This is a genomic window from Pseudomonas lini (assembly GCF_001042905.1).
In the GTDB taxonomy this organism is placed as follows: Bacteria; Pseudomonadota; Gammaproteobacteria; order Pseudomonadales; family Pseudomonadaceae; genus Aquipseudomonas; species Aquipseudomonas lini.
The window spans coordinates 1-57,671 of the sequence record NZ_JYLB01000005.1 but is presented as its reverse complement, the minus strand read 5'-3'; the positions used below and the strand labels follow the sequence as shown (position 1 = coordinate 57,671).

39 protein-coding genes (1 of these 39 running past the window's edge) are annotated in these 57,671 nt (G+C 60.7%); 6 read left to right on the top strand and 33 right to left on the bottom strand.

What is annotated here, in order from left to right; genetic code table 11:
• The 11 genes from TU81_RS15655 to TU81_RS15600 all read right to left on the bottom strand — a co-directional run.
• Positions 1–986, bottom strand: the 5' portion of a protein-coding gene (locus TU81_RS15655) for a YdgA family protein (protein ID WP_048395984.1). It extends 526 nt beyond the left edge of the window; the window shows 986 of its 1,512 coding nt (coding positions 1–986); its start codon is at positions 984–986; its stop codon lies beyond the left edge, outside the window.
• Between the two features lie 298 nt (positions 987–1,284).
• The gene (locus tag TU81_RS15650; RefSeq protein WP_008068581.1) at positions 1,285–1,920 is read right to left on the bottom strand and encodes a hypothetical protein; all 636 of its coding nucleotides are present in this window, start codon (positions 1,918–1,920) and stop codon (positions 1,285–1,287) included.
• Positions 1,921–2,001: 81 nt separating this feature from the next.
• Positions 2,002–3,450, bottom strand: a complete 1,449-nt coding sequence (locus TU81_RS15645) for an efflux transporter outer membrane subunit (protein WP_048395983.1) — start codon at positions 3,448–3,450, stop codon at positions 2,002–2,004.
• Positions 3,447–4,334: an efflux RND transporter periplasmic adaptor subunit gene (locus TU81_RS15640; protein ID WP_048395982.1), complete on the bottom strand. Its 888-nt coding sequence runs from the start codon at positions 4,332–4,334 to the stop codon at positions 3,447–3,449. The genes TU81_RS15645 and TU81_RS15640 overlap by 4 nt, the downstream gene beginning before the upstream one ends.
• Positions 4,331–4,540 (bottom strand): DUF1656 domain-containing protein, encoded by a 210-nt coding sequence (locus TU81_RS15635; protein WP_048395981.1) that lies wholly within the window; start codon positions 4,538–4,540, stop codon positions 4,331–4,333. Before TU81_RS15635 ends, TU81_RS15640 begins: the two co-directional genes overlap by 4 nt.
• Positions 4,537–6,609 carry an FUSC family protein gene (locus TU81_RS15630; RefSeq protein ID WP_048395980.1) on the bottom strand — a complete coding sequence of 691 codons (2,073 nt, stop codon included), beginning with the start codon at positions 6,607–6,609 and terminating at the stop codon, positions 4,537–4,539. Before TU81_RS15630 ends, TU81_RS15635 begins: the two co-directional genes overlap by 4 nt.
• The gene (locus TU81_RS15625) at positions 6,606–7,034 is read right to left on the bottom strand and encodes a MarR family winged helix-turn-helix transcriptional regulator (protein ID WP_038978419.1); all 429 of its coding nucleotides are present in this window, start codon (positions 7,032–7,034) and stop codon (positions 6,606–6,608) included. The genes TU81_RS15630 and TU81_RS15625 overlap by 4 nt, the downstream gene beginning before the upstream one ends.
• Before the next feature lie 396 nt (positions 7,035–7,430).
• Positions 7,431–7,712 carry a type II toxin-antitoxin system RelE family toxin gene (locus TU81_RS15615; protein ID WP_007899567.1) on the bottom strand — a complete coding sequence of 94 codons (282 nt, stop codon included), beginning with the start codon at positions 7,710–7,712 and terminating at the stop codon, positions 7,431–7,433.
• Complete coding sequence (locus TU81_RS15610; RefSeq protein WP_007899564.1) at positions 7,702–7,947, bottom strand: type II toxin-antitoxin system Phd/YefM family antitoxin; 246 nt, start codon at positions 7,945–7,947, stop codon at positions 7,702–7,704. Before TU81_RS15610 ends, TU81_RS15615 begins: the two co-directional genes overlap by 11 nt.
• Positions 7,948–8,092: 145 nt before the next feature.
• Entirely contained in the window at positions 8,093–8,338 is a 246-nt protein-coding gene (locus tag TU81_RS15605) for a DUF2789 domain-containing protein (RefSeq protein WP_030128603.1), read from the bottom strand.
• 123 nt (positions 8,339–8,461) lie between these two features.
• The gene (locus TU81_RS15600; protein ID WP_038978418.1) at positions 8,462–8,929 is read right to left on the bottom strand and encodes an aminoacyl-tRNA deacylase; all 468 of its coding nucleotides are present in this window, start codon (positions 8,927–8,929) and stop codon (positions 8,462–8,464) included.
• A 212-nt stretch (positions 8,930–9,141) separates the two neighbouring features.
• Between TU81_RS15600 and TU81_RS15595 the strand changes: the two genes are divergently transcribed.
• Entirely contained in the window at positions 9,142–9,690 is a 549-nt protein-coding gene (locus TU81_RS15595) for an NfeD family protein (protein WP_048395979.1), read from the top strand.
• 2 nt (positions 9,691–9,692) lie between these two features.
• Complete coding sequence (locus tag TU81_RS15590; RefSeq protein WP_048395978.1) at positions 9,693–10,451, top strand: slipin family protein; 759 nt, start codon at positions 9,693–9,695, stop codon at positions 10,449–10,451.
• Between the two features lie 44 nt (positions 10,452–10,495).
• On the opposite strand, the gene TU81_RS15585 is transcribed toward TU81_RS15590, so the two are convergent.
• The 7 genes from TU81_RS15585 to TU81_RS15555 all read right to left on the bottom strand — a co-directional run bounded on the left by TU81_RS15585 (position 10,496) and on the right by TU81_RS15555 (position 25,781).
• Positions 10,496–11,473 carry a sulfotransferase family protein gene (locus TU81_RS15585; RefSeq protein ID WP_038978416.1) on the bottom strand — a complete coding sequence of 326 codons (978 nt, stop codon included), beginning with the start codon at positions 11,471–11,473 and terminating at the stop codon, positions 10,496–10,498.
• The gene (locus TU81_RS15580; RefSeq protein WP_048395977.1) at positions 11,461–12,246 is read right to left on the bottom strand and encodes an aspartyl/asparaginyl beta-hydroxylase domain-containing protein; all 786 of its coding nucleotides are present in this window, start codon (positions 12,244–12,246) and stop codon (positions 11,461–11,463) included. Before TU81_RS15580 ends, TU81_RS15585 begins: the two co-directional genes overlap by 13 nt.
• A complete protein-coding gene (gene cysC / locus TU81_RS15575; RefSeq protein ID WP_048395976.1) occupies positions 12,243–12,848 on the bottom strand; it encodes an adenylyl-sulfate kinase in 606 nt (201 codons plus the stop codon). The genes TU81_RS15580 and cysC overlap by 4 nt, the downstream gene beginning before the upstream one ends.
• On the bottom strand, positions 12,832–14,346 hold the full coding sequence (locus TU81_RS15570; RefSeq protein ID WP_038978413.1) for a TolC family protein: 1,515 nt from the start codon (positions 14,344–14,346) through the stop codon (positions 12,832–12,834). Before TU81_RS15570 ends, cysC begins: the two co-directional genes overlap by 17 nt.
• Before the next feature lie 40 nt (positions 14,347–14,386).
• On the bottom strand, positions 14,387–23,164 hold the full coding sequence (locus TU81_RS15565; RefSeq protein WP_082157855.1) for an Ig-like domain-containing protein: 8,778 nt from the start codon (positions 23,162–23,164) through the stop codon (positions 14,387–14,389).
• A 50-nt stretch (positions 23,165–23,214) separates the two neighbouring features.
• Positions 23,215–24,051: a sulfotransferase family protein gene (locus tag TU81_RS15560; protein WP_038978410.1), complete on the bottom strand. Its 837-nt coding sequence runs from the start codon at positions 24,049–24,051 to the stop codon at positions 23,215–23,217.
• Between the two features lie 158 nt (positions 24,052–24,209).
• On the bottom strand, positions 24,210–25,781 hold the full coding sequence (locus tag TU81_RS15555; RefSeq protein WP_048395975.1) for a glycosyltransferase family 39 protein: 1,572 nt from the start codon (positions 25,779–25,781) through the stop codon (positions 24,210–24,212).
• Between the two features lie 246 nt (positions 25,782–26,027).
• Here TU81_RS15555 and TU81_RS15550 point away from each other — a divergent pair, with 246 nt between their 5' ends.
• Together TU81_RS15550 and TU81_RS15545 are read left to right on the top strand one after the other, a co-directional pair.
• Positions 26,028–26,615 carry a phage tail protein gene (locus TU81_RS15550; protein ID WP_048395974.1) on the top strand — a complete coding sequence of 196 codons (588 nt, stop codon included), beginning with the start codon at positions 26,028–26,030 and terminating at the stop codon, positions 26,613–26,615.
• A gap of 54 nt (positions 26,616–26,669) precedes the next feature.
• A complete protein-coding gene (locus TU81_RS15545) occupies positions 26,670–26,981 on the top strand; it encodes a DUF6916 family protein (protein WP_048395973.1) in 312 nt (103 codons plus the stop codon).
• 117 nt (positions 26,982–27,098) lie between these two features.
• On the opposite strand, the gene TU81_RS15540 is transcribed toward TU81_RS15545, so the two are convergent.
• From TU81_RS15540 to TU81_RS15525, 4 genes are read right to left on the bottom strand one after another with little or no spacing between them, the layout of a single operon-like run.
• The gene (locus TU81_RS15540; RefSeq protein WP_048395972.1) at positions 27,099–27,596 is read right to left on the bottom strand and encodes a GNAT family N-acetyltransferase; all 498 of its coding nucleotides are present in this window, start codon (positions 27,594–27,596) and stop codon (positions 27,099–27,101) included.
• Between the two features lie 26 nt (positions 27,597–27,622).
• On the bottom strand, positions 27,623–29,719 hold the full coding sequence (locus TU81_RS15535; protein ID WP_048395971.1) for a biotin/lipoyl-binding protein: 2,097 nt from the start codon (positions 29,717–29,719) through the stop codon (positions 27,623–27,625).
• Entirely contained in the window at positions 29,720–31,039 is a 1,320-nt protein-coding gene (locus TU81_RS15530; RefSeq protein ID WP_048395970.1) for an efflux RND transporter periplasmic adaptor subunit, read from the bottom strand.
• A complete protein-coding gene (locus TU81_RS15525) occupies positions 31,036–31,818 on the bottom strand; it encodes an efflux RND transporter periplasmic adaptor subunit (RefSeq protein ID WP_048395969.1) in 783 nt (260 codons plus the stop codon). Before TU81_RS15525 ends, TU81_RS15530 begins: the two co-directional genes overlap by 4 nt.
• Before the next feature lie 501 nt (positions 31,819–32,319).
• Here TU81_RS15525 and TU81_RS15520 point away from each other — a divergent pair.
• Positions 32,320–33,009: an NYN domain-containing protein gene (locus TU81_RS15520; protein WP_038978402.1), complete on the top strand. Its 690-nt coding sequence runs from the start codon at positions 32,320–32,322 to the stop codon at positions 33,007–33,009.
• On the opposite strand, the gene TU81_RS15515 is transcribed toward TU81_RS15520, so the two are convergent.
• The 11 genes from TU81_RS15515 to TU81_RS15465 all read right to left on the bottom strand — a co-directional run bounded on the left by TU81_RS15515 (position 32,990) and on the right by TU81_RS15465 (position 47,431).
• Positions 32,990–34,582: an efflux transporter outer membrane subunit gene (locus tag TU81_RS15515; protein WP_048395968.1), complete on the bottom strand. Its 1,593-nt coding sequence runs from the start codon at positions 34,580–34,582 to the stop codon at positions 32,990–32,992. The two genes, TU81_RS15520 and TU81_RS15515, sit on opposite strands and share 20 nt — an antisense overlap.
• Positions 34,579–35,643 (bottom strand): HlyD family secretion protein, encoded by a 1,065-nt coding sequence (locus TU81_RS15510; RefSeq protein ID WP_048395967.1) that lies wholly within the window; start codon positions 35,641–35,643, stop codon positions 34,579–34,581. The genes TU81_RS15515 and TU81_RS15510 overlap by 4 nt, the downstream gene beginning before the upstream one ends.
• Positions 35,644–35,669: 26 nt before the next feature.
• Complete coding sequence (locus TU81_RS15505) at positions 35,670–37,208, bottom strand: MFS transporter (RefSeq protein ID WP_048395966.1); 1,539 nt, start codon at positions 37,206–37,208, stop codon at positions 35,670–35,672.
• A 198-nt stretch (positions 37,209–37,406) separates the two neighbouring features.
• Positions 37,407–38,327 (bottom strand): LysR family transcriptional regulator, encoded by a 921-nt coding sequence (locus tag TU81_RS15500; protein WP_038978398.1) that lies wholly within the window; start codon positions 38,325–38,327, stop codon positions 37,407–37,409.
• A 202-nt stretch (positions 38,328–38,529) separates the two neighbouring features.
• Positions 38,530–39,396 (bottom strand): ABC transporter permease, encoded by an 867-nt coding sequence (locus TU81_RS15495; RefSeq protein WP_048395965.1) that lies wholly within the window; start codon positions 39,394–39,396, stop codon positions 38,530–38,532.
• A 19-nt stretch (positions 39,397–39,415) separates the two neighbouring features.
• On the bottom strand, positions 39,416–40,276 hold the full coding sequence (locus TU81_RS15490; protein WP_048395964.1) for an ABC transporter ATP-binding protein: 861 nt from the start codon (positions 40,274–40,276) through the stop codon (positions 39,416–39,418).
• Positions 40,277–40,281: 5 nt separating this feature from the next.
• Positions 40,282–41,307 carry an ABC transporter substrate-binding protein gene (locus TU81_RS15485; protein WP_048395963.1) on the bottom strand — a complete coding sequence of 342 codons (1,026 nt, stop codon included), beginning with the start codon at positions 41,305–41,307 and terminating at the stop codon, positions 40,282–40,284.
• Between the two features lie 15 nt (positions 41,308–41,322).
• Complete coding sequence (locus TU81_RS15480) at positions 41,323–42,234, bottom strand: TauD/TfdA dioxygenase family protein (protein ID WP_048395962.1); 912 nt, start codon at positions 42,232–42,234, stop codon at positions 41,323–41,325.
• Between the two features lie 291 nt (positions 42,235–42,525).
• Complete coding sequence (locus TU81_RS15475) at positions 42,526–43,893, bottom strand: HlyD family type I secretion periplasmic adaptor subunit (RefSeq protein ID WP_048395960.1); 1,368 nt, start codon at positions 43,891–43,893, stop codon at positions 42,526–42,528.
• Entirely contained in the window at positions 43,883–46,039 is a 2,157-nt protein-coding gene (locus tag TU81_RS15470; protein ID WP_048395958.1) for a type I secretion system permease/ATPase, read from the bottom strand. Before TU81_RS15470 ends, TU81_RS15475 begins: the two co-directional genes overlap by 11 nt.
• Positions 46,040–46,078: 39 nt before the next feature.
• Positions 46,079–47,431, bottom strand: coding sequence for a TolC family outer membrane protein (locus tag TU81_RS15465; RefSeq protein ID WP_048395956.1), 1,353 nt, complete (start codon positions 47,429–47,431; stop codon positions 46,079–46,081).
• Between the two features lie 357 nt (positions 47,432–47,788).
• Between TU81_RS15465 and TU81_RS15460 the strand changes: the two genes are divergently transcribed.
• Positions 47,789–57,671, top strand: a 9,883-nt coding sequence (locus TU81_RS15460) for a retention module-containing protein (RefSeq protein WP_048395954.1), incomplete at its 3' end; no start/stop codon positions are given.

Here is a 57,671-nt window from a genome sequence, read left to right as displayed (position 1 = left end):
GCAGCTTCAGTGGCGGCCTTTTCGTACGGTTGCAGTTTGGTCTGGTAGATCTGCATCAGCGACATCGTTGACGGGATGTCGAGGTTTTTCAGGCTCATGGCCATCTGCGCAGAGCCGACAACCTTGCCGTTCAAGGACACTTCACCAACCTTGTAATCGGCACGCCCCGAAGCGTTGGTGCCCGACTCCTCGGTCTTGTTCTTTATTTCAAAGTTCTTGAAGCCGAGTACCGACTGTTTGGCGCCGAAGGTGGTCTTGCTGCTGGTCAGCTCGATGGTGTTTTCGCCGGTGTAATAACCGTACGTGCTTTTGTTCAGGTTACTGGCCACGGTCAAGCCATTGAGCTCGACCTGCACCGGGGTCTGATCTTCGGCCACAGTGGTCAGCTTCAGGCTGTCCATGTAACCGTCAGCCTTGACCTTTTGCGCCTGGGCACTGGCGTCTACATCGAGTTTCATACCGGAGAAGGTCAGATTGGACTTGTCATCCAGTGCTGTTTCCAGCGGCAGAAACTCGAGGGTGCCCTTGGTGGAATTGTCGTAGCCAATATTGACCACGCCTTTGACCGGGGATTTGTCCTTGGCGGCCGCGAACCACTTCTCGGTCAGCGGGGTTTTTTCCAGCTCGTAGTGACTGGTGGCCAGGACCGGCAACCACTTCAGCGACACCAGGCGCGAGAACGGCAGCGGGCCGTGTTCGATGCGGTCGACAAACAGCAACTCGACCGGCGCTTCACCAAACATCTCGCCTTCGCCCTTGAGGCGGTAGTGCGCGGTGCTGCTGAACACATGGCGGTCAAGCGACACCAGCTCCAGCGACGCCGTACCGTTGGAACCTGCCAGCGCGGCTTGCAGCTCTTTGTTGGCGTCGGCGATCGAGGTGTTTAGCACCCCATCGAGTTTGCTGCCGGTGTACCACGCACCGCCGGCACTGACTGCACCGATGGCCACGACAATTCCTAGAAGCACGCCTGCTGATTTATTCATGAAATACCCGTTCAATGTCCGTTGTTGAAAGTGTGGTCGTCTTCCCTGAACCCATGACGGGTTGCGGCTCGACTTCGCTAAAAGTGGGATGGAGATTAGCATTTGCGCCGCAAAGCGGCCCAATGATTAAAGGTGAAAGAGTGTCTGTGGGATATTGCTGCTTGTGGACAACTGGCAAGGGTCGAGAGTTTCGGTGACTATCCGATCGCCTTCGCGAGCAAGCCCGCTCCCACAGGGGAACGCATTCCAATGTGGGAGCGGGCTTGCTCGCGAAGGCGTCAGCCCTGCCAATACAACTTTATGAATACTGCACTTCAATTTCATCAAGCTGATGATCGAAGCTTTTCAACCGCGCCGTCCACGTATACACCAGCACTTCAAAATCCCGATTGATCACCGCCCCGCCGGTCACTTCCGCGCGCGGGTCGCAGAAATCCAGCTGATAGCGTTCACGGGCCATGGCGTTGGCGACATCGGACAGCTCTCGCGCATTGTTGAGCCAGTGCCACCCCTCGTCGGCCACCTGCTTGTCCAGCGCCAGGCATTGTTTCTTCAAGGTTTCGAGGCTTTTTTCCAGCGGCGTGCCGGTGAGTTCGCCCATGACTTCCTGGAAGGTGCGCCCCGGTTGCCAGTAACTGCCCCAGAAATACCGATCGAATACCGTTTCGACACGACGCAAAGCCACCTTGGTGTCCCAGATCAGCACCAGGGTCTTGCCTTGTTCGAGTTGTCGTTTCTTGATGCGCTGGTTCTGTAAAGAAGCCCAGGCGACCACCACGATAGCCATCACGGCGATCAACGCCGCCGCGCTGTCGAGGAATATCAGCGCCGTGTCGAGCTGGTGAGCCAGCATGACGCCGTAGAAATAGGTGGCCGACAGCAAAACCAATGCTGCAATGGCGCACCAGAAGCCGGGAGCGTAAGGGTTTTTCATTATTAGATCCCCATGACCAACGCAAGCCTTGATCGACGGGTTCGCCGCGCGCCCCCATCAAATCAAAGCATAGCAACGGCCTCAGGGTTTGCCGGGTTGTGACCCTTGCGTTCGTCCGCTTTCCCAACCGCCACCCAAAGCAAGGAACAAATCGATCTGGCTCATCGCGACTTGGGTGTTGGCCGAGGCCAGTTGCGCCCGTACGTCGGTGTAGGTGCGGGTGGCTTGCAGGTCCGCCAGGAACGACGCGCGACCGGCCTGAAAGAAGCGGTGGGTCTGGTCTGCCGCCAGTTGAGCCGATTGCTCGGCATCTGCCAACGCATCGCGGCGTTGAAGCTGCGCGGAATATTGCGCCAGGCCGGTCTGAGTCTCGCGGATGGCGTTGAGCACCACGCCATCGAAATGCGCCAGCGCGCCTTGGGTCGCGGCCTCGGCCTCACGGATTCGCGCGCGAGAGCCGTTGGACGGCACGGTCCAGCTCAGCAACGGGCCGAAGCCCCAGCGATTGGTCGCCGGTTTGCCGAGGTTTTCCAGAATCCCGACCGTGCCAATGGTCGCGCCGATGCTGATGTCCGGGTACAACTCGCCGGTTGCAATGCCGATAGCGGCGGTCGCGGCCGCCAATCTGCGCTCGGCCTGCCGCACGTCGGGTCGACGCTTGAGCAGCGTGGCGCCGTCACCCACCGGCAACAATTGCGCAATTTTCGGCAGCTCGGCACAGTCGGAGGTGCCCGCCGGCAATTGCTCGACCGGTTTGGCCAGCAGCATCGACAAGCGGAACAGTCCGGCCTGACGTGCGGCTTCATAACGCGGCAATTCGGCGCGCAAGGATTTGAATTGGGTTTGCGAACGGGTGACCTGGGTTTCATCGCCGCGTCCGGCGTCGCGCAAGCGCTGGGTCAGCGTGGTGCTCTGGGCTTGCAGGTCGAGAGAATGCTGAGCGATCTCCCGCTCTTCGTTGGCCGCGCAGACCTGGGTGTAAGCCCGCACCACATCGGCCACCAGCGTGATGCGCGCGGTGTCCGCTGCCGCCTGAGTCGCATCGGCATTGGCTTTGGCCGCTTCGATGCCGCGTTGCAACGTGCCAAACAGGTCGAACTGATAAGACGTGGTGATGCCGATGTCACCGACGTTGGCCACCGGCACTTTATCCGCCAGCAAAAATGCCTCGCCGGACTCCTGTAGACGCTGGGCACCGATTTTCACACCGCCGCTCCAACCGCCCGCCGCCTGCGCTTCGTCGACCTGAGCGCGAGCCCGCGAAAGATTCGCCGCTGCCACCCGCAAATCGGTGTTGGAGGCCATGGCCTGCTGCACCAATTGGTCCAGACGCGGATCCTGATACAACCGCCACCAATCGCTGGGCACCGGCGCCGAAACGACATTTTTGCCGTTCACCGCCAGATCGCCCTGAAAGTCGTCACGGTGCACGGCGGCCTCGTCCGGCAAGTGATAATCCGGCCCGACCACCTGACAGGCCGACAGCAACAAGCCTAATCCGGCCACCGCCAACCCAGAGGCCCTGCTCATTGCGCCGGCTCCCGGGTTTGATCGTCGATGATCGACACCGTGGCCGTTCGGCCGGCGATCATGCGGAAGTCCGCCGGCACCTCGTCGAAAGCGATTCGCACTGGAATCCGCTGCGCCAGCCGCACCCAGCTGAACGCCGGATTGACGTTGGGCAACAAATTGCTGCCGCTGCTGCGATCACGGTCTTCGATACCGGCGACGATGCTCTCAACATGCCCACGCAGACGGGCGCGGTCGCCGACCACGCGAATATCGACGCTCTGGCCGACATGAATGCCGTCCAGTTTGGTTTCTTCGAAATAACCGTCGATGTGGAACGAGTTGCTGTCCACCACAGACAATACCGGCCGCCCGGCGGTGACGAACTCCTGGGAACGCGGCGCACGGTCGTTGACGTAGCCATCCACCGGGCTGCGGATCAGCGAGCGGTCGAGGTTGAGCTGGGCGCTGTCCACCGCCACCTGCGCCTCCATTAACGCCACTTCGGCGCGGGCGACACGGGATTGGCTCTCTTCCAGTTGCTCGGCCGGGACCAGGTTGCCGAGGCCACGGTTACGCTTGGCTTCGCGCTGGGCCTGGGCAAGGGTTTCCTGACGGTCGGCAACGGCCGCTTTCGCCTGGCGCAGTGCCAGTTTGAAACGGTCCTGATCGATGCTGAACAGCACCTGGCCGCGTTTCACCCATTGGTTGTCGCGCACCTCCACTTGCTGGATCAGCCCCGACACGTCCGGGGCGATCTGCACGATGTCGGCGCGGATGTGCCCGTCCCGGGTCCAGGGCGCGAACATGTAATACATGACCATGCGCCAGACCACGACAACGGCGAAGGTCACGATCAACAGCGTCAGGACCACGCGGCCGAGGGTCAAAAAAGGTTTTTTCATGTCATCAGGTATCGACTGAGTGAGTCCACGGCGCCGAGGAGCAAGGCGTAGAGACCCACGTTGAACAATGCCCGGTGCCAGACCAGACGGTAAAAGTGCAGGCGCGTCAGCACCCCGTGCAGCAACAGGTACAACACGTAGGTAATGCCCATCAGCACCAGCAGCGTGGGCAGGAATACTCCGCTGATATCCAGATCACCGATCATAAAGGCGCTCCATCGATGCCATGGGGAAGCGGTTCTTCAAGCTCACCGGCGCCGACGAACTCCACACCCGGCAGTAAGGCCAGACGCAAGCCGCTCAGGGCGTGCAGCAAATGCAGACGGGCGCCGTCGTCGCACTCGGTATCGAGGGCGCGACGGGTGCGGTCGAGAGTCATCAGCAACGGGCTCGGCGCTGGCAGACGTTCGTCGGCCTTGAGACAGGCCTTGAAGTACTCACCGACTTCGGCCACCACTTGCTGCAGCAGCACCTGCGGCACACCAACCACACGCGGCGTATAAGCCAGCAGGTCGAGCAGATTCAACGCCACGCGCACTTCCCGCAGGGCGATCCCGGTGTCCTGGCCGGTCATGGCCAGTCGCGGCAAGTGCTGCATCAGGCGATCGAGGATCTGCACGCCCAATTGCCGGTGTTCGGCCAACGAAGCCGGTTCGGTGAGGCTGACGATGTCGCGCCAGCTGAAACGGGTCAGGCGCTTGGCCGCCAGTTCAGCGCCGAATGGCCGGGCGATCAGGGTCCAGATGAACGCGAACAGCAAGCCCATGGGACCCGCCAGGTTGGAGTTGGCGAAGCTGAGGAAATCTGCGTCGTAGGCGCCCTGAATGCTGATGAAGGACGACGTGTTGACGATGGTCAGCAGCATGCCCAGGTAGAAACGCGGCTGCACCGTCAGGGTGCCAACGCAGATGAACGGGATGGCGAATGCCAGCACCAGCATCGGGAAGTCATGCAGGTTCGGCAGGATCAGAAACAGATAGAGGCTGGCGAACAGCACCGACATCGCGGTCCAGAAAAAGAACCGATAAATCTGCGGCGCCGGGTCGTCCATCGAAGCGAAAAAACTGCACGCCACCGCCGCCAGAATCACCGCGCTGCCACCGTCGGTCCAGCCGAGCAGAATCCACAGCACCGAGGCGACAATGATGGCAGTGACCGTGGACGCGGCCGAATAGAGCATCAACCCACGGTCGAGAAACGGTGACAGCCGACCGAGGCGCCAGTGCCGATACACCGCGCGCCAACTGTCCTGGCTCTCGCACTGAATGGCGTGTTGAAGGCTGCGGCAGTCTTGCCACACATCGATCCATTCGCCGAGGCGATACAGCGCGTTGGAAAACAGCAACTGCTTGCGGTCGTCCAGCGCCTCGGCATTCGGTTGCAGCGCTTCGAGCTGGTTTTTCAGGGCCTGCCAGCGGTCGAGATCAGCGTCTTTGTGGTCGAGCCACTCGGCGGTCGCGGCCAGCAGTGGCGCGAACTTATCCACAAGCTCCGGCGTGCGCCGCTCGAGGGCATAGAGCGCATCGTCGAGGGCATCGATCACCGGCAGCAGATGGATCATTCGCCCGCGCAGTTCCTTGGTGTTACGCACTGTCTGCGGCCGCGCGCCCTCGTGGGGCAACTGACCGATCATCAATTCCAGGCTGTTGAAGTTCGCCACCATCGATGAACGCAGGACGCTGACTTCGTCCGGCTGCACGTTACGGCTGAGGAAGCGCAGGCTGTAGGTCGAGGCATCGGCGAACCATTTGTTCACCGAATCGTTGAACACCGGCGCCAGCCGCCGTGGCCAGAACATGGCGCCGACCACCGCCGCGCAGGCGATGCCGAGGAAGATCTCTTCGGTGCGCGCCTCGGCCACGTCCCACACCGCCAGCGGGTTATCCACCACCGGCAGGGCGATCAGCGGCAAGGTGTAACCGGCGAGCATCAAGGCGTAGCTGTTGGCGGTGCGCAGGTGCAAGGACAGGAACAGCAAAATCCCGGTCCACAGCGCGATGACCACCACCAGCACATAGGGGCTTTGCACAAACATCGGCACGAAAAAAACCGCCGCCGCCGCACCAAGCAAAGTGCCAACGGCGCGGTACAACGCCTTGGAACTGGTAGGGCCGACGAACGGACTGGAAACGATGTACACCGTGGCCATTGCCCAATACGGACGGGGCATTTGCATGAGCATGGCGATGTACAGCGCAATCATCGATGCCGCGAACGTGCGCACACCGTAGAACCAGTCTCGCGCCGGGGGGACGCCGGTGAAAAATCCGCTCAAGGTTGAGCTACCGCTGGATGATTGGCCGCTTCGAAAGCTTTCAGTACCCGCAGCGCCGCTTCCAGATCACTCGGGGCGATCCCTTCGAGCACTTCATGGCGCAAACGCACCAACTCGACTTCGACGGCCTGCACCAGTTCGCGACCGGTCTCGGTCAGGCTCAGGCACTTGGCGCGGCGGTCTTGGGTGTCTTCGGTACGACACACGTAACCGGCATGGCACAGCTGATCCAGCAAACGCACCAGAGACGGACTCTCCATCCCCGCCGCCTGCGCGACCGTCACCTGCCGCACACCCTCGCCCAAACGCCCGATCATCAACAGCGGCACGGCACAGGCTTCGGAGATTCCATAGTTGACCAGCGTGGTCTGACAGATTTTCCGCCAATGCCTGGCGGCCACCACCATGGAGCTGCTGATGTTCATCTGGAGAGCGTCGAGGTTCTTTGGCACGAGGGGATGCACACACTGTTAGTTTGCTAACTATCAATATGGCATTGGAGGGGAAAGTTGGTCAAGTTTTGAAACATATTGGCGAGCAATGGTCAGACATGGGAGCTCCACAGGGATCGCTGTCGAGTTTGAAATCTGTGTAACGTTCGCTATCCGAACCGAGAATCGAACAATGCCTGGTGATACAACAGAAACTGACAATATCTTCGATTTCGGAGAATCGGATCGTTACCACAACTTCCTGCAAAGGAAAGTGGATGCTGCACGATTCTCGCAAAACGAAGGACAGTGCCGCAGTAACGAAGAGATCGAAACCGAATTTGCCGCTATGCGGACGCAAGCGGCAAAAATAAGAGAGGTCTAGAACTATCAGCGCTTCTTGGCTCGGTCGTACACATCGCTGCGTTCGCGCTTACCAACCGCCACCACAGAAACGACTACGCGCTCATCAAAAACTTGATACACAAGCCTGTATCCCGATGACTTCAATTTGATTTTGTAGCAATCAGGCATCCCATGCAGTGAGTCGGAAGGGATTCGAGGCAATTCAAGCCGTTCCGCCAGTTTCTTTTTGAACTGCTCACGCAATGTATGCCCCAGCTTGTCCCACTCCTTGCGTGCGGAGGGCAGGAATTCAAGCTTATAGGTCATCCAGGCTTACCGGGACCGGCGTTTCATTTCTACGAGAGCGAACAATTTCCGCCAACTCGAAGTCATCGAGGCGCTCCATCATTTGCTCGAAAACATCGGCCGGAACCATGTATCCCATCACTCGGTTATGGTTCAGCACTGCCACAGGCCCACCGTGAGCACCGCTCAGAACTGCAGATGGGTTTTTCTTCAACTCAGACACGCTAACCGCCATGTCGGCCAGAACACTTTGCATAATTAAGACCTCAATTCAGGTCTTGATTCTGGTCTATTACCTGTTTCTGAGCAACCCTGGAAAAAGCTAACAAATTAAGTTTTTGCTCAGATTTTTTTACCACTCACCAGTTTTTTTACATTTCGCCGTTTCCCTACAGATTTTTTTACACCCCCCGCCCCTTCCTCAGCAGCACATCCAGCTGATCCACCACCTCCGCCCAATCCGCATCATCCAGAATCTCCTCACGCAGCAGCTCTGCCTGGCTCTCGTTCCAGAAGAACGCGTCCGCCAGGTGCAGTTCGGGTTTGAGCGGTGAATGGGTAGCGATGAATTTATCGATGCTTTCGGCGTCATCAGGCAGGCCGAGTTGTTTGAACAGGGAGGGGAGGCTGTGGGTAGGGGATTCCATGTTTGGCTCCTTCTTGATGGCTAAATTGGGGTGACCGCTACGCGGTCAATCGCGGGCAAGCCCGCTCCCACAGGATTTTCGCGATTCCTGTGGGAGCGGGCTTGCCCGCGATTGACGGCAGCGCTATGCCGACAGACTCAACTCACACACCTCGGCATGCGGCACCATTTTCAGAAACTCCGGCACGCTCATGTGTACCAGGTTGTTGTGGTTGCCGGCTTCGAGGTAGATGTCTTTCTGCCGGGTGAGCTGTGGGTCGATGACCATATCCATCCCGTAGGATTCGCCCAGTGCGGGCACGGCGCCGCGTTCGCAATCGTCGAACAGGTGCGGCAGGTTACTTTCCCGGGTGATTTGCCATTCGCTGCTGCCACGTACTTTGCTCAGGTCCAGGTGACGGCTGGCGGGCAGCACGGCCATCAAGTAGTGGCCGTGACGGTCGTCGAGAATCACCGATTTGGCGACCCGTTCGGCAGGGATGCCCGCGAGCCGAGCCGTTTCAAGGCTGCTGGCCGAGTGCGGGTGGGAAACGATGTCATATTCGCAGTGCGCCTTTTCCAGGCTGTTCTGCACGGTTTTTGCCATACGCATGATGCACCTCGGTGTCCGCAGCAACGAATCGCGGACGGTGGTTAGCTTTTGGTCTCCCTTAAAAGTCTAGGCCCGCTGGTGGGATCCGGCGGGAAATCCGCCCGTCGGACGCTGTCGATAACTGGTCAAAATTCATACCAGTGCAGGCTCAACTAAACTTGTATACAGAGCCATGAACGGCTCGTGGACGGATGACTCTCCCGGAGGGTCAAGTGAACACACGTTGCTGTGCAATTGCGCTGCTGTTGGCCTTGAGCGGATCGGTTTTCGCAGCGGACACCCTCGTAGTGCTGGTTCCCGATCCCATCGGGCTCTGGCTGATCACCTTCGGCATTGCGTTTCTGATCGCCGAGGCGGCCTTGCCCAATTATGGCGTGGTCGGTCTGGGCGGCCTTGTGATGTTTGTGATCGGCGCGGTGATTCTGACCAATGCCGAGATCCCGGTTCCCTTGATGATCGGGCTGGGGCTGATCAGTGCACTGCTGCTGGGTTTCCTGTTGATCCGCGCCTTGAAAACCCGACCGCGTCGCAACGTCAGCGGCGACGACGAATTGCTGGGCAGCGTAACGCCGATAACGTCGTTGCAGGCGGGTAGTGCTTACATCGGCTGGGTGCACTTGCAAGGCGAGCAATGGCAAGTATTGTGCGAAACACCGCTGCAACCGGGACAACAAGTCCGGGTGGTGGCACGCAAGGGTCTACTGCTGGAAGTGGCTGCGGCTGACGCAGCGCCCGCAATGAACAATGATGGCGGAGAATAGTCATGGGCCTGCAACTGGGTTTTGCCGCGCTGCTGTTATTGCTGATTGCACTGGCGGGGTCGACCTTCCGCATCCTGCGCGAATATGAGCGCGGCGTGGTGTTCCAACTCGGACGCTTCTGGCAGGTCAAAGGCCCCGGCCTGATCCTGCTGATTCCGGTGGTTCAGCAAATGGTTCGCGTCGACCTGCGTACCGTGGTGCTCGACGTGCCGCCACAAGACGTGATCACCCGCGACAACGTCTCGGTCAAGGTCAATGCGGTGCTGTATTTCCGCGTGCTCGATCCGCAAAAGGCGATCATTCAGGTCGAAGACTTTCTCATGGCCACCAGCCAACTGGCGCAGACCACGTTGCGGGCGGTGCTCGGTAAACATGAGCTCGATGAATTGCTGGCCGAACGGGAACGCCTGAACGTCGACATCCAGCAAGTGCTCGATGCGCAGACCGATGCCTGGGGGATCAAGGTGGCCAACGTCGAGATCAAGCACGTGGACCTCAACGAATCGATGATTCGCGCCATCGCCAAACAGGCCGAGGCCGAACGGGAACGTCGGGCCAAGGTGATCCACGCTGAAGGCGAATTGCAGGCCTCGGAAAAACTCATGCAGGCTGCTGAAATGCTCGGGCGTCAGCCAGGTGCCATGCAGTTGCGTTACATGCAGACGCTGAGCTCGATTGCGGGGGACAAGAGTTCGACCATCGTCTTCCCGCTGCCGATCGAGTTGCTCAAGGGGATGGCAGATTTGTCGTCGAAACCCTGAGGAATTATCTCTAGCCTCCAAAAGATCGCAGCCTTCGGCAGCTCCTACAGGAGTACGCCGGGCCATTGTAGGAGCTGCCGGAGGCTGCGATCCTTTTCCAATGCCTCATAAGGCACTCGCGCCCAATGCTCCACTTGTTCACACAACAACGCCGAGGCTTCACGACGCTTGTCATCGCTGTCACCAACAAACACCTGCAACGGCTGCTTGGCATGTTGCCCCACCGCCGCAAACACTTGCCTGCGCTGCTCGATATCCAACGCAAAGAACGCTGCCAACCGCCCCGCCATGGCCTGCGGCAGTTCGCTGTAGTTCACCGCCAAGCCGCCAAACGCCCGGCATTGCGCCAATCCCGATGCCAGCAACCGCCCCAATCGTCGGGCAATGTAATCCTCACGGCTGCTGAACGGAAACTCCTCATCCAGCACGCTCGCCCCGATCATCCCCGGCACCATGTGCATGCCCGGGCGACGCAGATGCGAGACAGCAATTTCCAGCGGATCGCGATAAAGAAACAACCACGGCGTTTCGGGGAAGCACTCGCGCAACAACGGCAGTTCACCGATGTTCCAGGCGTCGAGTTTGATCACCAGCCGTTGCTCCACGCCAAGCCGACGTTGCCCGTAGGCAGACAGCAACCCTTTGATGGCGGCACAGCGTTCGACGGCGGGCACATCACTGCGCAGCAACGCATCCAGCGGCGGTGGTTCGCTGATGACGATGTGGTTGTCGAGTTGCGCCAGCATCTGGCTGATCAGGGTCGAGCCGCAGCGGGAGGCGTGGAAGATAAACGCACTCGGCATCAGGCCGGGACTGCAAACCTGCCAGTCAGAGAGCGTCGACAATGCAGTTTTTCGACGAAACGCCTGATTGAACGGCAGCCGCAGCGCATCCTCCACCGCATCACGGAAAAACGGCTGATGCAGTCGCGTGTCACCGAACCAGCACCAGTCAACCTGCCATTGCCCGGCTTCTTGCCAAACGCGGATCGGCAACCAGCCTTCGAGGTTCAGGCGCTCCATTGTTCATTCCATTGACGACGACCGTCGCGCATCGCCGCGCGCAGCTCTTCACGGGTGAACGCAAGTCCACGCTCGGCGGCCAGTTCCAGGGTGCGAGCGATAAAGGCTTGGTTGTCCTGCAACCCCTGCAAGGACTTGCACAGCTGCGGATCACTGGCCACCAATGCCTTGAACTGCGCAAAAGCGTCCCGCCCCATTTCCGACGACGGCGTGGTTGCCAGCCCGTCGATAATCGCCTGCTCCAGCCAGGCACCGGGTCGGCAATCGAGCACCAGATGAATCCGTGCCTGAGTATCGCGATTGTCCACGCGATGAGGCCGCGACAGGTCGAGAAACCAGCATTCGCCAGCGGCCATCGGCATGCGTTGGCCGTCCAGCAGAAAGTCCACTTGGGGTGGACTGAGCAGCGGAATGTGCAGACGCAAATCAGCATCCGGCTCGCCCAGGTCATAGTCGCGATGCTCGTGAATGCGCCCGCCCGGGCCGAGCCGCAACAGGCGCGCGCAGACGATCTGCAGCGGCAGATCCCGCAACCCTTGCTGCCATCGAAGATCTTGCAGCCAGGGGGAACGCAGCAAAGGCTCACCGCGACCGGGCGACAGTTCAGTCAAGGCATCGGCTGCGGAAATCAGCGCCACACCGCTCCAGTCGCCAGCGTAATAATCGCTATTGAAATGGCTGTGCCAATCGCCCTCGCCTATTGCCGCCAGCGCCTGCAACAGCAACGGCAAATCCACCGTTACCGGCAAGCGGGAGAAGGCCGGCCGACTCATCGTTTCGGCAACACCGCGCACTCGCCGAGCCAAGTCAGCAAACGGTCGAGACAGGCCTCGACCGACTGCGCGCCCGTGTCGAGCACCAGCGACGCGCACGGCGGTGGTTCGTAAGGCGCGGAGACACCGGTAAACCCCGCCAACTCACCCCGTCGAGCCCGGGCGTAATGACCTTTGGGATCACGCTGTTCACACACCGCCAACGAGGCGCTGCACCAGACTTCGCGGTAATCCTCGCCCAGCCGTCGGGCGAACACTTCACGCAACTCCACCAAGGGCGCGATCATCGCGAGGATGACGATTTGTCCGTTCTCGACCAACAGTGCCGCCAGTTCACTGGCGCGGCGGATGTTTTCCAGGCGATCGCTGTCGGTAAACCCCAGATCACGATTGAGCCCAACCCGCAGTCCGTCGCCATCGAGCACCACACTCTGCACACCGTGTTCGAACAGCTCGGCGTGCAGTGCCTGGGCCAATGTCGACTTGCCCGCGGCCGGTAAACCGGTCAGCAGAATCGCCGTGCCGCGATGGCCGTTGCGTGCCTCCCTTTGGGCGCGGCTGATGCTCGCCGTCGGCGCCAGCAGGTTATTGGACCGGGGCATGGGCCACCGGCACTGAGATGTTGCCCGCCGCCCACGCTTCTTCGCGATTGGCCAAGGCCGTGGCGATGGACTGGACTTCGGTCGATTGCACTTCGTCCGGCAGCGGATCGAGACCGGCGCTGGCGAAGATTTGCCCGTAAGCGTTGCGCAGGTCGGCGTAGGACAGGTCGCGACGCAGATCGGCCTGCAAGGTGTTCAGCTCGCCCTGGATCAAATCCAGTTCGCCCAGCCCGGCCGCCTGATAGCGATTGCGCAGTTGGCCGACGATTTGCCCATCGATGTCTGACAGTTGCTGATTGGTCTTGAACTGCCGCATCGCCTCGCGATAGTTGGCGTTGGCCACGTAAAGCTGTGCCAATACGGCAATCGACATCGCCTGCCGGCGCGCCGTGGCGACTTCTTCACCGGCCTTGGCAACGTCGATCGCGGCGGGTGCGGAAATCACATTGAACAGGTTCCAGGTGACTTTCACCCCGTAATCCGCCCAGCCCTGTTCCACCAAAAACGAATTGCTGTCGTAATGCCCGCCAGCAGAAAACTCTAGCCCCGGAAGCAGGCGCAGCATGGCTTTGCGGGTTTCGGCGGCGCTGATGCGGGTCTGGTAATCCTGCTCTCGCAACTCCGGCCGACTGGTCAGGGCTTCCTGTTCCAGGCTGGCGAGATCGACCTTGAGTTCCGGAATGACGTAATCATCCTGGGTCGCCAGCGTCAGATTGGTACTTGGAGGCAGGTTGATCAGGGTCGCCAGTTCGGTTTTCGCCAGCGACAGTGCGCGGCGTTGCTCTTCCAGTTGCCGAGTGGCTTCGATCAGCGAGCGCTGATAACCCAACGCCTGAATCGGATCGCCGATGCGCTGCTCGCTCATGCTCTGGCTATTGTTGCGAGCGGTTTCGACCCGGGCCATCAGGCTGTCGATTTGCTTGAGCAAGCGTTCGGCGGCCATGGCTCGCCAATAGGCCGAGCGCACGTCCTGAACGATGGTGTTGATCACCTTGCGCCGACGTTCCTGAACGATCAGCCGCTGATCGCCCTGCTGCTTGGCGCTGATGTAACTGACACCGAAGTCGAGCACGTTCCAGACCATGGTCAGGTCCGCCACTTCACGGTCGCGGTCCTGGGAGGTCGACGGTTCCAGGGACTGGGTGCCGGTTTCCACGCTCTGGCTGCTGGAAGCATTTACGTTATTACGCCCCACGTACCCGGCGTCCAGCGCCATGCGTGGCAGCATGTCGAAGCTGGCGAGGTCGAGTTGGCGCTTGGCCAGGGCCTCTTCCATGATCTTGAGTCGGCCTTCAAGGTTGTATTTCACCGCACGGGCCATGGCCTGGTGCAGAGTCAGTGGGCCGCTGAGGGGCTCCTGACCCGTGTACATGTTTTGCAGATCGCTTTTGGCGCGTTGTTGGCTGACGCCGCGTTCGATCGGTTCACTGGTGACTGCACATCCGCTGATCGCCAGCGCCAGCAGACTGGCGCCGAATAACTTCTGACTTCTCTTCATCCTTGGAGCCCCCAGGTGCCGCCCTGCTTTAATGGTTTTTTCAGGCCCGCATTTCACTGATGCCGACCTGTTGCAAAGCCGCGGCCAGGCTTTCGATCTGCCGCTGCTCGGTGTCTTTGAACTGTTGCAATTGCTGACCAAGACTCGGTGCGCCAAACACGCCGCGCAGCCCTTGGGAAGCATCCCCCGCCCTGATTGACTGATTACCAAAGGTGTTCAGCGAATCCCCCTCGCTACTGGTGTCCTGATTGAACAGGCTTGACAGCGTGCTGCTGCCGAAGACCCCGCCATCGCCCCCGCCAAAGCCCAGGAAGCCTTGGCCTGAGCCATCGCCACCGTTTTCACTGCTGAATACCTGCGCAATAAAGCTTGGCGCCAGCGCCCCGTGGTTCATGAAAATGTCGCCCAGAGGCCGAATGCCGTTGCCGATCACCCGTTGTTCAAACAGCGGGGTAAAGGTCAGCGGCGAGCCGATATCGCCAGTGGGCGGGGTGAAGACGATTGGCTGCAATGGCACGTTAGGCTGAGCGGGCACGGTGACAGGTGGCAGGACCACAAACGCCGGCACGGTGTTGATCGTGTAGTTGTTGGAGACCGCGACGCTGGCGCCGATGTTGCCCGCCAAATCCGTCACATTGCTGGTGTCCAGCGCAATGAAGTTGCTCGGGTCGGTGATGTTCGCGGCAGGCGTGAAGTTCCCGGTCCAGGTCTTGCCGCCGTCGCTGCTGGCCAGGTTGGTCAGTTCGCCGTTGGTGACGCTCAGGTCCGACAAATCGAAGTCGCTGACCGCCTCACTGAACGTGAAGGTCACCAGCGTCGTCTGGCCAATGCCCAGGTTCGGGTTGGCAACCACGATGGTGACGGTCGGGCGAGTCGCATCGAGCGCGTAGTTGTTGGAAATGGCGATGCTGGCGCCGGCATTGCCCGCCGCGTCGAGCACATTGCCGGTGTCGAGCAGGATCAGGTTGGTCGCATCGTTAAGGCTCGCGGTCGGAGTGAGCGTGGCCGTCCAGGTCACACCGCCGTTGCTGCTGACCAGGTTGGACAACACGCCATTGGCCACGCTGAGGTCCGACAGGTCGAAACCGGACACCGCTTCGCTGAAGGTAATGGTCACCGTGGTGGTTTCACCAATGCCCAGCTTATTGTCCGCGACCACAATGGTTGCAGTCGGGCGAGCGGTATCGATCGCGTAGTTGTTGGAATCGGTCACGCCGACGCCGCTGTTGCCCGACGCGTTGATCACTCCGCTGTTGTCCAGGCTGATCAGGTTAGTGGTGTCCGTCACGCTGGCTGCAGGTGTGAAAGTCGCGGTCCAGGTCACACCGCCATCGCTGGACGAAACGTTGCTGAGCGCGCCGTTGGCAACGGTCAGGTCGGCGTTGGTGAAACCGCTGACCGCTTCACTGAAGGTGATCGTCACCAGCGAAGTTTCACCGACCTTGAGGGCATTGTCGGCAACCACGATGCTGGCGGTCGGCACCTGGGTTTCCACCACATAGTTAGCCGAGTTGGTGGTGCCGGCGCCGGTATTGCCGGCCACATCAGTCACACCGGTATTGACCAGGGTGATGATGTTGCTGGCGTCGGTAATCCCGATAGTCGGAGTAAAGGTCCCGGTCCATGTGATGCCACCATCGCTGCTACTGACTGCACTCAAAGTGCCGTTGGCGACGCTCAAGTCACTGTTGTCGAAACCTGTTACCGCCTCGCTGAAGGTGATGGTCACCAACGCAGTTTCGCCCGGTTTCAGGGTCGTATCGCTCAGCACTATGGTGGCGGTCGGGCGCTGGCTGTCGATGGCGTAGTTATTGGAATCGGTGGTACCGGCGCCCGTGTTGCCGGCCCCATCGATCACTCCGGTGTTGTCCAGGATAATTAAATTGGTCGAATCGGTGACGCTCGCCGTCGGCGTCAGGGTTGCGGTATAGGTGATGTTGTCGCTGGTGCTCAGATTGCTCAGGATACCGTTGCTCACCGTCAGGTCGGCCGTGGTAAATCCGGTCACCGCTTCGGAGAACGTGATGGTCACCACCGATGTTTGACCCACTGCCAGCGCCGCATCCGCGACCACAATGGTTGCCGTTGGCCGCACATTGTCGATGGCATAGTTGTTGGAATCGGTGGTGCCGCTACCGGCGTTGCCCGAGCCGTTTTGCACACCGCTGTTGTCCAGGGTGATGACGTTGTTGGTGTCGGTGATGGCATTGGTCGGCGTAAAGGTTGCGGTCCAGGTGATGCCACCATCACCGCTGCTCACCGAGGTCAACGTACCGTTGGCGATGGTCAGGTCGGCATTGGAGAAACCGCTGACCGCTTCACTGAAGGTGATGGTTACCAGCGACGTTTCACCGATGCTCAACGCATTGTCGGCAACGACGATGGTGGCGGTCGGCAGCACCGTATCGATGGTGTAGTTGCCGGAGTTGGTGGTGCCGCTGCCGGTGTTGCCGGCCACATCGGCCACACCGGTATTGGCCAGAGTGATGACGTTGCTCGAGTCATTCACGCCGACGGTGGGGGTGAAGGTCGCGGTCCAGGTGACGCCGCCGTCACTGCTGCTCACCGCGGTCAAGGTGCCGTTGGCGATGCTTAGGTCGGCGTTGGTGAAACCGCTGACCGCTTCACTGAAGGTGATCGTCACCAGCGAGGTTTCGCCGGCACTCAGGGTAGGGTCGGTCAGGACGATGGTCGCGGTGGGTCGGACCGTGTCGATCGCGTAGTTGTTGGAATCGGTGGTGCCGCTGCCGGCGTTGCCTGACAGATCGGCCACGCCGGTGTTGTCCAGGGTGATCAGGTTGGTCGTGTCGTTGATGCTCGCAGAAGGCGTGAACGTGGCGGTCCAGGTGATGCCGCCATCGCTGCTGCTCACCGCGGTCAACGTGCCGTTGGCAATCGTCAGGTCGGCGTTGGTGAAACCGCTCACCGCTTCGGAGAAGGTGATCGTTACCAGAGAGGTTTCGCCGATTCTCAGCGCCGTGTCCGACACCACGATGGTGGCCGTTGCCCGCACGGTGTCGATGGCGTAGTTGTTGGAATCGGTGGTGCCGATGCCCACGTTACCGGTGCCGACAGCCTGCACGCCGGTGTTGTCCAAGGTGATCAGGTTGGTCGTATCGGTGATGCTGGCCGTCGGGGTGAAAGTTGCCGTCCAGGTAATGCCGCCATCACTGCTGCTCACCGCCGTCAAGGTGCCGTTGGCAATGGTCAGGTCGGCGTTGGTGAAGCCGCTGACCGCTTCACTGAAGGTAATGGTCACCAGCGACGTTTCACCGATTTTCAGCGCATTGTCGGCCACCACGATCGTCGCGGTCGGGAGGGTGGTGTCGATGGCGTAGTTGTTGGAATCGGTGGTACCGCTACCGGCATTGCCGGACAGATCGCTGACCCCGGTGTTGTTCAGGGTGATCAGGTTGGTCGTATCGGTGATGCTGGCCGTTGGCGTGAACGTGGCCGTCCAGGTGATGCCGCCGTCACTGCTGCTGACCGCGCTCAACGTGCCGTTGGCGATGGTCAGGTCGGCATTGGTGAAACCGCTCACCGCTTCGCTGAACGTGATGGTCACCAGCGAGGTTTCGCCGGCGCTCAGGGTAGCGTCGGCCACAACGATGGTCGCGGTGGGTCGGACCGTGTCGATGGCGTAGTTGTTGGAATCAGTGGTACCGCTGCCGGCATTGCCCGACAGATCTGCCACGCCGGTGTTGTTCAGGGTGATCAGGTTGGTCGTATCGGTGATGCTGGCAGTCGGGGTGAAAGTCGCCGTCCAGGTGATGCCGCCGTCGCTGCTGCTCACCGAGGTCAACGTGCCGTTGGTAATGGTCAGATCCGCGTTGGTGAAACCGCTGACCGCCTCACTGAAGGTGATCGTCACCAGCGACGTTTCGCCGATTCTCAGCGCCGTGTCCGCGACCACGATGGTGGTCGTCGGGCGCACGGTATCGATGGCGTAGTTGTTGGAGTCGGTAGTGCCGCTGCCCACGTTACCGGTGGCGGCAGCCTGCACGCCGGTGTTGTCCAGGGTGATCAGGTTGGTCGTATCGGTAATGCTGGCGGTCGGGGTGAAAGTCGCCGTCCAGGTGATGCCGCCGTCACTGCTGCTCACCGCGGTCAACGTGCCGTTGGCAATGGTCAGGTCGGCGTTGGTGAAACCGCTCACGGCTTGGTTGAAGGTAATGGTCACCAGTGACGTTTCACCGATTCTCAACGCAGTGTCCGCCACCACAATCGTCGCGGTCGGCGGGGCGGTGTCGATGGCGTAGTTGCCCGAGGAACTGATCCCGCTGCCGGTGTTGCCCGCCAGATCCGCCACGCCGGTGTTGGCCAGGCTGATGACATTGGTCGCGCTGATGATGCCTGCTGTCGGGGTAAACGTTGCCGTCCAGGTGATGCCGCCGTCGCTGCTGCTCACCGCGCTCAACGTGCCGTTGGCGATGCTCAGGTCGGCGTTGGTGAAACCGGTCACCGCCTCGGAGAAGGTAATGGTCACCAGCGAGGTTTCGCCCGCTGTCAACGCCGTATCGGCCAGTACGATGGTCGCGGTCGGGCGCAGCGTGTCGATGGCGTAGTTGTTGGAGTCGGTGGTGCCGCTACCGGCATTGCCCGACAGGTCGCTGACCCCGGTGTTGTCCAAGGTAATCAGGTTGGTCGTGTCGTTGATGCTCGCCGAAGGGGTGAACGTGGCGGTCCAGGTGATGCCGCCATCGCTGCTGCTCACCGCAGTCAACGTGCCGTTGGTAATGGTCAGGTCGGCGTTGGTGAAACCGCTGACCGCCTCACTGAAGGTGATGGTCACCAGTGAAGTCTCGCCGATTCTCAGCGCCGTGTCTGCGACCACGATGGTGGCCGTCGGGCGCACGGTATCGATGGCGTAATTGTTGGAGTCGGTAGTGCCGCTGCCCACGTTACCGGTGACAGCAGCCTGCACGCCGGTGTTGTCCAGGGTGATCAGGTTGGTCGTATCGGTGATGCTGGCCGTCGGGGTGAAAGTCGCCGTCCAGGTGATGCCGCCGTCACTGCTGCTCACCGCGGTCAACGTGCCGTTGGGAATCGTCAGGTCGGCGTTGGTGAAACCGCTCACGGCCTGGTTGAAGGTGATGGTCACCAGTGACGTTTCACCAATTCTCAACGCAGTGTCCGCCACGACAATCGTCGCGGTCGGCGGGGCGGTGTCGATGGCGTAGTTGCCCGAGGAGCTGATGCCGCTGCCGGTGTTGCCCGCCAGATCCGCCACGCCGGTGTTGGCCAGGCTGATGACGTTGGTCGCGCTGATGATGCCTGCTGTTGGGGTAAACGTGGCCGTCCAGGTGATGCCGCCGTCACTGCTGCTCACCGCAGTCAAAGTGCCGTTGGCAATCGACAGGTCGGCGTTGGTGAAACCCGTTACTGCCTCAGAGAAGGTGATGGTCACCAGCGAGGTTTCGCCCGCTGTCAGCGCCGTATCGGCCAGCACGATCGTGGCGGTCGGGCGCAGCGTGTCGATGGCGTAGTTGTTGGAATCGGTGGTGCCGCTGCCGGCGTTACCCCCCAGATCGGCCACGCCGGTGTTGTCCAGGGTGATCAGGTTGGTGGTGTCATTGATGCTCGCCGAAGGCGTGAACGTCGCGGTCCAGGTGATGCCGCCGTTGCTGCTGCTCACCGCAGTCAACGTGCCGTTGGTAATGGTCAGATCCGCGTTGGTGAAACCGCTGACCGCTTCGGAGAACGTGATGGTCACCAGAGAGGTTTCGCCGATTCTCAACGCGGTGTCCGCAACCACAATGGTAGCCGTCGGCCGCACGGTGTCGATGGCGTAGTTGTTGGAGTCGGTGGTGCCGCTGCCAGCGTTACCCGCCAGATCGGCCACGCCGGTGTTGTCCAGGGTGATCAGGTTGGTCGTGTCGTTAATGCTTGCGGTCGGGGTGAAGGTCGCGGTCCAGGTTATACCGCCGTCGCTGCTGCTCACCGCGGTCAACGTGCCGTTGGTGATGGTCAGGTCCGCATTGGTGAAACCGCTGACCGCTTCACTGAAGGTGATCGTGACCAGAGAGGTTTCGCCGATTCTCAGCGCCGTGTCCGCGACCACGATGGTGGCCGTTGGGCGCACGGTATCGATGGCATAGTTGTTGGAATCAGTGGTGCCGCTGCCAGCGTTGCCCGCCAGGTCGCTGACCCCGGTGTTGTTCAGGGTGATCAGGTTGGTCGTGTCATTGATGCTCGCGTTCGGGGTGAACGTGGCGGTCCAGGTGATGCCGCCGTCGCTGCTGCTCACCGAGGTCAACGTGCCATTGGTAATGGTCAGGTCGGCGTTGGTGAAACCGCTCACCGCTTCGGAGAAGGTGATCGTTACCAGAGAGGTTTCGCCGATTCTCAGCGCGGTGTCCGTCACCACGATGGTTGCCGTTGGCCGCACGGTATCGATGGCGTAGTTGTTCGAGTCGGTGGTGCCACTGCCGGCGTTACCTGCCAGGTCGCTGACCCCAGTGTTGTCCAGGGTAATCAGGTTGGTCGCATCGGTGATGCTGGCGGTCGGGGTGAAGGTCCCCGTCCAGGTGATGCCGCCATCGCTGCTGCTCACGGCAGTCAACGTGCCGTTGGCAATCGTCAGGTCGGCATTGGTGAGACCGGTGACTGCTTCGTTGAAGGTGATGGTCACCAGCGATGTTTCACCGGCCCTGAGCGCCGTGTCGGTGAACACGATGCTGGCGGTTGGCCGCGCCGTATCGACGACATAGTTATTGGAGTTGGTCGTACCGACGCCGGCAGTGCCCAGACCGTTGATCACCCCGGTGTTGTCCAGGGTAATGACGTTGGTGGTATCGGAAAGACTGGCGGTCGGCGTGAACGTTGCTGTCCAGGTGATGCCGCCATCGCCGCTGCTCACTGCCGTCAACGTACCGTTGGCGATGGTCAGATCCGCATTGGTGAGACCGGTCACAGCCTCGGAGAATGTGATCGTCACCAAGGACGTTTCGCCGATGCTCAGTGTGGTATCAGCGACCACAATGGTCGCGGTCGGCGGCGGCGAATACGCGGTGTTGAGTACACCGCCATCGTTATAGATTGTCGCGGCGGAGGTCGGCGAGGTGCCGGTTGCCCCCCCGCCCTGCGCAGTGCCACCGGCACCACTGGCCGCGGCATTACCGGCCAGGGCGGCGAAGTTGGCTGCCGTGATCAACAATGTGCCTTTGTTCCAGATCGCACCGACGCCCCGGCCGCCCTCGCCACCATTGCTGGCATTGCTGCCCTGGCCACCGCCACCGCCACCGCCGCCACCGGCGCCGATGTTGTTGCTGATGGTCGACGTGCCGACGATGGTGATGGTGCCGCTGCTAGCGTTGTAGATCCCGCCCACCGCGTTGCCGCCAGCGCCACCCACCTTGTCCCAACCGGCCCCGCCGCCACCGCCGCCAATGGAAATCGTGCCATTGCTGGCCGTCGCACCGTTACCGCCGTTGCTGTAATAGGAAACGCCCACCCCGCCCGCCCCGCCAGTGGTGGTACCGCCGCGACCGCCCATGTGGGTCGCGTCATAACCGCCGCCATAACCACCGGCGCCGCCGCCGCCCGCACCACCACCCAACGTGCCGGTACCCGGCCCTGCCGAACCGCCATGCCCGCCGCCCTGGCCGCCCAAACCGCCGCCGCCGCCACCGCCACCGCCGTAAAAAGCGCCGGTGACACCACCGCCGCCACCGCCACCGGAAGCGCCGTTGGAGGTCACGGTAACGTTGTTCAGGGTCAGAATCCCTGCGTTGAAAATCCCCCCGGCCATCGCGCCCGAGGCACCGTAGCCACCGTTGCCGCCCGTGCCCGACACCAGGCCACGGGTGATCACCAGGCCATCGAGTGTCACGATGCTGCCGGACGCCACCTCAATCACTCGGGTCCTGTACTGACCATCGAGAATCACGTCAGCCGCGCCGTCGTTGTTCAAGTCGCCATCAACGGTGATGTTCTTGTTGATCAGCAGTTCGGACGTCAGCTGCACCGTCATGCTGCTGTTAAAGGTGACGATATCGCCGTTCTGCGCCGAGGCGATGGCCGCACGCAGTGAGCCGACGCCCGTGTTGGCGTTGTTGGTGGCGGTCCAGGTGGCCAGCCCCCACTGATACTCGCTCATGGCCGTGGTCGAGAGGACGTTGGCGCTTTCGATGTTGCCGGTGGCAATTTCCAGATTCCAGTCGCCACCGATCCCGGTGCGATTACTGGAAGCCGCCACATCGCGGCCGGTCAATTGAGCCAGCGAGTCGACAAAACTCAAGCCACGCTCACCTTCGGCGGTGTAGCAGCCGTAGATCAAGATGTCGCCGCCGACGTTCATGTCCTTGCCGATATCCGTCAGCACTGCGCTGCGGGCCGCGACGTTGTCAGCCGACAGATAACTATCGCCCAGCCACAGATCGCCCGCGTTGCCGTGGGCAATGATCTGCACTGAGCTGATGCCCTGATGGGTGTCCAGATAGTCGGCAATTTGCTGCAAGCCATCTTTGCTGGCATCCAGTTGAATCACCTGAGTACCGGGCGCGACACCCTGAAGCAGGCTGGCGGCGTCTTTGACCCGCGAATCGACGAACACCACGCTCTGCCCCGGCACCGCAGCGGGTGCTGGCGCCGGTGTGGCATCGGCCTGGCCGTGGGTGTCTTTGCTGGCGACCGGCTGGTCGGCCGTCGGCGCCTTGACCGCCTCGGCGGTGGCATGGCTGTCAGCCTGGGCGGTGTCGGCAACCGTCGCGGCCACCGCACCGTCGAACAGCATGCGTGGTTCCAGGGACATGATCATTGGCGAGGCCAGCGCTCGTGCGCCTTCGGTAACCCGCGACTTGCCTTTGCTCCACCACATGCTGCTCACCCGGACTCGAACTTTCTGACGCATCAATGAAAACGCCGCGATCAACTGATCGCGGCGTCGGCTTTCATACGAATGACATTGGCGGCGCTGGCTGAGCCATCGAGCCAGAAGGACAACTCGGCGTACTGCTTGAACAAGTCCGGCGGCAGGATCGTCCGCCTGGATTGCAATTGAACCTTGGCCTTCACCTTATGCAGCCCCGAGAGGCCGAGGGCCTGATCGAATTCCGGTGCGTCGTAGGCCAAATGATCGAAATCATGTTCGAACCAGGGTTCGCCGATGAAATCGTAGACCAGCCGCATCACCCGCTCCGGCGCCTGGCTCAAAAGGTCGTAATCGATGATCAGCAACGAGTCGGCGTGTTCGCCGTAGTAGGCTTCCTTGAGGGCGGCCCAGGAAAACCCCACCAGCCGATTACGCTGGGCAAGGGTTTCGCAGCGGCTATAGACCGTGTTGCGCTCGACCGCATCGCCGAACAGCTTGGTGTTTTCGAAGGGGTTGGCGCGGTACAGGCGCTCGATACTGTCCATGACCCAAGCGACATTGCGCACGCAGGCAATGATCTTGGCTTGAGGGAACAGATCGCTGATCGCCGGCAGGCGCGAACTCCACAGGCGGTTCGTGTCGAACACCACCGGTTTGTCGGCCTTGTCGGCGTAGAAAGAATCGAACAAGCCGCGCAATAGACGGCGACGCAGGTCGGTATCGATTACCGCACCGAATTCACTGCCGGCGCTGCATTGTTCCAGAACACCGGAAAAGAGCGCACCCACGGGGCTGGTCATGCCGGCATGAAAGCGCGGGTTCTGCAAAAGAATGGCAGAAAGCAGGGTCGAGCCTGAGCGCGGCAAGCCGGAAATAAAGTGAAAGTGCTGCATCCATTCACCCGCCAAAAGTCCTTTTGTATGACGAGCGTAGACCATGAATGGTGTTGCGACTAGTGGTGCTTTGATATCAAATCGGAGCTAAATCGACTGGAGAAGACGATTGATATAGCGACCTGAAAGATGAATCGTTTAAGCCTTGAAACCCGGGGTTACTTCAGCACGTACAAGCGCGCCTCGGCGCCTCCCGCGTGGGTTTCGCTGACGCTTTGCCAGCCTGCGGGCAAGGGCGCGAACTCGTCCGGTCCATCGACGCTACCGACCAGCCATACCCGACCATTGCCTTCAGGTAAGCCGCCTAGGCTATCCAGGTAAACATCATTGGTCACCAACGTGCCAAAACCGTAAGCGTTCGGCCGGCTCGACCTGCCATCAGCCAACGGCGGCGTGTACAGCAACGGTTTGGCGTCTGTCCGGTTGTAATAGACATAACTCAGGTACCAGAGCATGTCGCTGGTGACGATTCGGTCGCCGGGGGAGAAGTGCTGATTCACGTAGTTGACCACGACGCTGATCTGATCGTCGGTATCCACCGTGGCGTTGTTCTTCAGGCCCACCAGTTCGACGCCGACAAACAGCATCAGCACGGCCAGCGCCAATACCTTGGAGCCCGCGTACAAGCGATCGATGGCCAGCGCCACCAGCATCGGCAAGCCCAGGGCATAAGCGGTCAGGTAACGCTCGATAAACACCGGCGATATGAACGACACCACAAACACCAGCAACACCGGGAGAACGGTGTAGATCACCGCCAGCGCACTGCCACGGAAAACACTGCGATCCCGCGCCAGCGCCACGCCCGCCAAGGCCAGCAGCGCCAGTGGCAATGCGATAAAAACCAGCGTGGGCAGGTTCTCGCCATCGTCCTGGATCAGGAACGACCAGATCATCGAAGGCAGTGAGCCGAGCGTGACGGGCGCCTCCCACCCCACATCGCCATTGGCTTTGAGCTGATCCATGTGCTGCACAAGATCGAGCAGATTGGGCAGCCACGGCAGGTACAACGCCACAATCGCCACATTCGCCAGCCACCAGCCAGAGCGCTGAATGTGCCGCAATCGATACCCTGATTGCACGCGGATCAGTCCCAGATACAGCCAGTGGCAGAGCACGCACAGCGCCGTGAAGTAATGGGTGTAGAACGCTGCACTCATCAGCAGGGTGTAAATCACCAGATAGCGTGTGCGTTGCGGCCGTTTTATCCAACACACCAGGGCGATCGTGGCACCGATCAGCCACAGCCCCAGCAGCGAATACATCCGCACTTCCTGGCTGTAACGCACCGCCGTGGGTAGCAGCGCCAGCAGAACCCCGGCCATCAATGCGGCGCGGCGGGTAGCGAGCAGGTCCACCAGCCAGACGCCGAGTCCCACCGTGGCAATCCCCGGTAGCGCACTCAGGCTGCGAATCGAAAAAATGCTGTCTCCAAAAAGGCCGGTCCAGCCGTGCAGCAGCATGAAATACAGGGGTGGATGCACATCATGAGCCGCATGTTCCCAGATCCCGGCCAGGGAATACTGGCTCAGCAACAGGCTGGACCCTTCGTCGCCCCAGATCGCTGCCGCCGTCAGGTGGTAAAAACGCACCAGCGTGGCCAATACCAGGATCGACAATAACCAATGCTCCCGCGCCCATCGAAGCAAGCGACGGGCAGTAGCCCACGAGCCCGGCATCGCATGCGGGTCCTGGGTATCGCCCAGCGGTGTTTCTCTGCGCGCCTCCATTACCTCCCCTTGCAACGGCCAACTGAAAACCGAAGCTTCACGAGCACTGTAGGACAGGCGCGAGCCCGACGTCGATGCTGGCCTTGCGACGGACGACGTCCGGCAATCATTCCGATCAGCGTCTACGCTTTGGCGTGGCGTGACCCAGCCACGGAGATGAAAGGAGTCGGCTGATCAGCGCGAACTGCCCGGATAACCGGGCCTGCAACGTGACGTATCAGACACTAACCTGAGGGATGAGGAATCATGGAAGTATTCATCGGCACTATCCAGCCTTTCGCCTTTAACTTCGCGCCCAATGGCTGGGCCCTATGCAACGGCCAGACGCTGAGCATCGCGCAATACAACACGGTTTTCGCACTGCTGGGAGTCAATTTCGGAGGCAATGGCACCACCAGTTTCATGCTGCCCAACCTGCAAGGTCGCATGCCGGTCGCCATGGGCAACGGCCTGGGCCTGACCCCACGCGTCATCGGCGAAGTCTCCGGGACCGAGAACGTCACCGCGACCATTACTAACCTGCCCAACCACACCCACGCCTTGTCCGGGCTCACGGCCACCACCACCCTGCAACTGGCCAGCCCGGCGAGCAACCCGGTCACCAACCCGACCGCGACCAACTCGTACATCGGTGCCTCGGGAGGCGGGCCGGGCTCGGCGAGTATTTACTCCGATCAACAAGGTGCTGCGGCCGTACCGCTCAAGGGCGTGGCCACTACGGTAACGGGGGAAATCTCGTCTGCCGGCAACGGCTTGCCCATGGAGGTGATGAACCCGTTCCTGGTGCTCAACTTCAGCATCGCCCTGAACGGTCTTTTCCCTTCGCGTAACTGAGGGTTTGGCCGGGGGTTCAAATCCCCCGGCCACTTTTGCTGATGGAGTGATGCCATGCTGCAACAGGTTCAAAGCCAACACTTTCAGGCACTGCTGGGCAAGACCGAGACGCTGCGGCTGCCCGATGGCAGTGAATTGCCGATCCATATCGACACGCTTGCAGAAACACCCCGCTCACAGATGCCAAACAGCGAACGCATGCCGTTCAGCGTCGAGTTCAACAGCCTGCAACCCACTGATTTTGTCGATGGCTTGTGTGCGCTGGAGTTGCCGGAGCTGGGCCAGGTAGAAGATATTTTTGTTTCGCGAGTACCGGCCATGGGGCGTGATCCGCAACTGGGGTACTTTTACATCGCCTTCAACTGAAGAGCGACACTGATCGCTTTATGTAGGAGCTGCCGCAGGCTGCGATCTTTTGATCTTGCTCTTTTAAGATCAAAAGATCGCAGCCTGCGGCAGCTCCTACACAGGATTGTGGTGTGTTCAACCCTGTGGATACCACACCAACCGCTCCGCCGCCGGGTTGCGCTCTTCAACTTGAAACCCCAGCGCCAGATAATGCTGGCGTGCATGGGGGTTGTTGGCCCAGACCACCGTCGCCACCGGGCAGCGGATTTGTTGCGCGGCTTTTTGCACGCCTTGCAGCACCGTCCGACCGTAACCCTTGCCTCGGGCCTGGGGGATAAACGCCAGGTACAGCACGCGAATTTCATTGGGGCCGAAGTCGGTGGTCAGTGCGCCAATGGCCCTGTCGAGTTTCTCGATCACGTAATGCATGGCATTGGGGAAGTTCTCCCCCAACCCTTGTTCCTGCACTTTGAACTGCTGGGCAACCACCTGTTCAACCACCTCCTGCTCACCGTCGATCCATTGCAGATCCGGCCGCGCCGCTTGGTAAAGGCTGTGCAGAAAAGGCCCATCGCTGGTCCGCGAAGGCCTGACCACCAAGCCGTCCGCTGCCACTGAATCGGTTTTCGCCATCGTTGTTCTCCCTTAGCTATTCACCCTTAGAAGCCGCTTTCCCTGACCCCCAACGCCGCCAAGCGCCGCCAGGCAACGCCCAGCAACGACTCGCCGCTGCCCTGCAATACCACAATGCCGCGCAACGGCTGCATCGGCGTCGGGGTATTTTCGAGGATGCTCAACCGCGCGCCGTACTGCGCCTGCACCGGCTCGGCGCGCTGATGCTGATCGCGCCGCACGGCAATCGGCCCGTGGTGATCGGAAGTCAGCGCTTCCTGATCGACATAAGCCACTCCATTGGTATCGATTTCACTCAATTGCACTTTGATCGCCGGGTGCATCGGATCATCGGCGATGAATCGCCCTCTGGCACCCGGGGCGACACGCCAGAGTTCGGCTTCGGCCAGATAACCGCGCAACCGCGCGCCGTCTTCGACCACCCGCGCCAAAGGATCTTTGGTCGAAAGCCAGCGGCCGACCGTTAACTGCGGCAACAGATCGCGCACCTTGCCGCCGTGGGGCGTGCGCAGCAGCAGACGTTCACGCTGGGCAGCCAGGCCCCGATATTCAGCCACGGCTTCGGCCAGGCGCTGTTCGACGATACCGGCATCGGCGGCGGTTTCGCTGCGGCCGGCCTGACGGCGCATCTGCAACTGCTGGATCTGGATTTCGCGACGGACGATGGCCTGACGTGAGTCCAGATCCGGGGATTCCAGCTCGATCAGCACCTCACCCTGAGCGACGATCTGGCCGTCGTGCACATTCACCGTTTTGACCCGCGCCGCCACCGGCGCGTGCAGGGCACTGGCGCGTCCGGCCTCAAGCATCGTCGGCAACTCCACCGCGCTGCGCCATGGCAGCGCCAGCAGCAACAACAGCCCAAGCAACGCCAGACCGCTGAGCAGTACCCGAGGCGCATACGCCTGTTCGCGACGGCTCCACCATTGCCGCCACTCGCTCAGGATCGGCAGAAAGATGAACCACACCAGCTCCACCAGCATCAGGAAAATCCCCAACACCTTGAAGAACAGGTGATAGACCGCCAACGCGATCCCGAAAAACAACGCCGCGCGCCACAGCCAAGCGCCATACCCCCAGATCAACAAACGCCGCTGCATCTTTGGCGACCACGGCTCCGGCGCCGGCGCAGCGTAACCAAACAAAAACTCGCGCAGCCGCCAGCGGCACAAGGCAAAGGCCCGCCCTTGAAGGTTGTCTACTTCCCAGAAATCACTGAGCAAGAAGTAGCCATCGAAACGCATGAAAGGATTGAGGTTGATCACCAGCGTGGTGATCCAGGTCGCACTGGCGAGCATGAACGCCGCCGTGCGCCCGGGGCCGTCAGGCAGCAGTGACCAGGCGAGCAGCGCGATACACGCCAATACCAGTTCCGCCAGAACCCCGCCGGCACCGATCAGCAACCGCGCACGGCGATCATTGACGCGCCAGGCGTCGCTGACGTCCGTGTAAAACATCGGCAGCAGCACCATGAACGCCACGCCCATGCTCTGCACCCGACAACCGGCGCGCTTGGCCATGAAGGCGTGGCCGAACTCGTGGCAAAGCTTGGCGAAAAACAGCGCCACACCAAACGCCAGCGCACCGCCGAGGCTGAACAGGTGCGGAAAGGTCGCGATAAACCGCTGCCAGTCCCGTGAGACCAGAAACACCCCGAGCCCCAGCGTCGCGGGCAATCCATAGCGCAATGCACGCGGGCCGAAACGCTCCAGCCACGGCCAAGCCCGATTGAGAAAGGCGTCCGGGCGCCACAGCGGGATCCGGAAAAACAGGTATTGATGCAGCAGGATTTGCCATAGGCTCTGGCGCTGAGCCGCGGCCTTCAGGCTGTAACTGGCGCGCTGCGACGGGTCGAGGGCGCTGATCAGGTCGTGGCCGCGCAAAAACTCCAGCAATTGCTCAAGCGCCACACCATCCAGCGGCAGCCCTGGTTCGCGGTTGGCGGCACGCAGCACTTGCTCCGGATCACCCAGGGACCAATGGCGCAGCAGGCGCATCGCCGCCGCACCGAGTTTGAAATAACGCCCACGCACCGGATCGGCCAGGGTCCAGCGCGGCGACCCGTCGAGGGCCGGGGCCGCCGTCGACAACTGCAGGTCTGCCCGCAGGCTCGGCAGGTTCATCTACAGGCCCACACTCTGACGCAACCCGGCCAGCGGTCGACGCAACAGATACAACGCCAGCGGCGCACGGTCACCGAAGACTTTCGCAGTGCCGCGCAAACCGATGCGCGGCGGCGCGGCGTCAAACGTCGCATCCAGTCGATAAGCCAGTTGCCCGGCCGCGGTGGGCTGCGCTTCGTAGGCCGAACGTTCGAGTTTGGCCAAGTGCCGCTGCAGCGGATCGCTGTCGAGAAACAGCGCGACCTGCGCACCCGGTTCCAGGGCAATCGCATCGCCCACGGCCAGTTCAATGCGCAACTCGGCCTGGTTCGGGTCGGCGATTTCCATCAGCCGCTCGCCGGTTTGCACGGGTTTGCCGGTCCAGCGTTCGGCGTCGGCGAACACCGCGATGCCGTCCCGTTCGGCGCGCACTTCGCTGCGCTTGAGCAGTTCACGGGCGTAATCCCGTTCGGCGCGTTTCTGCTCCACTCGCGCCGCCAGCAGATCGATTTTCGAACTGGATTCGGCATCAGCGAAGGAGCGTTGGGAATTGGCCTTGAGTTCCGCTTCGGCAACGCCCAGGGCGCGCCCGGCCACATCGGCCTGAGCCTTGAGCGTGGTGCTTTCGAAGCGCAGCAGCAGGTCGCCGGTTTTCACCGTCTGGTTGGGTTTGACCAGAAACTCGGCGATCACTCCGTCCAGCGGCGCCGCGACCACCCGACCGCCCAATGGGACGACTTCGGCCGGTGCCAACACCGATTGGCGCACCGGGATCAGCAACCCGAGCAACAACACGGCAACCAGCGCCACCTGACGCTTGCGTGTCCAGCGCAGTCGCCAGGGTTTGCGTGGTTGCTGCGCGAGCCAGGCATGGCTGTAGGTGTCGCCCAGTTGCGACAGCAGCACGTGTTCGGAAGGGTTCCACGGCACATCCCGCGCTAGCCATAGGCCGCCGAACACCTCGCCCTGATGATCGATCAGCGGCAGCCAGAACACCTGAGCGGCTGACAGACTTTGCCAATCGGCCAGAATCGATTCACTGAGAAGATCGGGTGTGATCACCCGCGCCTGTTTCAACACCTCAAGCTTGAACAGCTGCGCGACTGCTTGCTCGACAAACGCCACGAACGGCGCATTCGGTTCCACGGCACTGACACCGGTGACCGCCTGCACCTTGCCGGCGATCAACAGCGCGGCATGGCGGAAACCGAACAGCGCCTGACCGTCATTCACCAGGCTGTAAGCCAGTTGAGAAGGCGTGCGCGCGGCGCGGGTCTGGCGTTCGAGGTCAAGAAACCTTGCGAACACCTGCTCGGCGCCGCCGGTCACCGGGGCGTTCATTTGAGCTCCGCGAAATGCGCCGTTCCGCTCATCCCAGCCAACAGACCGTTGGCGTTGGGCAGCGCCGCCACCAGCAGCAAGGTCTGGCTGCCCTCGTCGATCCGCGCACCGAGGCGCTTGACCGTGGCATCCAGCGGCTGACCGGTTTCATCGGGGACAAAACTGAACGTCTGGCCGGGCTTGAGTTTGCCCATCCAGCGCGACGGCACCAACAGGTGAATTTCCAGAGTGCGGTTATCGACCACGTCCAGCAACGGTGTACCAGCGGCAACGCTTTCGTAGCGCTTGACCTTGCGCTCGACGACCTGACCATCGAACGGCGCCACCACGCTGCAGCGTTTGACTTGAACCTGATAGACCTGAGACTGCGCCTGAATCTCGCTGACCTTGGCCTCAGCCCGCGCCACTTCAAAGCGCCCGACTGAATTCAACGCCGCCAGTTGTTTGTTGTGCGCCAGTTCTTCACCGGCACCACGGCTGGCGGCCTGAGCCGCATTGAGCTGAGCCTGATAAGCCGAACAGTCAAACCGCGCCAGGGTGTCGCCCTTTTTGAACGACTCGCCCTCACTGAACGGCAACTCGACAATCCGCCCCGACAACTCACTGGCGAGCACCGCCTGATCCCGGGCTCGCAGCACGCCACGGGCTTCACTGCTGGCCGACGCATTACCGCCGACCGCGCTGCTTTCCAGCAACGGATCGTCTGGCGCAGGCGTTTGCGCCTGTACTACGCACGTTACAAAGGTCAATCCAATAACCAAAATACGAACACGCCGCATAACCGTAACTCCCTGACGGATGAGCGGAGTCTATGACAGCGGGGGTGAGCGTCAAGCCGGATGGCCATCATTGGTTAGAAATGTAATGTTTCAAAAAGGACGAAATTCTCGGTGTGGTCGTTTGATTCCTAGGGGTAATGAGCATTGGTATTAAATCCCACACGAAATCAGGAACGTCCATTCAATCTAAACTGAAGACGGCAATAGACACTTTGCGGATATAGAGACAGTCGGACATTTCCACCTTCTCCCTGCAACAATCACAAATAGTTGAACCCGGGAATGCCTTGACCATCGATCATGCAATTGCACAAAACTGGTCGGCCGGTGCTGGAAATCGTCCAGTCGAGTAGTACCTTGGTCAGTCGAGGGTTGACGTGCTAACGCACTCAATTTAGGATCAGCCCACTACTCAACCCCGTACGCAGAGATTAGGTTCTCTGGCAGTTGGGGTGAAAAAACCGGCTTAGGCCGGTTTTTTCGTTTCTGAGGATTGGATTTGTGCGTACTGCGTTCTTCGTTGACGGCTACAACGTGTTCTACGGATTGCTAGCAGGCACTCCTTACAAATGGCTGAATTTGCCAAAGTTGTTGGCCCACATCGCCTACGTCGAAAATCCTCAAAGTTCACTCGCTTCAATGGATTACTTCACTTCTTCCGTCAAGCCGGAGCTGGCTACTCGCGGCAGAATTTCCAAGGAAGCTCAGGACACCTATGTTCGAGCACTCAAGGCCAATAATGTGTCTGTTCACTATGGTCGCCACCAACTCGAACCCGCAAGAGCGCCGCGCTTTATCGACAAAAAAATTGGTGCGTCACGCCAGGACAAAGTCGCTATTTGGAAACTCGAAGAGAAAGAAACTGACGTCCATATCGCAATCAGCATGTATCGCACCGCGGCGAGAGAAACCAAAGACCACAACACGGAGCGCATTCAACAGCTCGTTCTTGTTTCCGGGGACACAGATATGGCTCCCGCATTAAAAGCCATCCGAGAGGATTTTCCGCAGATGATAGTTGGCGTTGTTCTCCCATGCAGGACCGAGTTCAAACGCTCACCGCCTGGCTCCTTGAAGGAGCACTCACACTGGATGCGACGTGTCGTAACCTCAGAAGAACTTCAGTCGCACCAGTTTCCAGTTCGTGTGCCTACTCATAAAGCACCCGCGATCAAACCGGATTATTGGTAACGGCACCTGCCACCGGATACACCGACTCCCATCCCCCACCCAACGCCTTGTACAAACCAACCATCGCCAACGACACCCCGGTCGAACTCTCGACCCACTGCTGTTGGGTCACCAGCAATTCGCTCTGCACGGTGAGGACGTTGACGAAATCCACCACCCCTTCGACGTACTGCTGTTGCGCGGTGCGCAGGGCGATCTGGTTCTGGCGCACAGCTTCGGCGAGGCTGTCGCGGCGCAGTTGGCTGGCGTTGTAGGCGGTGAGTTGATCGTCGATTTCATGCCAGGCCCGCAGCACGGTTTGCTGGTAGGCCAGCGCCGCTTCCTGTTGCTGGGCTTCGCGAAGATGCAACATGCCGCGCAGGCGACCGCCGTCGAACAGCGGCAGGCTGAACTGCGGACCGATGCCGAACGAGCGCGAGCCCCAGGAACCGAAATCGCTCAACTGCATGGCCTGCGAACCGATGTTGCCCGACAGGGTGATCCGCGGATAAAAGTCGCCCTTGGCCACGCCGATGCTGGCGGTAGCGGAGTGCAGACGGGCTTCTGCCTGTCGAATGTCCGGACGGCGCTCGGCCAATTGCGAGGGCAAGCCGATGGCGACCTGACGCGGGGTTTGCGGCACGGGAGCGTCTGTGGATAACTCGGCGGACAACGCTTGCGGCGGTTCGCCCATCAACAGGCTCAGGGCGTTGATCAATTGCGACTGACGCTGCTCCAGCGCCGGCAAACGTGACTCGATGGCCGCGACTTGCGCAGCGGCTTCGGCAACGTCCAGATCCGTCGCCACACCGTCGGCCAGGCGCAGTTGCGAGAGTTTCAAACTGTGCCGGGCGACGTCGAGGTTCTGCTCGGTGACGGCCCTCGTCCTTTGCACACCGCGCAGCTGAATGTAGTCCTGAGCGGTTTCGGCGAGCACCGACAGCAGCACGCTACGGCGATCATTTTCCGCCACTTCCAGGGTGGCATCGGCGGCTTCGGTTTCGCGGCGCACACGGCCCCAGAAATCCAGTTCCCAGGAGGCGGAAAACCCTGCGTCCCACAGATTGAACGCCGAGTCGCCGTTATTGCCCGACGGATCGTTCAGGCCTTCACCGCTGTTGCGTTTGCGCCCGTAGCTGCCGGTGGCGGCCGTGTTGGGATAGCGGTTGGCGGTGATCACCTGGCGCGCGGCACGGCTTTGCTGCAAGCGGCGGCTGGCGAGTTTCAGGTCGAGGTTGTCGGTCAGGGCGCGTTGGGTCAGGGCGGAGAGTTTTGGGTCGTGGAATATTTCCCACCAGCGTTCGTTCATTTCACTGGGAATGATCTGACTGGCGGCGGCTTTAGTTGGTTTGGACCATTCGGCCACTTGTTGCGGCTGAGGTTTCTGGAAGTCCGGGCCGACGGTGCAGGCGCTCAATGAAAACAGACTCAACACAAAAACCACTGAATGAATGCTGACCCTGTGGCGAGGGGGCTTGCCCCCGTTGGGCCGCGCAGCGGACCCAAAATTTGCGAGCGCTGCGCACTCGAACGGGATGGTGCGGCATTCCGACAAGCCCCCTCGCCACAGGGATGTGCGATTAACAAAGTTCATCGTTGCGCAACCTCATGCTCGCTGGCGCTTGCTGTATCAATCCTCGCCTCCACCGACATCCCCACCCGCAACCGCTCGGCCAATGGCTGCCCCGGATCGAGGATGATTTTCACCGGAATCCGTTGCACAACCTTGGTGAAGTTGCCCGTGGCGTTGTCCGGTTTGACCGAGGCGAAGGTCACGCCGGTGGCCGGCGCGATGCTCTCGACACGCCCGCGCAGGGCTTCGCCGCCGAGGCTGTCGACGTGCACTTGCACGCTCTGCCCCGGCTGCACGTCAGTCAGTTGGGTTTCCTGAAAATTGGCGACCACATAGGCCCGCGCCAACGGCACCACGGCCAGAATCTTGCTGCCCGGCGTGACATAGGCGCCGACCCGCACCGCGCGCTCGCCGACCATGCCGTCCTGGGGCGCAACGATGCGCGTATAGGACAGCTCATAGCTGGCGATTTCCAGCGCTGCTTGCGCTCGCTTCAGTCCACCTTCAGCCGCATCACGCTGGGCGGTCAGGATCTCTACCTGCTTGCGTTCAGCCGCCAGCACCGCCGTGGCATTGGCCAAGCGAGCGGAGGCCTGATCGATACGCGTGCGCGCTTGCTGAGCATTCTGCACCGTGCCGGCTCCCACCCCGGCGAGGTGGTTGTAGCGGTTCAGTTCATGCTCGGCGAAGGCCATTTCTGCCTTCGCCGAAACCACCGTGGCCTGGGCCTGAGCAATCACCGATGTCTGGCGCTCGAGGGTTGAACGAGCGTTCTGCAGTTGCGCCCTGGCCACCAGGGTTTGCGCGTCGGCAGCCTCAGCGGCAGCGCGCAGATCGCGGTCGTCGATCAACGCCAGTAGCTGTCCGGCCTTGACCTGCTGATTGTCTTCCACCAGCACGTCCTTGATGAACCCCGCCACGCGCGGTGCCACCAGGGTGAAGTCCGCCGAGACGAAGGCATCGTTGGTGTTCTGCTGCGTACGCTTGCCGAACAAGCCCGGCGCCAGCAGGTAAACAAACACGCCGAGCGCCATCACTGCGGCAACGCCGACAGCAACTTTTTGCTTTGATTGAATCGTCATAAAAACCTTCTGTTTCAGTGAAGCATTCAAGTTGGCGCGCGCGGTGGATAGATCCGCGTCGGCAGCCAGAAAATCAACAGGATCAGCGCCACGGCGACGCCGGCCATGCACAGATAAAGATCGGAGGACATCAGCACCACGGCCTGTTGATGCAGTCGGTGAGCGAGACCAGCGCTAGTGCCGTCAACCAGAGGCGAATTACCAAGGTTGTCCACCAGCATGGTTGAGTGGAAATGCAGCCTTGCAGTGGTCAGTGCGTCGATCACCCCGGTAGCAATCACCGCCGCCAGACCTTTCACGGTATTGAACCAGGCCGAGGCGTACGGCCCTTCCATCGGAGTGATGCTGCCGGTGGAGAGCATTAACAACGGCAGCACGGCCATGGGCTGACCGAAAATCTGCAGCCATTGCAGGACGTAGAAATCGTCGCGAATCCATGCCGACGTCAGCTGCGAACCACCGAGGCAAGACAGCGTCAGCATGCTCAGGCCGATCCCCAGCACCCAGCGGCAATCGATCCAACGCAGGTTGCACAGCGCCGCCACCAACGGCAGCGCGATCAACTGTGGCAGCGCCGCCAGCAGCATGATCGGCGCGGTCTGCACCGGGCGATAACCCTGGACCTGAGCCAGGTAACTGGAGGGAATGAGGACCACCGCGAGCAACACCACCAGCACGCCGGCCAGGGTCAACAGCGCGAATGACAGGTTGCGGATACCGAGCATCTGCAACTTGAAGAAGGGAATCGGTTGCGACCACTCATTGAGCAGAAACAGCACCAGCAACAGCAGCCCGCCGCCGAGCAGTCCGCAAATCAGGCTCGACTCGAACCAGTCCAGCCGATTGCCTTGCAGAATGCCGATTACTAACATGCAGATCGCCGGAAACCCCAGCAACAAGCCACGCCAGTTGAATTGTTTGAAGCGCTCCAGCCGCAGCGGATCCTGAGGCAAACCGTAAGCCACCGCCGCCATGGCAATCAGGCACGGCACGACGATTTGCCAGAAGGTCCATTGCCAGCCGACGTACTCGGTCCACAACCCGGCCAGCGGCGTGCCGAGACCGGGGCCGAAGGTTGCCGTCAGGGCATAACCGGCCAGGCCATAGAGTTTCATGTTGGCCGGCAGGAACCGCAGGGCAACGGTCATCAGCATCGGCGGCAGCGCGCCGCCGGCCAGTCCTTGCAAGGTGCGTATGACCAGCAGGCTTTCGTAATTCGGGGCGAACGGGCACAACACACCCAACAGAGTGAACGCACTGATCGCGTACAGGGTGAAGCGCCGCAACGAAAACGTCACCGAACACCAAGGGGCAAATGCCATGGCGGCCACCGAGGTCGCGGTGTAACTGGCGACCAGCCAGGTACCTTCGTCGTAACCGATGGCCAACGCGCCGCGGATATCGGCCAGGGCGACCTTGGTCACCATCTCGTTCAGGCCCGACACCAGCACCGCCAGCAACACGCCCACCAGGCCGATGATGATTCGCGGGCCGAAGACCGGAGGCGTGACGGCGGTCGCTGGTTTGGCCGCAGCGAAAGGCGCCGTGACCGTGAGGGAAGTCATGTACTACAAGCTCCGGAAGGGGAATACCGAAGCATTTTAGGGAGGGTGGAAGCTTACGAAAATTGACTTATTGGCAGCTTATAAGTGCGCCATACGCAATCGTTAAATCAAAAGATCGCAGCCTTCGGCAGCTCCTACAAAAGCATGGCGAACACATATTCCCGGTAGGAGCTGCCGAAGGCTGCGATCTTTTGATCTTTAAACCGGTTGCGCGGCCAGCCAGGTCTCATCGCAACAGGCCTTGAGGGTTTCCCGCATCCAGCGATGAGCCGGGTCCTTGTCGAAACGCGGATGCCAGGCCTGGGTCAGCATCAGGGTCGGTAACGGAATCGGCAGGGTGAATGAGCGCAGTTTCAAGCCCAGGCGTCGCACGCTCAGCAAAGCTTCCTTGGGCACCGGCAGAATCAGATCGGAATCCGGCAAGGCGAACATCGCCGCATGGAAACTCGGTGCAATTACCGCCACCCGCCGCTCCAGCCCCAAGGCGTTGAGCGCCGTGTCGATGGGGCCACGGGCGATCCCGCGGCGGGACATGCTGATATGGGAAAAACCGGCGTACCGTTCGGCGGTGATCTCTTCATCGAACAGCGGATGATCTTCACGTACCAGCCCGACAAAGTGAGTGGAAAACAGGTTCTGCACCTTCACTTCCGGCATCAGCGGCCGGTTGTTGCTGACGCTTAAATCGATGCGCCCTTCGCGCAAGGCTTCGTCGTCCCCGTCACCCTCAGGGACAAAGCGCAATTCGCAATGCGGTGCCTGGCGTTCCATCGTGTCGAACAGCTTGCCGCCGTAGACGCCAACAAAGAAATCATTGGCGCGAATGCTGAACCGTCGGCGCAAACTGCCCAAGTCGACGTCATCGGCAGAGCGAAACAGCAAAGCGGCCTGCTCCACCAGGTCCCGCACCTGCTCGCGCAACTCCAGTGCCTTGGGCGTCGGCACCAGACCACGACCGGCGCGCACCAGAATCGGATCGCCGATGGCCTCGCGAATCCGCGTCAGCGTCCGGCTCATCGCCGCCGGGCTGAGATTCATCCGCCGCGCAGCGCCCACCACACTGCCCTCGTCGAGCAAGGCGTCGAGGGCGACTAACAGGTTCATGTCCGGGAGTTGCATGCTGAGCACTCGTGTCTGATCTGGATTGATTCAGACGCAATGCTAGCAAACATCTTTGGATGAGGTGGTGATAGGGCTGGCCCCTTCGCGAGCAAGCCCGCTCCCACAGTTGATCTTCAGTGGCTACAGATTTTGTGTACGACAAAGAACCCATGTGGGAGCGGGCTTGCTCGCGAAGGGGCCAGATCAGTCACCGCAAAACTCAGCGCTGCATCCCCCACCGCTTCACCGTCACCCGCTCCAACGTATCAAACACCAGATTCTCCACCAGCAACCCGATCAAGATCACCACCGCCAACCCGGCAAACACCTTGTCGGTATACAGCTCATTACGATTCTGGAAGATGTACCAACCCAAACCGCCCTTGCCACTGGTAGCGCCAAACACCAGTTCGGCGGCGATCAGCGTACGCCAGGCAAACGCCCACCCAATTTTCAAACCGGCGAGGATCGACGACAACGCGGCCGGAATCAGGATGAGCAGCACGAATCGCATGCCCTTGAGGCCGTAATTGCGACCGGCCATGCGCAAGGTTTCCGAAACGCCAAGAAACCCGGCATAGGTATTCAAAGCCAACGCCCAGAGCACCGAATGCACCAGTACAAAAATCAGGCTGTTCTGCCCCAGGCCAAACCAGAGCAGCGCCAGCGGCAACAACGCAATGGCCGGCAACGGATTGAACATCGAAGTCAGCGTACTCAACAGATCACGACCGAATCGGGTCGACACCGCCAGCGTCGTCAGGACAAACGCCAGAACGATGCCGATCAGGTAACCCTTGAGCAAGACAACCAGAGAAATCCACACCTTGCCCAGCAGTTCGCCGCTGAGCAGGCCGTCCTGCAGCGCGCTGGCGGTTTGTAAAAAACTCGGCAGCAGCAGGTCGTTGTTCTGATAGCGGGCCACGGCCTCCCAAAGCACCGCGAGCAAAACCAGGATCAGGCTTTTACGCAACCAACCCTGCTGCCAGAGGCGCTGGCCGAGCGGCAATTCGCGCTCCAGCGGCACACTCGTCAGCGGCTGCAAAACAGTTTCGTACTCTTTACGTGCAGATAATGAATGGCTCATCGGGCAATCCTCCAATGGCTCAATAAGCGATGCGAATGTCGGCGAAATCCAGCTCACGTTCGGTTTCCGGCGACTGACCTTCATCGAACAACAGCCGATGAATCCGCCGAGCCGATTCCTGGAACGCCACGCCACCCAAGCTGTGCAGGTCGTATTGATGGCTGTGGACTTCCGCCCGCACCCGACCCGGATGGGGCGACAGCAGCAAAATCCGGTTGCCCACCACCAACGCCTCTTCGATGGAGTGAGTGACGAACAGCAACGTGAAACGCACCTCTTCCCAGAGCAGCAGCAACTCCTCCTGCATCTTGCGTCGGGTCAGCGCGTCGAGGGCGGCAAAGGGTTCGTCCATCAACAGAATCTTCGGCTGCATCGCCAGGGCACGAGCAATGGCCACGCGTGCTTTCATGCCGCCAGACAAGGTATGCGGGTAGGCATCGGCAAACGCCGCCAGACCGACTTTGTCCAGATAGTGCAGCGCCCGCTCTTCAGCCTCTTTGCGTTTGAGGGTTTTGGAAGCGAGCAGCGGAAACATCACGTTCTGTTTGACGGTTTTCCATGGCGGCAGCTGATCGAACTCCTGGAATACTACGATCCGGTCCGGCCCTGGCGCATCGACCCGCTGGCCTTGCAGGCGAATCTCACCCTCACAGGGCTGGATGAACCCGGCGACCGACTTGAGCAATGTCGACTTGCCGCAGCCGGAAGGGCCGAGCAGCACAAAACGGTCCGCCGGATCGATCTCGAAACTGACCTGATGGGTCGCTCGAACCACACGCGCAGGCGTGCGGTATTCCAGGCTGACCTGGTCGACCGACAACAGCGCTTGAGCGGTCGTGATCGGTTTGCTGACCGTGTGGCCTTGCAAAGGGGCGTTCATGTCGGTCAGCTCCCTTGCAGCGGTTGGGCGTCCTGGAAGAAGTAATCCTTCCACGAATCCGGTTTGTTTTTGATCGCACCAACGCGGTAGAGGAACTCCGCCAGCGGGTAGGTGTTTTTCGGCGTGATGCTGAATTCGAACTGCGGGTTGTCGATGATTTTCAGCAACGCCGCGCGGTCGATTTTGGCCTTGGTGACACGGATGTAAGTGTCAGCCGCCGCACCTTTATCGTTCTGCGCAAACTCGGCCGCTTCAGTCAGCGCAGCGATGAAGGCTTTGTAGGTTTTCGGGTTCTCGTTGCGGAATTTCTCGGTGGCGAACAGTACGGTCGGCGAGTTCGGGCCAAGCAAGTCATAAGTGTTCAGCACCACATGCACGTTGGGGTTTTCCAGCGCCTGATCCTGGAACGGCGGGTTGGAGAAGTGTCCGCTCAACTCGGTGCCGCCAGCAATCAGTGCCGCGGTGGCATCCGGGTGCGGAACGGCGATGGTGTACTTGTCGAGGCGATTGAATTCCTTGTCGCCCCATTGCTTGGCCGCCGCGTATTGCAGGAAACGCGACTGCACAGAAACCCCGACCGCCGGCACCGCAATGCGGTCCTTCTCGGTGAAGTCGGCGATGGTTTTGACCTTGGGATTATTGCTCACCAGGTAGTAAGGGAAGTTGCCCAGGGAGGCCACGGCTTTGACATTCTGTTTGCCGTGAGTGCGGTCCCAAATGGTCAGCAGTGGACCGACGCCAGCTCCGGCAATGTCGATGGAACCGGAAAGCAACGCATCGTTGACCGCCGAACCACCGGAGAGCTGGGTCCAGTCGACCTTGATGTCGATGCCTTCCTGCTTGCCGTACTTCTCGATCAAATTCTGATCGCGCACCACGTTGAGCAGCAGATAAACGATGCCGAACTGTTCGGCGATACGAATTTCACCTTCGGCGTGAGCCACGGGCGGCGCTACCAGGCTGCCGGCGAGCAGGCTGAAACCCAGGCCTATGGCCGCAGCCAATGGTGCAAAGGGAAGACGTTTGGACATGGGAATTCTCCGAAATCAGAAAGGCGCGTCGCCCTGGATGGTGGTGCGATACAACTTGCGGCGCAGATGGCTGGGGCATCCGGCGGCGAGGTGAATCAGCGAACGGTTGTCCCAGAACACCAGGTCGTGGGCCTGCCATTGATGGCGGTAAATGTTTTGCGGCAGCACGCTGTGGGCGTAGAGCTCGTCGAGCAATTGTTTGCTCTCGTCTTCCGGCAAACCGACGATGCGGGTGGTGAAGCCCTCGCTGACGAACAACGCTTTGCGATCGTTTTCCGGGTGAGTGCGGACGATGGGGTGAACGACTTCAGCGACTTGCGCGAGTTGCTCCGGGGTCAGGGTCGGGCGCCAATTGCCTTCGAACTTTGTCTCGCTGTAGCGCGCCGTATAGGAATGCGCGGCCGAGCGGCCTTCGACGGCTTTACGCAGCGCCTCGGGCAGGCTGTCCCAGGCTTTGTGCATGTCGGCGAATAGCGTGTCGCCGCCTTCGGACGGCAGCTCCTGGGCATGCAGCATCGAGCCCAGGCTCGGCAATTCTTTATAGGAGAGGTCCGAGTGCCAGAACTTGCCGGCATCACCGAGGCCGATGGATTGGCCGTTTTCGATGATGTTGGAAACGATGAGGATTTCTGGATGCCCGGCCAGAAGGAACTGTTTGAGCACGTGGATTTGCAACACGCCGAAACGGCGGCTGAAGGCGATCTGCTGTTCGGGGGTAATGCGCTGGTCGCGGAACACCACCACGTGATGGTCCAAGTGCGCGCGATGGACACGGGCGAAGTCTTGATCATTGATCGGGCGGGACAGGTCCAGACCGATGATTTCGGCACCGACAGCGCCGCTGAATGGTCGGACTTCGAAGACTTGCGATGCGATGGTGGCGGTGCTGGTTGATGCAGGCTTTGGAGAAAAAGAGACAGCTGACATAAAAATCACTCCCACGCACGGCACGCTCAAGGGCGCGCGTCGATCAGAAACTCACGGAGGTTCCGTGTTGGTTCGTGTCGTGCGGCGCGCCGATTGGTCGGCAGGTACGCAGGGAAGTGACTTTATAGGTATAAGAATTGAAATTTAAATACCGTTAGCGAATAACTATATGGCATTTGAGATGGGGTGTCTTTGAGGCCGCCTTCGCGGGCAAGCCTCGCTCCTACAGAAGCCCGCGTCCCTGTAGGAGCGAGGCTTGCCCGCGATGAGGCCATCAGCCCCGAGCGAAGACTACCGCTCGTGCAGCGCCTCAGCCCGCGCCCGAATAATCGGCTTGAGCAAATAACTGAGCACGGTCTTCTTGCCGGTAATGATATCCACCGACGCCACCATCCCCGGGATGATCAGTAACGGTTTTTCATCCGTCCCCAGGTGGCTGCGATCAGTGCGCAGCTTGATGATGTAGTAGGTGGTTTTCTTGTCTTCATCGGTGATGGTGTCAGCACCGATCTGCTCAAGCTTGGCTTTGAGCCCACCATAAATGGTGTAGTCGTAAGCTGTGAACTTCACCGTCGCTTCTTGCCCCGGATGCAGGAAGGCGATGTCTTGCGGACGAATTTTGGCTTCTACCAACAAGGTGTCATCCAGTGGCACGATCTCCACCAGATCGCTGCCTGGCTGGATCACGCCGCCGATGGTGTTCACCAGCAACTTGTTGACGATGCCGCGCACCGGCGATGTCACCAGCGTCCGGCTGACCCGGTCTTCCAGGGCCTTGCCAGTGGCCTGGGCCTTGTTCAGATCGGTACGCGCTTCGTTGAGTTGGGTCAGGGCTTCGCTACGGAATTTACCGCGAGTCTCGTCGATCTTGCGCTGTACTTCCTTGATCGCCGATTCGGCGCGAGGGATCGCCAGGGTGGTGGCGTCCAGTTGGCCGCGGGTTTCAACCTCGGCGCGTTTGAGGCGCAAAACCTCCACCGGTGACACCGCGCCCTGAGCCACCAACGGCTCGGACATGTTGATTTCCTGGCGCTGCAAGGCCAGACCGCTGCGGTATTGAGCCTGCTTGGAGGTGAACTCGCGCAGCTCTTGTTGACGCTGGATTAACTGCTCCTTCAAGCCACCGATTTCATCGTGCAGTTGCTGACGACGACTGATGTACAGCGACTCTTCACTGGCAGCCTGAGTGGGAACTGCCTTGAGCACGTCGGCGGGGAAGTTCAGCGGACGGTCATCGACTTCGGCGCTCAAGCGTTCCACACGCAGCAGCATCGACAGTCGATCGGCCTCGGTTTCACCGACGTTGGAGGCAAACCGCGTGTCGTCCAGACGAATCAGCGGCGCACCGGCCTCGACGATCTGCCCTTCGGTGACGAACAGCTCGGAGACGATGCCGCCCTCAAGGTTCTGGATTTTCTGGATCTTCGACGACGGAATCGCCTTGCCGTCGCCCTTGGTGACTTCATCGATCACCGCGAAGTTGGCCCAGAGCATCAGGAACACGAAGAAGCCGATGATCGCCCAGATCGTCAGCCGCACCACACGCGGGGCGTCTTCGATCAGCGCTTTGTTGACCTCGGGAAGCGGCTGGCCTTGCAGCGATGCGGAGCCTTTGAAGTAGCGGCGGATGGATTCTTTGACCCCGGACTTAAGCAACACTGATCTGCCCCTTCTTCAACGCTTCCATCACGGCGGCTTTCGGGCCATCGGCGAGTATCTGCCCACGGTCGATCACCAACAGACGATCCACCAGCGACAACAGCGAAGCCCGGTGCGTCACTAGCACCACGGTCTTGTTTTCAACCACTGCAGCGAGGCGTTGCTTGAGGCGTTCTTCACCGGTGTTGTCCATGGCGCTGGTCGGTTCGTCCAGCAACAGGATCGGCGGGTTGAGCAGCAGCGCTCGGGCCAGGGCGACGTTCTGACGCTGACCACCGGACAGGTTCTGCCCACGCTCACCGACTTGCAGCTCATAACCTTGCGGGTGCAGACGGGCGAACTCGTGAACGCCGGCCAATTCCGCAGCTTGCAGCACCAATTCGTCTTCGACGTAACGTGCGCCCGAGACCAAATTGTCGCGCAGGGTACCGGCGAGCAATTGAATGTCCTGGGGCACGTAGCCGATGTTGTGGCGCAATTCGCTGACGTCGATCTGACGGATATCCACACCATCCACCAGCAACGCGCCGTCGTCCGGCTGATAGAGGCCCACCAGCAATTTGGCCAGGGAGCTTTTGCCCGAGCCGCTGCGACCGATGATGCCGATCTTCTCGCCGGGCTTGATGATCAGGTTGATGTTCTTCAGCGCGGGGTTCTGCTGATCCGGGTAAGTGAAGCTCATCTGGCGGCATTCAATGGCGCCTTGCAGCACTTTGCGGCTCAGCGGACGCTCGTCGAAATTGCGCTCCTGCGGCAGCTCCATCATCTGATCGACCGAGGTCATGGTCACACGGGCCTGCTGGTAACGAGTCAGCAGACCGGACAACGAGGCCAGCGGGCTGAGGGCACGACCGCTGAGCATGTAGCACGCGATCAAGCCGCCCATGCTCAGGTGGCCGTCGATGATCTGGTACACGCCGAAGACGATCATGATCACCCCGGCCAGTTGCTGAATCAGCAAGGTGATGTTCATCGCCAGACCGGACAGCATTTTCACCCGCAACTCGAGGCGGCTGAGGGTACCGATGGTCTGCTCCCACTGATACTGGCGTTCGCTTTCGGCGTTGTTGACCTTCACCGCATCAAGGCCGGCGAGGGTTTCGATCAGGCTCGACTGGCGCTCGGCGCCCAGGGCCATGGTTCGTTCCATGGTCGCCACCAGCGGCTTCTGCAAGGCATAACCGATCAGCAAGGCAATCGGGAACGCCAGCACCGGAATCCACACCAGATGCCCACCCAGAATCGCGATGACCATGAAGATCAGCAGCGTAAACGGCAGGTCGATCAGGCTGGTGAGGGTCAGCGACGCGAGAAAGTCCCGCAGGCTCTGAAACTCATGAATGTTCTGGGCAAAGCTGCCGACCCGAGCCGGGCGATACTTCATGGCCATGCCGACGATGCGCTCAAACAGCGTCGCCGAAATGATCAGGTCGGTTTTCTTGCCGGCCAGGTCCAGACACAGGCTGCGCAGGCTCTTGAGGATCAGGTCGAACAGGTAAGCGCCCGTGATGCCGATGGCCAGAACCCAAAGAGTCGACTCGGCCTGGTTCGGCACCACGCGGTCGTAGACATTCATCACGAACAGCGGCGCGGCCATGGCAATGATGTTGATCAGGAAACTGGCAGCGATGGCGTCGGCGTACAGCCAGCGCGAACGCTTGAGGGTGTCGCGAAACCACGAACGTGCGCGCGGGATCAGCGTGCCGTGATTGACGTCGAATTTGTGTTGGGGTTGGGCGAAGAAGACTTTGCCGCTGTAATCGTCGGCGAGCAGTTCACGGCTGACGCAAACCTCACCACCATCGCTTTCGCTGAGCAGCAAGCGGGCCTGGTCTTCACCGTGCCAGCCGAGCAGCACCGCACTGCGACCTTCCTTGAGCAGCAACAGCGCCGGCATGGCAATCGCCGGAATCTGCTCCAGCTTGCGTTGCAACACCCGCCCTTGCAGCCCGGCGCGAGCAGCCGCACGGGGCAGCAGTTCGACGCTCAGGCGTTGTTTGGGTAACGGCAGGCCGGTGGTCAGCATCGCGGCGCTGGCCGGTTTCTGGTGCAAAGTGCAAAGGGCTAACAGGCCGTCCAGTAACGGATCGTCATGCAGCGCGCGCGGATCATGAATGAGTTGAACTCGACTGACTTCTGATTCCACGCTCGACACTCTTGGCTAACAATTGAAATGGGGCAGGACTCAATTCATCCCGGGCAGCTGAACCTTGGGCTTCACGTCGTTTTGCACAACGGATGCCAATGGTGCGACCACGCCCTGACTTTTGAGTAATTCGCCCATGGTCGCCTTGATTCGGTACTGAGTAAATAACTGAATGTTTTTGATCTCGGCCAGCCGACGGGAAGCGCTGAACAGCTCGTTTTCACTGTCGAGCAGATCGAGCAATGTCCGCTCGCCGAGGCTGAACTGCTTCTGATACGCGCTGCGCACACTGGCGCTGCGATCGACATATTGCTGGGCGATCGGCACCTGGGCGTTGGCGTTGTTCAGGGCATTCCAGGCCAGACCCAGTTCTTCGTTCAACACGCGCAGGGCGTTGTTGCGAATATCCAGTGCCTGGTTCGACAGGTAGGACTTGGATTCCAGATCAGCCTTGTTGCTGCCACCGGCGAACAAATTGAAGCGCATGCGCAGCATGGCCTGCCATTCATTGTTGTGACCGTTCTGGCCGTCGATATCGTTATCGGCGGTGCGACCCAATTCGGCATCGAAGCGCGGGTAGAAGCTCGACTTGGCGGCTTCGTACTGCTTCTCGGCGGCAGCGATATCGGATTCGGCGGAGCGCAGGATCGGGCTGTTTTCCAGCATCTGCGCCCGGGCTTCATTCAGGTTGGCCGGCAACAGCGCCATGAAATCGGCGGGCCGCTCCAGTTGATCGGGCATCTGGCCGACGGCGCTGAGGTAGTTGGTTTCGGCATCAGCCAGGTTGGTCTGTTCAGTAATCAGGTTGTTGCGGGCCTGGGCCATACGTGCGTCAGCCTGATCGAGGTCGGCACCGCTGCCTACGCCGCGCTGGGTGCGCAATTTGATCTGGTCAAGAATCCGTTCGTGGTTCTTCAGGTTATCTTCGGCCAGGCGCACGAATTCGCGGCGGGTCAATACATCGAGATAGACCTGAGCGACGGTCAGTCCGGTACGTTCCGAGGTGCCCAGCAAGGAATAAGCGCGAGAATTAACGGTGGCTTGTTGACGCCCCACTTCGCTGGACGTCGCAAAACCGTCAAAAACCATCTGTGACAGACGTAAACTTGACTCGCTGCGGTTCAGCGTTTCCCAGTGGTTGTTGTTACCGGCGGCACGTGTGGTGACGCTGTCGGTGCCTTCACGACCATAACCGCCCAGCAGATCGACCCTCGGCAGGTATCCACCTTTAGCGGCCTTTAACTGATAATCCGCGGCCAATCGGCTGTTAACCCCTGCCTGGATTTCCGGATGGACATCCAGCGCCTGCTGCATGGCCTGCGGGAGGCTTTGCGCCTGAACAAAGCTGGCGGCAAGGGCGAAGGGTAGAACCTTGAACAGGTGCAAACGCATAGTTGGAGTTTCCCGGGACTTCTTGTCTTGAATCACTGCAGAACGTGGCGCTGCATCGAATGATGGCAACCGTAATGACCGTATGTCGGAAAGTTCAAAACCGGAACTGGATCACACGCTGTAGGACAGGTCGCCGCTTAAATATCAATGTGACATTACTTGGACGATTGTTTAGGATGGCTCCCATAAGGTCAATAGTTTGGCATAAAGTTAATTTCGAAAAAATATAGCCAAATTATTGACGATATCGCGTCAAAGTTATGCATCGAATATTTTGAAAGCACGTCCAGCCCCGATTGGCGAACACGCTGACCGGTTCATGGAAGTCAACTGAACGTGACACCCGGAGAGTCTTCAATGAGCAGTGTTGTTGCCATCGTCAAAAGCATTGTGGGTCAGGTTTTCGCGGTGTCGCCAGAAGGCATCCGCCGCGTACTCGTTGAAGGCGACCGGTTGTTGGTCGGCGATCAGGTAGACACCGGTGCCGCTGGTGCCATTACGCTCGAACTGGCTGATGGCCGCATCCTGGACCTGGGCCGCGACACTCAGTGGAGCGGCAGCGATCCAGGTTCCAGCACTGACCTTGCGCAAGCCACTGCACAAGCCGCGCCATCGGTTGACGAATTGCAACAAGCCATCGCCGCCGGCGTCGACCCGACCACCGCTCTTGAAGCTACCGCGGCCGGCCCTACGGCTGCGAGTTCGGGCGGCGCTGCCGGTGGCGGCCACAGCTTCGTGGCCCTGGAGGCAACCGCTGCTCGGGTCGACCCGACCATTGGCTTCCCGACTGAGGGTCTCGCCACTGCCGCGTTGGCAACACAAGACACCACCGGCGGCCAGACTGCTGACACCAGCACCAATGCCCTGCGCGAGTCGACCCTGAGCCTGAGCGCCACGCCGACCATCACCGAGGCCGGTGGCGTGCTGGTTTACACCGCGACCCTGACCCAGGCGCCGCTGACCGACCTGACCATCACCCTGTCCAATGGCTCGGTGATCGTGATCGCAGCCGGCCAAACCACCGGCACCGTCAACGTTCCGCTGGCACCGAACGACACGGTTTATAACGATCCAACCCAAATCACCGTGACCGTCACCGGCACCACGGGCGGCAGCGGTATCGTGGTCACCCCGCCAACCGTTCCGGCCGTGACCCAGGTCACCGACACCGTCGACACCACCACCGTCACACTGTCAGCGGGCTCGACCGTCACTGAAGGCGGGCAGATCACCTACACCGCGACGTTGACCAACCCGGCGCAGACGCCGGTCACCGTGACTCTGTCCAACGGTTCGACCATCACTATTGCCGCAGGCAACACCACCGGCAGCGTCAACGTTTCGACGCCGGCCAATGACGTCTACAACAACGGCAGTACCGTCAGCACCACGATTACCGGCGCGACTGGTGGCAACTTCGAAAACCTGGTGCCGAATCCAACACCGGCTGTCACCACCATTACCGACTCCGCCGACACCACCACCGTCACGCTGACGGCCGGCTCGACCGTCACCGAAGGCGGTCAGATCACTTACACCGCGACCCTGACCAACCCGGCGCAGACGCCGGTCACCGTGACTCTGTCCAACGGTTCGACCATCACCATCGCCGCTGGCAACACCACCGGCAGCGTGAACGTTCCGACGCCGGCCAATGACGTCTACAACAATGGCAGTACCGTCAGCACCACGATTACCGGGACTACCGGCGGCAACTTCGAGAATCTGGTGCCGAACCCGACTCCGGCGGTCACCACTATTACCGATTCGGTCGACGATACCGGCCTGAGCCTGACCGCCACTGGCAGCGTCACTGAAGGTGGCCAGATCACCTACACCGCGACGCTGGCCAACCCGGCGCAGACGCCGGTCACCGTCACCCTGTCCAACGGTTCGACCATCACCATCGCCGCTGGCAACACCACAGGCAGCGTGGACGTTCCGACGTCGGCCAATGACGTCTACAACAATGGCAGCACCGTCAGCACCACGATCACTGGCGCTAGCGGCGGCAACTTCGAGAACCTCGTACCGAGCACCACGCCGGCAGTCACCACCATCACCGACTCGCTCGACAACACCGGCCTGAGCCTCAGCGCCACCGGCACCGTCGTCGAAGGCGGCCAGATCACCTACACCGCCACCCTGACCAACCCGGCCGGCACGCCGATGACCGTGACCTTGAGCAACGGCGCGGTCATTACCATCGAAGCGGGCAAGACCACCGGCAGCGTGACTGTCGATACCGCGGCCAACGACGTCTACAACAATGGCAGCACCGTCAGCACTACGATCACCGGCACCACCGGCGGCAATTTCGAGCAACTGACCCCGAGCACCGAACCGGCACTCACCACCATTACCGATTCGAAAGACGACACCGGCCTGAGCCTGTCGGCATCCACCGAAGTGGCCGAAGGTGGTCAGATTCTGTACACCGCAACGTTGACCAATCCGGCCGGTACGCCGGTCACCGTGACCTTGAGCAACGGCGCGGTGATCACCATCGCCGCTGGCGCGACCACCGGCAGCGTGAGCGTCGATGCGCCTGCCGATGATGTTTATAAAGATGCCGCCAAGGTTGAAGTCACCATCGCGGACGCCGCCGGTGGCAACTTTGAAAACCTGGTGACTGACCCGGCGGCAGCGGTCACCGACGTGACTGACACCCTCGACACCAGCACCGTTTCGCTGACGGCTACCGCAGACGTTGTCGAGGGCGGCACCGTGGTTTACACGGCTTCCGTTACCGCGCCAGTAACCGGTTCGCCGGTGCTTGTGACCCTGTCCAATGGCCAGACCATCACCATTCCGGTCGGTTCGAGCAGCGGCTCTGTCAACTTCGTTGCGCCAAATGATGCACTGGCCGGTGGCAGCTCGCTGAGCGTCAAGATCGACGACGCGAAGGGTGGTAATTACGAGAGGCTGGAAGTTGACGGCAAATCAGCCGACACCTCGGTGACTGATACCCAGGACACCACCAACCTGTCGCTGACCGCCAGCGGTTCAGTGGATGAAGGTGGCCAGATCACCTACACCGCGACCCTGACCAATGCCGCCGGCACTCCGGTCACCGTGACCTTGTCGAACGGCGCCGTGATCACCATCGAAGCGGGCAAAACCACTGGCTCCGTGACCGTCGATGCTCCGAAGGACGATGTCTATAAAGACAACGGCACCGTTGAAGCGACGATCAAAGACGCGACCGGCGGCAATTTCGAGAACTTGGTCGCCAGCGATACACCGGCGGTGACCACCGTCAACGACACCATCGACACCAGCACCGTTTCGCTGAGTGCCACTTCGAACGTCACCGAAGGCGGGACTGTGGTTTACACCGCGTCCGTGACGTCGCCAGTGACCGGCTCACCGGTGATTGTGACCCTTTCGAATGGCCAGACCATTACCATTCCGGTTGGCTCGAGCAGCGGTTCTGTAAACTTCGTTGCTCCAAATGATGCACTGGCCGGTGGCGGCTCGCTGAGCGTCAAGATCGACGACGCTAAAGGTGGTAACTACGAGAAGCTGGAAGTCGATGGCAAGTCGGCGGATACCTCGGTTACCGACACTCCAGACACCACAACCCTCAGCCTGAGCGCTACTGATTCGGTCGCTGAAGGTGGCTCCATTGTTTACACCGCGACTCTGACCAACACCGCCGGCACTCCGGTCACCGTCACGTTGAGCAATGGCGCCGTGATCACCATTGCCGCCGGTGCAACCACCGGTTCCGTGACCGTTGATGCGCCGAAAGACGACGTCTATAAAGATGCCGGCCAGGTCGAAGTAACCATCAAGGATGCCGCAGGCGGCAACTTCGAAAACCTGGCGACCAATCCAGCGGCTGCGGTCACTGACGTCACCGATACCGTCGACACTTCGACCGTGAATCTGACGGCGACTTCAAGTGTGGCTGAAGGCGGCACCGTGGTTTACACCGCGTCCGTCAGCGCACCGGTCACCGGTTCGTCGGTGGTTGTGACTTTGTCGAATGGCCAGACCATTACCATCCCGGTCGGCTCGAGCAGCGGTTCTGTCAACTTCGTTGCGCCAAATGATGCACTGGCCGGTGGCGGCTCGCTTAGCGTCAAGATCGACGATGCCAAGGGTGGTAACTACGAGAAACTGGAAGTTGATGGCAAGTCGGCAGACACCTTGATCACCGATACCGCTGACACCACCAACCTGTCGCTGACCGCGACCGACACCGTGGATGAAGGCGGACAGATCACCTATACGGCAACCTTGACCAATGCGGCCGGCACACCAGTGACCGTGACGCTGTCGAACGGCGCCGTGATCACCATCGAAGCAGGTAAAACCACCGGTTCCGTGACCGTCGATGCGCCGAAAGACGACGTCTACAAAGACGCCGGCACCGTCGAAGCAACCATCCAAGATGCGACCGGCGGTAATTTTGAGAACCTGGTCGCCAGTGATACACCGGCGGTGACCACCGTCAACGACACCATCGACACCAGCACCGTTTCGCTGAGTGCCACTTCGAGCGTCGCCGAAGGCGGCACCGTGGTCTACACCGCAACGGTCAGCGCCCCCGTCACCGGTGCGTCAGTGGTCGTCACCCTGTCCAACGGCCAGAGCATCACCATCCCGGTCGGCGAAACCACCGGCAGCGTGAACTTTGTCGCGCCAAACAGCCCCCTGGCGGGCGGCAGCTCCCTGAGCGTCAAGATTGACGGCGCAACGGGCGGTAATTACGAGAAGCTGGAAGTCGACGGCAAATCGGCGGACACCTCGGTGACTGATATCGCGGACACCACCACCCTCAGCCTGAGTGCTACTGATTCGGTCGCTGAAGGCGGTTCCATCGTCTACACCGCGAGCTTGACCAACGTCGCGGGCACGCCGGTCACCGTGACCTTGTCGAACGGAGCGGTGATCACCATCGCCGCTGGCGCGACTACAGGCAGTGTGACTGTCGACGCACCGAAGGATGACGTCTACAAAGACGCCGGCACCATCGAAGTAACCATCAAAGACGCGACCGGCGGCAACTTCGAAAATCTGGCGACCAATCCGGCGCCAGCGGTCACCGATGTGACCGATACCCTCGATACCTCGACCGTGAATCTGACCGCGACGTCCACCGTCGCCGAAGGCGGCACCGTGGTTTACACGGCGTCCGTCAGCGCACCGGTCACCGGTTCGCCAGTGGTCGTGACCCTGTCGAACGGCCAGACCATTACCATCCCGGTCGGCTCGAGCAGCGGTTCTGTCAACTTCGTTGCGCCAAACGATGCCATCGCTGGCGGCGGCTCGCTGAGCGTCAAGATTGACGATGCCAAGGGCGGTAACTACGAGAAACTGGAAGTTGATGGCAAGTCGGCAGACACCTCGATCACCGATACCGCTGACACCACCAACCTGTCGCTGACCGCGACCGGCGCTGTGGATGAAGGCGGACAGATCACCTATACAGCAACCCTGACCAATGCGGCCGGCACACCAGTGACCGTGACGCTGTCGAACGGCGCCGTGATCACCATTGAAGCGGGCAAAACCACCGGCTCCGTGACCATCGATGCACCGAAGGACGACGTCTATAAAGACACCGGCACCGTTGAAGCGACCATCAAAGACGCGACCGGCGGCAACTTCGAGAACCTGGTGGCTAGCGACACCCCGGCGATCACTACCGTCACCGATACCATTGATACCAGCACCGTTTCGCTGACAGCCACCGCGAATGTCGCCGAAGGCGGCACCGTGGTTTATACCGCGTCCGTGTCGGCACCGGTCACCGGTTCGCCAGTGGTGGTCACCCTGTCCAATGGCCAGACCATCACCATTCCAGTCGGATCGAGCAGCGGCTCTGTCGACTTCGTTGCGCCAAACGATGCGCTGGCCGGTGGCGGCTCGCTGAGCGTCAAGATCGACGATGCCAAAGGCGGCAACTACGAAAAACTGGAAGTCGACGGCAAGTCGGCCGACACCTCGGTGGCCGACACCGCTGATACCACCAACCTGTCGCTGACTGCGACCGGTGCCGTGGATGAGGGTGGCCAGATCACCTACACCGCGACCCTGACCAACGCCGCCGGCACTCCGGTCACCGTGACCTTGTCGAACGGCGCCGTGATCACCATCGAAGCGGGCAAAACCACCGGCTCCGTGACCATCGACGCTCCGAAGGACGATGTCTATAAAGACAACGGCACCGTTGAAGCGACCATCAAAGACGCGACCGGCGGCAACTTCGAGAATCTGGTCGCCAGTGATACACCGGCGGTGACCTCCGTCAACGACACCATCGACACCAGCACCGTTTCGCTGAGTGCCACTTCGAACGTCGCCGAAGGCGGCACCGTGGTTTATACCGCGTCCGTGTCGGCACCGGTCACCGGTTCGCCAGTGGTTGTGACCCTGTCCAATGGCCAGACCATCACCATTCCAGTCGGATCGAGCAGCGGTTCTGTCGACTTCGTTGCGCCAAACGATGCGCTGGCCGGCGGCAGCTCGCTGAGCGTCAAGATCGACGATGCCAAAGGTGGTAACTACGAGAAGCTGGAAGTCGACAGCAAGTCGGCCGACACCTCGGTGACCGATACCCAGGACACCACCAACCTGTCGCTGACCGCCAGCGGTTCAGTGGATGAAGGTGGCCAGATCACCTACACCGCGACCCTGACCAACGCGGCCGGCACACCGGTCACCGTGACCTTGTCGAACGGCGCCGTGATCACCATTGAAGCGGGCAAAACCACCGGCTCCGTGACCATCGATGCACCGAAGGACGATGTCTACAAAGACGCTGGCACCGTTGAAGCAACGATCAAAGATGCAACCGGTGGCAACTTCGAAAACCTGGTGGCTAGCGACACTCCGGCAGTCACCACCGTCAACGACACCATCGATACCAGCACCGTTTCGCTGAGTGCCACCGCGAATATCGCCGAGGGCGGCACCGTGGTTTACACCGCGTCCGTGTCGGCACCGGTCACCGGTTCGCCGGTGGTTGTGACCCTGTCCAATGGCCAGACCATCACCATTCCGGTCGGCTCGAGCAGCAGTTCTGTAAACTTCGTTGCACCAAATGATGCACTGGCCGGTGGCGGCTCGCTGAGCGTCAAGATCGACGATGCTAAAGGTGGTAACTACGAGAAGCTGGAAGTCGACGGCAAGTCGGCGGACACCTCGGTCACCGATACTGCGGACACCACCACCCTCAGCCTGAACGCTACTGGTTCGGTCGCCGAAGGTGGTTCCATCGTTTACACCGCGACCTTGACCAATGCCGCAGGGACTCCGGTCACTGTCACGTTGAGCAACGGTGCGATCATCACTATCGCCGCCGGCGCCACCGCTGGTTCCGTGACTGTCGACGCGCCGAAAGACGACGTCTACAAAGACGCCGGCACCGTCGAAGTGACCATCAAGGATGCCGCAGGCGGTAACTTTGAAAACCTGGCGACCAATCCGGCGGCAGCGGTTACCGACGTGACCGATACCATCGACACCTCGACCGTCAATCTCACCGCGACCAGCACTGTGGCCGAAGGCGGCACCGTGGTTTACACCGCGTCCGTGTCAGCGCCGGTCACCGGTGCGCCGGTGGTTGTCACCCTGTCCAACGGCCAGACCATCACCATCCCGGTCGGCTCGAGTAGCGCCAGCGTCAACTTCACCGCACCAAACGATGCATTGGCTGGTGGCGGTTCTCTGAGCGTCAAAATTGACGGCGCTACAGGCGGCAACTACGAGAAGCTGGAAATCGACGGCAAGTCGGCCGACACCTCGGTCACTGACACTGCGGATACCACCAACCTGTCGCTGACCGCGACCGGCACCGTGGATGAAGGCGGCCAGATCACCTACACGGCAACCCTGACCACCGCCGCTGGCACACCAGTGACTGTCACGCTGAGCAACGGCGCCGTGATCACCATCGAAGCGGGCAAAACCACCGGCTCCGTGACCGTCGACGCGCCGAAGGATGACGTCTACAAAGACGCCGGCACTGTCGAAGCAACCATCAAAGACGCCACCGGTGGCAATTTCGAGAATCTGGTCACCAGCGATACATCGGCGGTGACCACCGTCAACGACACCATCGACACCAGCACCGTTTCGTTGAGTGCCACTTCGAGCGTCGCCGAAGGCGGCACCGTGGTTTACACCGCGTCCGTAACCTCACCGGTCACCGGTTCGCCGGTGGTTGTGACCTTGTCCAATGGCCAGACCATCACCATTCCAGTCGGCTCAAGCAGCGGTTCCGTCAACTTCGTTGCGCCAAATGATGCACTGACCGGTGGCGGTTCGCTAAGCGTCAAGATCGACGATGCCAAAGGTGGTAACTACGAAAAACTGGAAGTCGACGGCAAGTCGGCAGACACCTCGATCACCGATGCTGCGGACACCACCACCCTCAGCCTGACCGCTACTGACTCGGTCGCTGAAGGCGGTTCCATCGTCTACACCGCGACCCTGACCAACACAGCCGGGACTCCGGTCACCGTCACGCTGAGCAACGGCGCGATCATCACCATCGCCGCCGGCGCCACCGCTGGTTCCGTGACTGTCGACGCACCGAAGGACGACGTTTACAAAGACGCCGGCCAGGTCGAAGTGACCATCAAGGATGCTGCGGGCGGCAACTTCGAAAACCTGGCCACCAGCCCGGCGGCAGCGGTCACCGAAGTGACCGATACTCTCGACATCTCGACCGTGAACCTGACCGCGACGTCCACCGTCGCCGAAGGCGGCACGGTGGTTTACACCGCGTCCGTGTCGGCGCCGGTGACCGGCTCGCCGGTGGTTGTGACCCTGTCCAACGGCCAGACCATCACCATTCCGGTCGGGTCGAGCAGCGCCAGCGTGAACTTCACCGCGCCGAACGATGCACTGACCGGCGGCGGTTCACTGAGCGTCAAGATCGACGATGCCAAGGGTGGAAACTATGAGAAACTGGAAGTCGACAGCAAGTCGGCAGACACCTCGGTGACTGATACCCAGGACACCACCAACCTGTCGCTGACCGCGACCGGCGTCGTGGATGAAGGCGGCCAGATCACCTACACCGCAACCCTGACCAATGCAGCCGGTACACCGGTGACCGTGACGCTCAGCAATGGCGCCGTGATCACCATTGAAGCGGGCAAAATCACCGGTTCCGTGACCGTCGATGCACCGAAGGACGACGTCTATAAAGACGCCGGCACCGTTGAGGCGACCATCAAAGATGCGACCGGTGGCGGCTTCGAGAACCTGGTCACCAGCGACACCCCGGCGGTCACCACCGTCAACGACACCATCGATTCCAGCACCGTTTCGCTGAGTGCCACTTCGAGCGTCGCCGAAGGCGGGACCGTGGTTTACACGGCATCCGTATCGGCTCCAGTCACCGGTTCGCCGGTGGTTGTCACCCTGTCCAACGGCCAAATCATCACCATTCCGGTCGGGTCGAGCAGCGCCAGCGTGAACTTCACCGCGCCGAACGATGCGCTGACCGGCGGTACCTCCCTGAGCGTCAAGATCGACGATGCGAAGGGCGGCAACTACGAGAAACTGGAAGTCGACGGCAAGTCGGCGAACACCTCGGTGACTGATACCCAGGACACCACCAACCTGTCGCTGACCGCGACCGGCACCGTGGATGAAGGCGGCCAGATCACCTACACCGCAACCCTGACCAATGCAGCCGGTACACCGGTGACCGTGACGCTCAGCAATGGCGCCGTGATCACCATTGAAGCGGGCAAAATCACCGGTTCCGTGACCGTCGATGCACCGAAGGACGACGTCTATAAAGACGCCGGCACCGTTGAGGCGACCATCAAAGATGCGACCGGTGGCGGCTTCGAGCACCTGGTCACCAGCGACACCCCGGCGGTCACCACCGTCAACGACACCATCGATTCCAGTACCGTTTCACTGACTGCCACTTCGAGCGTCGCCGAAGGCGGGACCGTGGTTTACACGGCATCCGTATCGGCTCCAGTCACCGGTTCGCCGGTGGTTGTCACCCTGTCCAACGGCCAGGTCATCACCATTCCGGTCGGATCGAACAGCGCCAGCGTGAACTTCACCGCGCCGAACGATGCACTGACCGGTGGCGGTTCACTGAGCGTCAAGATCGACGATGCCAAGGGTGGAAACTACGAGAAACTGGAAGTCGACGGCAAGTCGGCGAACACCTCGGTGACTGACACCCAGGACACCACCAACCTGTCGCTGACCGCGACCGGCGTCGTGGATGAAGGCGGCCAGATCACCTACACCG

Coding starts and splice junctions, on each gene's coding strand:
- TU81_RS15650 (WP_008068581.1), bottom strand. CDS start 1,920: ATGAAAAACCCTTACGCTCCCGGCTTCTGGTGCGCCATTGCAGCATTG.
- TU81_RS15645 (WP_048395983.1), bottom strand. CDS start 3,450: ATGAGCAGGGCCTCTGGGTTGGCGGTGGCCGGATTAGGCTTGTTGCTG.
- TU81_RS15640 (WP_048395982.1), bottom strand. CDS start 4,334: ATGAAAAAACCTTTTTTGACCCTCGGCCGCGTGGTCCTGACGCTGTTG.
- TU81_RS15635 (WP_048395981.1), bottom strand. CDS start 4,540: ATGATCGGTGATCTGGATATCAGCGGAGTATTCCTGCCCACGCTGCTG.
- TU81_RS15625 (WP_038978419.1), bottom strand. CDS start 7,034: ATGAACATCAGCAGCTCCATGGTGGTGGCCGCCAGGCATTGGCGGAAA.
- TU81_RS15615 (WP_007899567.1), bottom strand. CDS start 7,712: ATGACCTATAAGCTTGAATTCCTGCCCTCCGCACGCAAGGAGTGGGAC.
- TU81_RS15610 (WP_007899564.1), bottom strand. CDS start 7,947: ATGCAAAGTGTTCTGGCCGACATGGCGGTTAGCGTGTCTGAGTTGAAG.
- TU81_RS15605 (WP_030128603.1), bottom strand. CDS start 8,338: ATGGAATCCCCTACCCACAGCCTCCCCTCCCTGTTCAAACAACTCGGC.
- TU81_RS15600 (WP_038978418.1), bottom strand. CDS start 8,929: ATGCGTATGGCAAAAACCGTGCAGAACAGCCTGGAAAAGGCGCACTGC.
- TU81_RS15590 (WP_048395978.1), top strand. CDS start 9,693: ATGGGCCTGCAACTGGGTTTTGCCGCGCTGCTGTTATTGCTGATTGCA.
- TU81_RS15585 (WP_038978416.1), bottom strand. CDS start 11,473: ATGGAGCGCCTGAACCTCGAAGGCTGGTTGCCGATCCGCGTTTGGCAA.
- TU81_RS15580 (WP_048395977.1), bottom strand. CDS start 12,246: ATGAGTCGGCCGGCCTTCTCCCGCTTGCCGGTAACGGTGGATTTGCCG.
- cysC (WP_048395976.1), bottom strand. CDS start 12,848: ATGCCCCGGTCCAATAACCTGCTGGCGCCGACGGCGAGCATCAGCCGC.
- TU81_RS15570 (WP_038978413.1), bottom strand. CDS start 14,346: ATGAAGAGAAGTCAGAAGTTATTCGGCGCCAGTCTGCTGGCGCTGGCG.
- TU81_RS15565 (WP_082157855.1), bottom strand. CDS start 23,164: ATGTGGTGGAGCAAAGGCAAGTCGCGGGTTACCGAAGGCGCACGAGCG.
- TU81_RS15560 (WP_038978410.1), bottom strand. CDS start 24,051: ATGCAGCACTTTCACTTTATTTCCGGCTTGCCGCGCTCAGGCTCGACC.
- TU81_RS15555 (WP_048395975.1), bottom strand. CDS start 25,781: ATGGAGGCGCGCAGAGAAACACCGCTGGGCGATACCCAGGACCCGCAT.
- TU81_RS15550 (WP_048395974.1), top strand. CDS start 26,028: ATGGAAGTATTCATCGGCACTATCCAGCCTTTCGCCTTTAACTTCGCG.
- TU81_RS15545 (WP_048395973.1), top strand. CDS start 26,670: ATGCTGCAACAGGTTCAAAGCCAACACTTTCAGGCACTGCTGGGCAAG.
- TU81_RS15540 (WP_048395972.1), bottom strand. CDS start 27,596: ATGGCGAAAACCGATTCAGTGGCAGCGGACGGCTTGGTGGTCAGGCCT.
- TU81_RS15535 (WP_048395971.1), bottom strand. CDS start 29,719: ATGAACCTGCCGAGCCTGCGGGCAGACCTGCAGTTGTCGACGGCGGCC.
- TU81_RS15530 (WP_048395970.1), bottom strand. CDS start 31,039: ATGAACGCCCCGGTGACCGGCGGCGCCGAGCAGGTGTTCGCAAGGTTT.
- TU81_RS15525 (WP_048395969.1), bottom strand. CDS start 31,818: ATGCGGCGTGTTCGTATTTTGGTTATTGGATTGACCTTTGTAACGTGC.
- TU81_RS15515 (WP_048395968.1), bottom strand. CDS start 34,582: ATGAACTTTGTTAATCGCACATCCCTGTGGCGAGGGGGCTTGTCGGAA.
- TU81_RS15510 (WP_048395967.1), bottom strand. CDS start 35,643: ATGACGATTCAATCAAAGCAAAAAGTTGCTGTCGGCGTTGCCGCAGTG.
- TU81_RS15505 (WP_048395966.1), bottom strand. CDS start 37,208: ATGACTTCCCTCACGGTCACGGCGCCTTTCGCTGCGGCCAAACCAGCG.
- TU81_RS15500 (WP_038978398.1), bottom strand. CDS start 38,327: ATGCAACTCCCGGACATGAACCTGTTAGTCGCCCTCGACGCCTTGCTC.
- TU81_RS15495 (WP_048395965.1), bottom strand. CDS start 39,396: ATGAGCCATTCATTATCTGCACGTAAAGAGTACGAAACTGTTTTGCAG.
- TU81_RS15490 (WP_048395964.1), bottom strand. CDS start 40,276: ATGAACGCCCCTTTGCAAGGCCACACGGTCAGCAAACCGATCACGACC.
- TU81_RS15485 (WP_048395963.1), bottom strand. CDS start 41,307: ATGTCCAAACGTCTTCCCTTTGCACCATTGGCTGCGGCCATAGGCCTG.
- TU81_RS15480 (WP_048395962.1), bottom strand. CDS start 42,234: ATGTCAGCTGTCTCTTTTTCTCCAAAGCCTGCATCAACCAGCACCGCC.
- TU81_RS15465 (WP_048395956.1), bottom strand. CDS start 47,431: ATGCGTTTGCACCTGTTCAAGGTTCTACCCTTCGCCCTTGCCGCCAGC.